Source organism: Collinsella aerofaciens, assembly GCF_015558785.1.
In the GTDB taxonomy this organism is placed as follows: domain Bacteria; phylum Actinomycetota; class Coriobacteriia; order Coriobacteriales; family Coriobacteriaceae; genus Collinsella; species Collinsella aerofaciens_P.
Genome location: NZ_JADMOP010000011.1, coordinates 1 through 57,671, shown reverse-complemented (window position 1 = coordinate 57,671; position 57,671 = coordinate 1). Strand labels below are relative to the sequence as shown.

At 61.5% G+C, this 57,671-nt stretch carries 43 protein-coding genes, 1 tRNA gene and 1 other RNA gene (1 of these 45 running past the window's edge); 15 read left to right on the top strand and 30 right to left on the bottom strand.

The genetic code is table 11. The features are described 5' to 3' along the window. From I2G40_RS06465 to idi, 13 genes are all read right to left on the bottom strand, one after another. Window positions 1-1,255, bottom strand: the 5' portion of a protein-coding gene (locus tag I2G40_RS06465; RefSeq protein ID WP_195544537.1) for a N5-glutamine methyltransferase family protein. Its footprint begins 20 nt before the window's first position; only the first 1,255 of its 1,275 coding nucleotides appear in the window; it begins with the start codon at window positions 1,253-1,255; its stop codon lies beyond the left edge, outside the window. A gap of 597 nt (window positions 1,256-1,852) precedes the next feature. Then, entirely contained in the window at window positions 1,853-2,920 is a 1,068-nt protein-coding gene (gene prfA / locus I2G40_RS06460; RefSeq protein WP_055252487.1) for a peptide chain release factor 1, read from the bottom strand. A 228-nt stretch (window positions 2,921-3,148) separates the two neighbouring features. Beyond that, window positions 3,149-4,564 carry a M20/M25/M40 family metallo-hydrolase gene (locus I2G40_RS06455; protein WP_195544536.1) on the bottom strand — a complete coding sequence of 472 codons (1,416 nt, stop codon included), beginning with the start codon at window positions 4,562-4,564 and terminating at the stop codon, window positions 3,149-3,151. 72 nt (window positions 4,565-4,636) lie between these two features. Next, window positions 4,637-5,422 carry an amino acid ABC transporter ATP-binding protein gene (locus I2G40_RS06450; protein WP_195544535.1) on the bottom strand — a complete coding sequence of 262 codons (786 nt, stop codon included), beginning with the start codon at window positions 5,420-5,422 and terminating at the stop codon, window positions 4,637-4,639. A 22-nt stretch (window positions 5,423-5,444) separates the two neighbouring features. Beyond that, window positions 5,445-6,593 (bottom strand): amino acid ABC transporter permease, encoded by a 1,149-nt coding sequence (locus I2G40_RS06445; RefSeq protein ID WP_195544534.1) that lies wholly within the window; start codon window positions 6,591-6,593, stop codon window positions 5,445-5,447. 9 nt (window positions 6,594-6,602) lie between these two features. After that, a complete protein-coding gene (locus tag I2G40_RS06440) occupies window positions 6,603-7,529 on the bottom strand; it encodes a transporter substrate-binding domain-containing protein (RefSeq protein ID WP_195544533.1) in 927 nt (308 codons plus the stop codon). A 263-nt stretch (window positions 7,530-7,792) separates the two neighbouring features. Then, a complete protein-coding gene (locus tag I2G40_RS06435) occupies window positions 7,793-8,686 on the bottom strand; it encodes an aldose 1-epimerase family protein (RefSeq protein ID WP_195544532.1) in 894 nt (297 codons plus the stop codon). Between the two features lie 113 nt (window positions 8,687-8,799). Next, entirely contained in the window at window positions 8,800-9,669 is an 870-nt protein-coding gene (locus I2G40_RS06430; RefSeq protein ID WP_195544531.1) for a hypothetical protein, read from the bottom strand. Window positions 9,670-9,866: 197 nt separating this feature from the next. After that, complete coding sequence (locus tag I2G40_RS06425) at window positions 9,867-10,736, bottom strand: MerR family transcriptional regulator (protein ID WP_195544530.1); 870 nt, start codon at window positions 10,734-10,736, stop codon at window positions 9,867-9,869. Window positions 10,737-10,816: 80 nt separating this feature from the next. Beyond that, window positions 10,817-11,395, bottom strand: coding sequence for a UbiX family flavin prenyltransferase (locus I2G40_RS06420; RefSeq protein WP_195544529.1), 579 nt, complete (start codon window positions 11,393-11,395; stop codon window positions 10,817-10,819). Between the two features lie 33 nt (window positions 11,396-11,428). Then, window positions 11,429-12,916, bottom strand: a complete 1,488-nt coding sequence (locus I2G40_RS06415) for a UbiD family decarboxylase (protein WP_195544528.1) — start codon at window positions 12,914-12,916, stop codon at window positions 11,429-11,431. Between the two features lie 142 nt (window positions 12,917-13,058). Beyond that, window positions 13,059-14,516, bottom strand: a complete 1,458-nt coding sequence (locus tag I2G40_RS06410) for an SLC13 family permease (protein ID WP_229090687.1) — start codon at window positions 14,514-14,516, stop codon at window positions 13,059-13,061. Window positions 14,517-14,757: 241 nt separating this feature from the next. Beyond that, on the bottom strand, window positions 14,758-15,705 hold the full coding sequence (gene idi, locus I2G40_RS06405) for an isopentenyl-diphosphate Delta-isomerase (RefSeq protein WP_195544527.1): 948 nt from the start codon (window positions 15,703-15,705) through the stop codon (window positions 14,758-14,760). 152 nt (window positions 15,706-15,857) lie between these two features. On the opposite strand from idi, the gene I2G40_RS06400 reads away from it, so the two are divergent. From I2G40_RS06400 to I2G40_RS06390, 3 genes are all read left to right on the top strand, one after another. Further along, window positions 15,858-17,120: an MFS transporter gene (locus tag I2G40_RS06400; protein ID WP_324252577.1), complete on the top strand. Its 1,263-nt coding sequence runs from the start codon at window positions 15,858-15,860 to the stop codon at window positions 17,118-17,120. Between the two features lie 195 nt (window positions 17,121-17,315). After that, entirely contained in the window at window positions 17,316-18,686 is a 1,371-nt protein-coding gene (locus I2G40_RS06395; RefSeq protein WP_195544526.1) for an ATP-binding protein, read from the top strand. Window positions 18,687-18,719: 33 nt separating this feature from the next. Next, entirely contained in the window at window positions 18,720-19,166 is a 447-nt protein-coding gene (locus I2G40_RS06390) for a low molecular weight protein-tyrosine-phosphatase (RefSeq protein WP_195544525.1), read from the top strand. Between the two features lie 157 nt (window positions 19,167-19,323). On the opposite strand, the gene I2G40_RS06385 is transcribed toward I2G40_RS06390, so the two are convergent. From I2G40_RS06385 to I2G40_RS06375, 3 genes are all read right to left on the bottom strand, one after another. Next, a complete protein-coding gene (locus tag I2G40_RS06385) occupies window positions 19,324-20,685 on the bottom strand; it encodes an ATP-binding protein (RefSeq protein ID WP_195544524.1) in 1,362 nt (453 codons plus the stop codon). 182 nt (window positions 20,686-20,867) lie between these two features. Continuing rightward, window positions 20,868-21,197, bottom strand: coding sequence for a TIGR04076 family protein (locus I2G40_RS06380; protein WP_215693954.1), 330 nt, complete (start codon window positions 21,195-21,197; stop codon window positions 20,868-20,870). Next, on the bottom strand, window positions 21,190-22,014 hold the full coding sequence (locus tag I2G40_RS06375; RefSeq protein ID WP_195544523.1) for a PfkB family carbohydrate kinase: 825 nt from the start codon (window positions 22,012-22,014) through the stop codon (window positions 21,190-21,192). Before I2G40_RS06375 ends, I2G40_RS06380 begins: the two co-directional genes overlap by 8 nt. 211 nt (window positions 22,015-22,225) lie before the next feature. Between I2G40_RS06375 and I2G40_RS06370 the strand changes: the two genes are divergently transcribed. The 4 genes from I2G40_RS06370 to I2G40_RS09770 all read left to right on the top strand — a co-directional run bounded on the left by I2G40_RS06370 (window position 22,226) and on the right by I2G40_RS09770 (window position 28,082). After that, window positions 22,226-22,729, top strand: a complete 504-nt coding sequence (locus tag I2G40_RS06370; protein WP_195544522.1) for a MarR family winged helix-turn-helix transcriptional regulator — start codon at window positions 22,226-22,228, stop codon at window positions 22,727-22,729. After that, window positions 22,722-24,545 (top strand): ABC transporter ATP-binding protein, encoded by a 1,824-nt coding sequence (locus tag I2G40_RS06365; RefSeq protein WP_195544521.1) that lies wholly within the window; start codon window positions 22,722-22,724, stop codon window positions 24,543-24,545. The genes I2G40_RS06370 and I2G40_RS06365 overlap by 8 nt, the downstream gene beginning before the upstream one ends. Further along, window positions 24,538-26,457 carry an ABC transporter ATP-binding protein gene (locus I2G40_RS06360; protein ID WP_195544520.1) on the top strand — a complete coding sequence of 640 codons (1,920 nt, stop codon included), beginning with the start codon at window positions 24,538-24,540 and terminating at the stop codon, window positions 26,455-26,457. Before I2G40_RS06365 ends, I2G40_RS06360 begins: the two co-directional genes overlap by 8 nt. Window positions 26,458-26,990: 533 nt before the next feature. Then, window positions 26,991-28,082 carry a GGDEF domain-containing protein gene (locus I2G40_RS09770; protein WP_324252576.1) on the top strand — a complete coding sequence of 364 codons (1,092 nt, stop codon included), beginning with the start codon at window positions 26,991-26,993 and terminating at the stop codon, window positions 28,080-28,082. A gap of 16 nt (window positions 28,083-28,098) precedes the next feature. On the opposite strand, the gene I2G40_RS06350 is transcribed toward I2G40_RS09770, so the two are convergent. Continuing rightward, on the bottom strand, window positions 28,099-28,977 hold the full coding sequence (locus I2G40_RS06350) for a LysR family transcriptional regulator (protein ID WP_324252575.1): 879 nt from the start codon (window positions 28,975-28,977) through the stop codon (window positions 28,099-28,101). 232 nt (window positions 28,978-29,209) lie between these two features. Between I2G40_RS06350 and I2G40_RS06345 the strand changes: the two genes are divergently transcribed. From I2G40_RS06345 to I2G40_RS06330, 4 genes are all read left to right on the top strand, one after another. Continuing rightward, window positions 29,210-30,091 (top strand): SDR family NAD(P)-dependent oxidoreductase, encoded by an 882-nt coding sequence (locus I2G40_RS06345; protein ID WP_195544518.1) that lies wholly within the window; start codon window positions 29,210-29,212, stop codon window positions 30,089-30,091. A 65-nt stretch (window positions 30,092-30,156) separates the two neighbouring features. Continuing rightward, on the top strand, window positions 30,157-31,413 hold the full coding sequence (locus I2G40_RS06340; protein ID WP_195544517.1) for an MFS transporter: 1,257 nt from the start codon (window positions 30,157-30,159) through the stop codon (window positions 31,411-31,413). A 69-nt stretch (window positions 31,414-31,482) separates the two neighbouring features. Beyond that, on the top strand, window positions 31,483-32,523 hold the full coding sequence (locus I2G40_RS06335; protein WP_195544516.1) for a Gfo/Idh/MocA family protein: 1,041 nt from the start codon (window positions 31,483-31,485) through the stop codon (window positions 32,521-32,523). Window positions 32,524-32,934: 411 nt separating this feature from the next. Then, window positions 32,935-35,082, top strand: a complete 2,148-nt coding sequence (locus I2G40_RS06330) for a Tex family protein (RefSeq protein ID WP_195544515.1) — start codon at window positions 32,935-32,937, stop codon at window positions 35,080-35,082. A gap of 225 nt (window positions 35,083-35,307) precedes the next feature. Here the strand turns inward: I2G40_RS06330 and I2G40_RS06325 are convergent, their stop codons facing one another. Next, window positions 35,308-36,012 (bottom strand): transaldolase, encoded by a 705-nt coding sequence (locus I2G40_RS06325; protein ID WP_229090685.1) that lies wholly within the window; start codon window positions 36,010-36,012, stop codon window positions 35,308-35,310. A 193-nt stretch (window positions 36,013-36,205) separates the two neighbouring features. Further along, a complete protein-coding gene (locus I2G40_RS06320) occupies window positions 36,206-37,033 on the bottom strand; it encodes an HAD-IIB family hydrolase (RefSeq protein ID WP_195544513.1) in 828 nt (275 codons plus the stop codon). Window positions 37,034-37,108: 75 nt separating this feature from the next. On the opposite strand from I2G40_RS06320, the gene rlmKL reads away from it, so the two are divergent. Continuing rightward, window positions 37,109-39,676, top strand: coding sequence for a bifunctional 23S rRNA (guanine(2069)-N(7))-methyltransferase RlmK/23S rRNA (guanine(2445)-N(2))-methyltransferase RlmL (rlmKL, locus tag I2G40_RS06315; protein WP_195544512.1), 2,568 nt, complete (start codon window positions 37,109-37,111; stop codon window positions 39,674-39,676). A 94-nt stretch (window positions 39,677-39,770) separates the two neighbouring features. Here rlmKL and I2G40_RS06310 read toward each other — a convergent pair whose 3' ends face one another. The 5 genes from I2G40_RS06310 to I2G40_RS06290 all read right to left on the bottom strand — a co-directional run bounded on the left by I2G40_RS06310 (window position 39,771) and on the right by I2G40_RS06290 (window position 45,552). Then, window positions 39,771-40,484, bottom strand: a complete 714-nt coding sequence (locus I2G40_RS06310) for a response regulator (RefSeq protein ID WP_055286278.1) — start codon at window positions 40,482-40,484, stop codon at window positions 39,771-39,773. 4 nt (window positions 40,485-40,488) lie between these two features. Then, on the bottom strand, window positions 40,489-42,114 hold the full coding sequence (locus I2G40_RS06305; RefSeq protein WP_195544511.1) for an ATP-binding protein: 1,626 nt from the start codon (window positions 42,112-42,114) through the stop codon (window positions 40,489-40,491). Window positions 42,115-42,225: 111 nt separating this feature from the next. Beyond that, window positions 42,226-42,420: a hypothetical protein gene (locus I2G40_RS06300; RefSeq protein WP_195544510.1), complete on the bottom strand. Its 195-nt coding sequence runs from the start codon at window positions 42,418-42,420 to the stop codon at window positions 42,226-42,228. Between the two features lie 69 nt (window positions 42,421-42,489). Continuing rightward, entirely contained in the window at window positions 42,490-44,517 is a 2,028-nt protein-coding gene (locus tag I2G40_RS06295) for a KUP/HAK/KT family potassium transporter (protein ID WP_195544509.1), read from the bottom strand. A gap of 159 nt (window positions 44,518-44,676) precedes the next feature. After that, window positions 44,677-45,552 (bottom strand): nitroreductase family protein, encoded by an 876-nt coding sequence (locus I2G40_RS06290; protein ID WP_195544508.1) that lies wholly within the window; start codon window positions 45,550-45,552, stop codon window positions 44,677-44,679. A gap of 213 nt (window positions 45,553-45,765) precedes the next feature. Here I2G40_RS06290 and I2G40_RS06285 point away from each other — a divergent pair, with 213 nt between their 5' ends. After that, window positions 45,766-48,066 (top strand): LTA synthase family protein, encoded by a 2,301-nt coding sequence (locus I2G40_RS06285; RefSeq protein WP_195544507.1) that lies wholly within the window; start codon window positions 45,766-45,768, stop codon window positions 48,064-48,066. A 621-nt stretch (window positions 48,067-48,687) separates the two neighbouring features. Here the strand turns inward: I2G40_RS06285 and bilS are convergent. The 5 genes from bilS to tadA form a co-directional block, all read right to left on the bottom strand. Continuing rightward, a complete protein-coding gene (gene bilS / locus I2G40_RS06280) occupies window positions 48,688-49,239 on the bottom strand; it encodes a flavodoxin family protein BilS (protein ID WP_195544506.1) in 552 nt (183 codons plus the stop codon). Between the two features lie 127 nt (window positions 49,240-49,366). Then, a complete protein-coding gene (locus I2G40_RS06275; RefSeq protein WP_138375139.1) occupies window positions 49,367-51,226 on the bottom strand; it encodes an ABC transporter ATP-binding protein in 1,860 nt (619 codons plus the stop codon). Continuing rightward, entirely contained in the window at window positions 51,227-53,107 is a 1,881-nt protein-coding gene (locus tag I2G40_RS06270; protein WP_229025948.1) for an ABC transporter ATP-binding protein, read from the bottom strand. 339 nt (window positions 53,108-53,446) lie between these two features. Further along, window positions 53,447-53,542: signal recognition particle sRNA small type (gene ffs / locus I2G40_RS06265), an RNA gene on the bottom strand. A 441-nt stretch (window positions 53,543-53,983) separates the two neighbouring features. Continuing rightward, on the bottom strand, window positions 53,984-55,765 hold the full coding sequence (gene tadA, locus I2G40_RS06260; protein WP_138375140.1) for a tRNA adenosine(34) deaminase TadA: 1,782 nt from the start codon (window positions 55,763-55,765) through the stop codon (window positions 53,984-53,986). 51 nt (window positions 55,766-55,816) lie between these two features. Here tadA and I2G40_RS06255 point away from each other — a divergent pair. After that, a tRNA-Ser gene (locus tag I2G40_RS06255) sits at window positions 55,817-55,906 on the top strand. A gap of 3 nt (window positions 55,907-55,909) precedes the next feature. On the opposite strand, the gene I2G40_RS06250 is transcribed toward I2G40_RS06255, so the two are convergent. Further along, entirely contained in the window at window positions 55,910-56,494 is a 585-nt protein-coding gene (locus I2G40_RS06250) for a TetR/AcrR family transcriptional regulator (RefSeq protein WP_052044212.1), read from the bottom strand. Window positions 56,495-56,705: 211 nt separating this feature from the next. Here I2G40_RS06250 and I2G40_RS06245 point away from each other — a divergent pair, with 211 nt between their 5' ends. Further along, window positions 56,706-57,257, top strand: a complete 552-nt coding sequence (locus tag I2G40_RS06245; protein WP_171021549.1) for a LemA family protein — start codon at window positions 56,706-56,708, stop codon at window positions 57,255-57,257. Window positions 57,258-57,671: the final 414 nt, after the last annotated feature.

The following is a 57,671-nucleotide window of genomic DNA, read 5'->3' as shown; positions in this document are numbered from 1 at the left end:
CGGTGACGATGGCTCGAACGATGCGGGGACGATCGGTGAGGTCGTGGACGATACGCACGTCCGAAAGGCCTGCTTGACGACAGAGCTCGGCCGCGGCGTCGAGCGCGCCCTCGTAGAGCTCGCAGGCAAACAGGCCGCCGGCACGCAGCATGTAGGGCGCCGCGTTGAGCAGGCGGCGGAAGATATCGAGACCGTCGGCACCGCCCTCGAGCGCCAGATCGGGCTCAAAGTCCTTGACCTCATGCGGCAGCGAGCGCATGACATCGGTGGGGATGTAGGGCGGGTTGGAGACGAGTACGTCAAAGGTGCCCCACTCTTCGCGGGGAATGGAACTCACCAGGTTGGTGAGGCTGAAGGCGACCTCGTCGGACGTGAGGCCAAGCGCATCGCGGTTTTTGGTAGCAAGGTCGATGGCGCGCGGCTCGATATCGGTAGCAGTGCAGGTAACGTGCCCGCGGCGCTCCCAGGCAAGGGAGAGCGAAATGCAGCCCGTGCCGCAGCCGACCTCGAGAACGCGGGCAGTGCGGGGCTCGGCTGGGGCAGATACGTTAGCCTCGGCGGCATCTTGCGCGGGAGTCGCCTGTTGGTCGTTGTCCTCAATGGCGATGCCGTATTCGTCGAGCTCGGGCTCGGGGGTTTCCATGGCCTCTGCTTCTGCCGCTTCGGCTTCTGCTGCCTGCGCGGCGGCTTCCTCGGCCTCGCGGTCGGCCAGTTCCTCGGCATAGGCACGGCTGCCGAGCACGTCGCTACCCAGCGCAGCCTCATCGGCGGCCGTCAGGTTGGCGGCACGGCGCTCGGCGGTCGCGCGTTCGTCTGCCAGCGCGGCCTCAGCCTTGCGAGCCTGCTCGACCTCATCGTTCCAAGGCAGCTCAACACGCTGACGGGCAGCAGCCTCGGGGCTCAGCACCTCGGCATCCAGATAATTGAGGACTTCCTCGACGAGCATCTCGGTCTCGGGACGCGGAATGAGCACGCCGGGGGCGCACGTGACGTCGATCATGCGAAACTGCGTGCTGCCGGTGATGTACTGCAGCGGTTCACCTTTAGCGCGACGAACAACGGCCGCGTGCATGGTCTCGAGCTGAGCCGCGTTAAGCGTCTCGTCCATGCGCATATATAAGTCGATGCGTGCCAAACCCGTGGCAGCGCAGAGCAGCCACTCGGCAGAAAGACGGGGGTGCTCCTCGCCGCGCTCGGCCAGGTACTCCTTGGTCCACTCGAGACAACACTTGATGGTCCAAATCTCGTTTGCCATGGGGCCCTCCCCTCTTAAGCGCCGGATGGCGCGCGAATGTCGGAGCAGATTGTACGCGAGGCCAGCGCTTGGCAAGGGGCGATTGAAGGCGATTATCGAGAATCAGCCCAGAATTTTGCTTGGAACCTGCCTGAAATGTTCATTCGCCGACGTCTAGATTTGCATTCGTCAAGCTTTTGGCAAGGTTGACCCAAAACTGACCAATATCTAACCAAGAACTTGCCAAATCACTTGACGTGCGACGCATCAAAAAATGCACTGCGACTTCTCGGACGATTTTTTGAGCATTATTATCGATAGCAGATAAACGCCGTTGATTGCTTTAAGCAGTTAAATTGCTTAATTTCTAACAAAGCAGATTAAATAAACTCGAATAGCAATTTACTCAACCTAGTCATTTAAGAACGTCCCCAATGACTACCCAAGAGAACGCCGCAGGTAGAGGACGGACAGCGAGCGACGTCCAGAGCGAACAAGTTGGCATGAAAAAGGCGAGGCATAGACCTTCTGGTCATGCCTCGCCTTTTGAATGACAAATTGTCGCTCTGGGCGGCGCGCAGCGTCGAGCCGTTACGCGGTTTGGTAAAACCGCGTAACCTAAACTGCTTGTGCCAGCTTCTCGGCTCGCTCGGCGGCGGCAAGTGCCTCGATGACGGTGCCGAGCTGATCGCCCAGAAGGACGCCGTTGTAGGTGGAGTTGAAGCCGATACGGTGATCGGTCACGCGGTCCTGGGGCTGGTTGTAAGTACGGATCTTCTCGGAACGGTTGCCGTGGCCAATCTGGCTCTGGCGCTCGGCACCGAGCTCGGCCTGCTGCTTCTCGAGTTCCATCTCGTACAGACGGGCGCGCAGCATCTGCATGCAGACCTCGCGGTTCTGGATCTGGGAACGCTGCTCCTGCGACTGCACCACGGTGTTGGTGGGCAGGTGGGTGATGCGCACGGCGGAGTAGGTGGTGTTAACGCACTGACCGCCAGGGCCGGAGGCGCAGTAGGTGTCGATGCGCAGGTCGGACTGGTTGATCTGGACGTCGATCTCCTCGGCCTCGGGAAGTACGGCGACGGTAGCCGTGGAGGTCTGAATGCGGCCCTGGGACTCAGTCTTGGGAACGCGCTGGACGCGGTGCACGCCGGACTCGAACTTCATGACGGAGTAGACGCGGTCGCCCTCGACCTTGAACTCGATGGACTTAAAGCCACCGGCCTCGCTGGGGCTGGAATCGAGCACGGTAGTCTTCCAGCCGCGCGACTCGCAAAAGCGCTGGTACATCTTGTACAGATCGCCGGCGAAGATGGCCGCCTCGTCGCCACCGGCGGCGGAGCGGATCTCGACGATGGTGTTCTTGTCGTCGTTGGGGTCGCTCGGGATGAGCATGTACTTGATGTCTTCCTCGAGCTGGGGAAGCTTGGCCTCGTTTTCGGAGATGTCCATCTGGAGCATCTCCTTCTCATCGGCATCGGTGGTATCGTGCAGCATTTCCTTGGCAGCCTCGATGTCATCGAGCGCGCCGATGTACTCGCGCGAGGCGGCAATGAGGTCGGACTGGTGCGCGTACTCCTTGTTGAGACGCGTGAACTCCTTGATATCGGAGGCGACGGCCGGGTCGGAAAGCTTCTTCTCGAGCTCCTCGTAGGCCTTGATGATCTTTTCGAGCTTGTCGCGCATGACGGACTCCTTTATATGCGTGAAGGCGAAAATCGGCAGAATTGATGGGGCGCGGGGCGCCGCTGCGGGGGTAAGTCCAGCTAGAGCATGTCGATCTTCAGATACATGCGCATCCCTTCGCGTATGGGGTACATAGTTGTGGTCTAACCCATATATGATAGCGTGTGCAGGCAAACCTGCATATAACCCGCACGGAATCCGACAAAGGGACAGTCCCTTTGTCGGATTCTAAAGCGTATGGATCAGGGCGACGAGGAAGCGGACACCCTGGAGGTAGGCGCGGCGGGTAATGCGCTCGTTGGTGCCGTGGACGCCGCGATCGCACTCGTCATCGTCGACCACAAAGGCCGAGAAGCGAATGCACTCGGAGCAAATGCGCTGGTAGTTGGCAGCGTCGGTCGCGCCGATCACGGTCGAGGGGACAATCGCCAACGGCTCGGATGATCCGTTTTCCTCCGTCCCCTTTGGATCACGGAAATAGCGGGCGGCGATGGAGCGAACCGCCTCGAGTCCCGGTCCGCCGATGCGCGGAGACGGCGAGGGTTCGGAGCTGCCGGGGCCGAGCTCGACCTCGACACGGTCGGCGAGCCCCGCCTCGGCAACGGCGACGCGGCAGCGGGCCACGACATCGGCCACGCTCGTGCCCTCGAGCATACGGAAATTGATATTGGCCCACATATCCTGCGGCATTACGTTGGCGCCGGTGCTGCCACCCTCGACCTGCGTGGGCGCGCAGGTGGTGGTCACGAGCGGATAGAGCTTCTTGCTGGCGAGGCAATCGCGGACAATGGCGCCCCCGTTGGCGGCAATTTCATCGGCCGTGTAAAGCCCCAGCTCGACGAGCTGTGCGGCAAGCAGGTCCGTGACGCGCGTCGGCCACTCGATATCGCAGATTGCGGTGATGGCACGGCTAAGCACCTCGAGCGACGTGCCGCCGTAGGGGTTGGAAGAATGTCCACCCGCGCTCTTTGTCTTGAGCACAATGTCGGCATAGCCCTTCTCCGCGAGATCGGCATGCATAAGCCAGCCCTCGCCCGCGCCGTACTCGGCAGCCGGAACGATGCGGTAGTCGCCCTCGTCGATCAAGTACTCAAGCTCAATGCCGCGCTCTTCGAGCACGCGGCCGATGGCACCCGCACCGAACTGCGTGGTTTCCTCGTCCTGGCCAAAAGCCAGCAGCAGGGTGCGCTCGTGCTCCCAGCCGTGTGCGAGCGCATACTCAACCGCCTCGAGAATGCCTGCGACCTGGTCTTTCATATCGATGGCGCCGCGACCCCAAATGTAGGTGTCGTCCACATGTCCGCTAAAGGGGGCATGCGTCCAGTCAGCCTCGGTGCCGGGTACCACGGGAACCACGTCCATGTGGCCCATGAGCATAATGGGCTTGAGGGCAGGGTCGGAACCGCTAAGCGTCACCAATAGCGAATGGTCGATAAGCTCGACCTTACCCGCCGTAAATACGTGCGGCCAAGCCTGCTGCATATACGCGCGCAGGTCGTCGAACGGCTGCCAGTTCACCGCCTCGGCATCCATACTCGAGATGGTCAGAAACGACAGCACGCGGCCCAGGCGCTCGCACGCACTAGCCTCGTCCAGATCGGCAAAATCATCCTCATGCGCAAAAAAGCGCCAAACCTCGGCCATGACATCCTTTCGATTGTGACGACAAGGGCCGCCCCACGGGAGCGGCCCTGACACATAAGCGTTTGCGGTCGGTTATTTGTCCTCGAGATAACGCGAGAGGAACTCGCGCGTGCGCTGATGTTTGGGGTTGCCGAAGAGCTCGGCCGGCGCGGCATCCTCGAGCACCACGCCCTTGTCCATAAAGACCACGCGGTCGGACACCGTGCGGGCAAAGGCCATCTCGTGCGTGACGACGACCATGGTCATGCCGTCGGCCGCGAGCTTGCGCATGACCTCGAGCACCTCGCCCACGATCTCGGGGTCGAGTGCGGAGGTCGGCTCGTCGAACAGCATGATCTGCGGATTCATGCATAGGGCACGAGCGATGGCCACGCGCTGCTTTTGGCCGCCGGACAGGCGACCCACGGCGGCGTGCGCGAACTTCTCGAGCCCCACGCTCGTCAGATGCTCCATCGCGACCTTCTCGGCCTCGGTCTTGCTCATCTTTTTGAGCGTGACGGGCGCGAGCGTGCAGTTGTCGAGCACATCCATGTTGTTGAACAGGTTAAAGCCCTGGAACACCATGCCGATGTCCTCACGCAGCTTGTTAATGTTGCAGCGCTCGGCCGTAAGGTCCTGGCCGTGGAACCAGATATGGCCCGCGTCCGGAGTCTCGAGCAGGTTGAGGCAGCGCAGAAAGGTCGATTTGCCCGAGCCTGAGGCGCCGATAATGGTGACGACCTCGCCGGGGTTAACGGACAGGTCGATGCCCTTGAGCACCTCGAGCGAGCCGAAGCTCTTGCGCAGGCCCTCGACGCGGATGAGCGGCTCATTGGTCTGTGCGGCGGCCGCGGTGCCGGTAGTGGCGGTATCTGCCATGATGATTCTCCTCGTCCTAAGCCTAGTTGGAGCTGGGCAGCGTGACCGGAGCCTCGGCGCCGAGCTTTTTGCCAAAGGCCTCGAGCAGGCGGCTCGCCACGAGCGTCAGGATCAGGTAGACCACGAGCGCCACGCAGTAGACCTCCATCTGGCGGTAGTACACGCCGGCGACGGTGGTGGTAGCGTACATGAGGTCAAACACGCCGATAACCGAGAGCACCGACGAATCCTTGATGTTGATGATGAGCTCGTTGGTGAGCGCCGGAATCGCGTTTTTAATGCCCTGGGGGAACACGACTTTGCGCATGGCTTGCCACTGCGACAGGCCCAGCGAGCGTGCTGCCTCGGCCTGGCCGGGATCGATGGACTCGATGCCGCCGCGCAGGACCTCCATCATGTAGGCGGTGGAGTTGAGCGAGATGGTAACGAGGCCGGCGGTGAAGGTGCTCCAAATCTGGTTGGCCTGAGCGGTCTCGAAGCCCATGCCGCGCAAAACGGTGAAGCCCGCGTAATAGATGAGCAGACCCTGGACCATCATGGGCGTGCCGCGCACGATGGTGGAGTAGACGGTCGCAAAGCCGCGGCCGATACTCTTAAAGAAGCGCACCAGGTCGTTATCCACGCGGTCGAACGTCTGAATACGCAGGAACACAAAGAGCAGTGCCAGGAAGAATGCGATGACAGTGCCGAAGGTGGCAAGCGCGATGGTGATCTCGATACCGCGAATGAAGAAGTCCCCGCTCTTGTAGGTCATGTAGACCAGGCTCGACAAAAAGTCGCTGGGGTTGGAGTCCGAGACAATGCTCACCTGCACCAGATCGATAAACGACATGACGCAACGGTCGACAAAGAAGATCGCCGCAATAGCAACGACGACATAACTGCCCAGGCGCGCGCCGCGACGGAAGCGCTCGGAAGCAAACGGCGACGTTTCGCGATAGTCGTTCCAGTGCATGAGCTTGGTGACCAGCGCCGCCGCCGACACGACGAGCCAGGCCCAAAGAATCGCCCAAAGGCAATCTTGGAACACGCCCGTGGGGGCCAAGAAGCTCAGCGGCGTGGGGTTGCGCTGGCTAAACGCCAAGCCGAGCGCCGCGATAACGCTCGTGCCCAGGTACACATAACGGTGGTCGGCCTTGATAAAGGAGGCCAGGCGATTAATGGTTTTCATGCTGCCTCCCTATGCCGGCTGACGGTCGAGGCACGCGTCCCACATTTGGTCGCGCTCCTCTTGGCTAATGCCCTTGAGTGTCTTGTCGATGAGCTTAAGCAGTTTGTCCGAGCCCTTGCGGCAGCCGACGTTTGCCGTGACCTCCTGCTTAAAGCCCTCGCCCTCGGCAAATTGAATCGGCACGATACCCGGGTTTTGGGCCATATAGCCCTTCTCATTCTCGGTGTTGTAGGTCACAGCGTCGCACGTGCCCTGCAGCAGGTTCGAAAACACCGTGGGAACCGAATCGACCGGGTTCTTGTGGACAACGCCCGGGATCTCGTCGATGACGGTATCGAGCATGGTGTCCTTTTGGCCGAGCACCGTAGCGCCGCTAAAGTCGCTGAGCTTGGTCGCGTTTTGGTAGGGCGAGCCCTCTTTTACGAACAGGCCAAAGTAGCCGATAAAGTACGGGTCGGAGAAGCCGACGGACTCCTCGCGCTCGGGCGTGGCGCTCATGCCGGCGATGATGAGGTCGATCTGGCCGTTGTTGAGCGAATCGATAAGGCCCGAGAAGCTCTGCTTGACGGCAACGGGCTCGCCGCCGAGGGCCTTGCAGACGATCTTGGCGATCTGCACGTCGTAACCGTCGGCATAGGCGCCCTGCACGTTGTCGATGGGGATGGTGTACTCGCTGGCCTCGGAGACCTGCCAGTTGTATGGAGCGTAGGCCGCCTCCATGCCAATGCGGATCTTGTCCTTGCCGATAACGGAATCGGACAGGTCGTCGCGACCGCCGCCCGTCGTGGGCTGGACCACCTTGAGCGTGGACGGGCGCTGGCAGCCGGCGAGCGCGCCGGCGACAACGGTAGCGCTCGCAGCGAGAGCGCTACCCAAAAAGATGCGACGGCTGCATACCGGCTGTGGATGCGCGTCGCGTTGATGGGGAGAATGCATAATCTGCCTTCCCTGTTGAATCGTATGCTGACGACTTAACAGGATATACGCCAGCAACTAGCAGCGCAGCACAAGCTCGAAAAATTAATAGACACGCGGTAGTCATTGGGGACGCCGATGTTTTGGCAATGCCGGCGAGCGACGTCCAGAGCGAACAAGTGGCATGAAAAAGGCAAGGCATGACCAGAAGGTCTATGCCTTGCCTTTTGAATGACAACTTGTCGCTCTGGACGGCGCGCAGCATCGACCGAGCGGCGGAACCTCTAGAGCAAGGTAACGCTAAAGCTGCGCTTGTCCGTCTCGCCGGGAGCCAAGGTGATGGTGTTGACCTTGTGCTCAAAGACGTCGTCCTCGGTGTCCGTGGTGGTATGACCGGTCCAGGGCTCGAGCGCCACAAACGGGGCGTCGTTGGCGGCAGACCACACGCCGATGTACTTAAAGCCCTCAAAGTCGATCTTGACGCCGTGGCCCGACTTGCGGCCGCGCAGCGTGAGCGTGGAGCCCGGGGTATCGGTGAACATGATGGCGTCGTTATCGAAGCTGCGGTGCGTGATGGGCAGCACGTCCGAGTTATCGGGAGCCTTGTAGCTACCCTCGAACGTCATGAGGCCATCGGGCGTGATGATGGGGGCCTCGTTGGTCCAAGCCTCGGTAAATGCCAGCTCGTAATCCTCGAACGCCTCATCCTCGGCACCGGGAGCAGGTACGTTAAATGCGGGGTGGCCGCCCACCGAGAACGGCAGGTCCACGTCGCCGGTATTGGTGACGGCAAAGGTCTGGGTAAGTGTGGCGTCACCAGTCAGGGCATAGGTCATGTTGAGCTTAAAGTGGAACGGAAAGGCCTTGAGCGACTCGGGCGTGTCGGTGATCTCGTACGTTACCGAGGAGCCGTCCTCCGAAACCTCGACCAGCTTGTGCTCGACGATGCGCGCGAGGCCGTGGCGCGGCATCTCGCAGGTGCCAGCCGCAGACGTCGCCGTGTTGTTGCGCAGCGAGCCCACAATGGGGAACAGGATGGGCGCATGCTTGCCCCAAAAGGCGGGGTCGCCCTGCCACAGATACTCGTTGCCGTTGAGGGCAAGGCTCGTGAGCTGGGCGCCCATGGAATCGATGGCCGCGGTGAGGCCGCCGCGCTTGATGGTAGTGACGGTAGACATGCTACTTCCTCCAAAAGTAAACAATAGTGTCGAGGGCTATTGTCCCACTCTTGGCGGCGGGACGGGACGGCAGGCGATTATTGAGTAGCCATAGAGGAATGAGCGGCGAGCGCCTACTGTGTATCCACGTAAAGGTCGAACCCGCCCTGCGGTGTGGTGTCGACCGTATCGGACGCCTGTGAGTTAAAGCTCACGGGGACCATGCGCTTTGAGGCACGGAAGCGCGTGCCGTCGGTGGCGACGGGCGGTTCATCGACGGTGAGCTCGTAGTCGCCGGGCTTAAGTTCGATGCCGTCACCAGCGGAATTGACGTATTGATACTCGTCAATCGTCTGCCCTTTGAGCGTGCGCCCCACGATATGGATGAGCATTTGGCTGTCGCCGCGCGCGGTGTCCCACGTCGCGCCGTCCTTGACCTCGACCGACACATGTACCGAGCGCGTGCGGCCGAGCGATTGCTCGACAGACATCTCGACCCTGGCGGCGTCTTTTCGCTGCTGCTCGACATGGCTCCAGACGTTTCCAATTACCGAGCATGCGATAACGCCGGCCATGAAGGCGATAAGGATGGGGCCAAGCGGAGAGCGACGTCCTGCATCTTCCTCGCGAGACAGATTGGGGCGACGTGTGGGTGCGGGCGCCTGAGCGCCCTGCGAGGGCACGTCGAGAATACTGAAGGATGCCGTGCTGTCGGGATCGATGGTGTGACGCGGCTGCGGGGTCTTTGCCGGAGAGATCGACATGTCGGCTGGCTCGCCGAGCGTGGCCGTAGCGTCGGCCTTGGCCTCGTCTGCCTCGGCCTGGGCCCAAGCTTGTTCGAAGGTCAGGGGCTCGACGGGATCGAGGGCGGCATCAGGCTCGACAGCGGCATCGTTGCCGGTCTCGTCCTCGTCGCTCGACACGTCACGCGACGCGGGCTCGTCCCACTCCTCGTCCGGAGCCTCGCCCTCGCTATACCACCATTCAAAGTTATCGATATCCATACGGGGCGCCCCTTAGGCCTCGCAAATAAACACTCGCTAGTCTTATACCCCCAGACGGCACCGAAGCTCACCCGCGCCGGACACGAAAACCGTCACAACATTCAACGCTTTTCCTCGATTTCGAGATTTTCATCGAATGTTGTGACGGTTTGAGCGGCGGCAAGGCCGCAGAATGTGACAAAGGGACTGTCCCTTTGTCACATCTGGAGGGCGACGGGGATTTGGATGCAGCAGAAGTCCTCTTGGTGGGACTCGTCGTAGCTCGTGGTGTCCAGATAGCAAAAGTCGAAGGCGTTGCCGATGGGCTGGAGCGCGTGCCCGTCCATGCAGGCGACGATGGCGCGGATGCCCTCGGGTTCGTACGGCATGCCCCAGCGGCTCATGCACAGATACGTGCCCTCGGGCAGCGCCTCCACGCCAATCTCTGCCAACTCGACAGGATCGCTCGGTAGCATCTCTTCGACACCGCGCGGCAGCACGGCAAAAGAACCGGCGCCGGCGATGGGATCGTCGGAATGCAACGCCTCGCGACGTAGCATGGCGCCCCAGCCGCGCATGGGGCGTGTGCCCGTGAGCGCGCGCATGCGCAGAATGGCCCGCATGAGCGTGGGGTGAAGCATCGAACGGCCTCGCTCGATACCGGCAGGGAACTCCTCAAAGACCACGTAGCGACGATCGAACTGCTTGAGCTCCGGCTTGCCCTCACGCTCGCGCCAGTAGACCGCCTCGTCGTAAAAGCTCAGACGCTCCTGAACGCTGGCGCGCTCGGCCTTAAGGCCGGCAATCTGCTCGTCGAGCGCCTGCACCCGCGAGCGCAGGTGCTCGGTCATCTCACCGATGTCGAACGTCGAGGTCAGGCGGTCAATCTCGTCGAGCTCCAGCCCCAGATCGCGCAACATGCAGATGAGACGCATGAGCGGAATCTGCGTAGGCGAATAGAACCGATAGCCCTTTTCGTTGACCACGGCTGGCTTAAACAGGCCGATCTTGTCGTAATAGATGAGCGTTTGGCGCGAAACGTTAAACAAGCTCGCCATCTCGCTGATCGCATACATACCCGTCTGCATAGGTCCTCCCGGCACACCAAAGCCCGCCGCCCACAGGGGCAGCGGGCTCAAACACTACTCGTATCCTACCCTAAATAAGCCTATGACCAGCGCTTATAGTTTTTACACGACACACCGACGGCCTCGAGCGCCTTGGCGGCGATGTGATGCACCGCGTCGTCGAGCGTGGCGGGGCCGTTGTAAAACGTGAGCATGGGCGGCATGAGCATGACGCCCGGCACGCGCGCCAGGCGCGCCATGTTGTCGACATGAATGGCGCTAAAGGGCGTCTCGCGCACCATGAGCACCAGGCGGCGCTGCTCTTTCATCTGCACGTCGGCCGCGCGCAGCAACAGGTTTTCGCTGTAGCCGCTCGCGATGCCGGCAAGCGTCTTCATGGAGCAAGGCGCCACAATCATGCCGTCGACCGGATAGGTGCCGCTTGCGATGGCAGCGCCGATGTTCTTGTTGTCGTAGACCACATCGGCATAGCGCCCAAACTCGTCGAGTGTCATGCCGAGCTCCTGCTCGATGGTGATCTCTCCCCCGCGCGTGACGACAAGCGCCGACTCGGCGCCGGCCTGGCGCAGGCACTTGAGGCACTCGAGGCCCAGCGCGGCACCACTGGCACCAGAGACGCCAACGACAATGCGACGGGGACGGGCAGAAGACTCGGACATGACAACTCCTTAACTACTTGGTGGGGCTACTAATTAGAAGTTAAGCTCGGCGGCCCACTTGTCCATGTCGATCTCCATGAACTGCGAGCGGATGAAGTTCTTCTTGAGGTTGAACGGAACCGTGCAGTCGAAGATGGCCTTGCAGGCGATGCCGTGCTCGCGGATCGAAGGATCGAACGCGGGGTCGTTGGACGGATCGAGCACGTGGCAGTGGCAGCCGGGGATGGTGATGAGGTCGACGTCGGCCTGGAAACGCGTGGTCATGGCCCACATAACGTCGCTCATGTCGAAGATGTCGACGTCCTCGTCGACCAGGATCACATGCTTGAGCTCGGAGAATGCCGAGAAGGCGAGCATGGCGGCGTTGCGCTGACGGCCCTCGTCATTCTTGCTCGACTTTTTGAACTGCATGATGGCAACGAACTTGCCGCCACCGCAGGGAGCAGCGTGAACGTTGAGCAGACGGCCCGGGATAGCGGTCTCGACCATCTTGTAGATGGAAGCCTCGGTGGGGATGCCGGCCATGGAGACGTGCTCGTGCGAAGGACCGATGCAGCTCTCCATGATGGGGTTGGTGCGGGTGGTGACGGCGGTGATCTTGATCACCGGGCAGACCTTGGCGCCACCGGTGTAGCCGGGGAACTCGGGCATAGCGTAGCCGTGACCGTTGACGTCCTCGTTGATGGTCTCGTCGTGCATGAGGTAGCCCTCGAGCACGTACTCGGCGTTGGCGATGCACTTCTGCGGAACGGTGACGCAGTCGGCGAGCTCGACGGCATGGCCGCGCAGGGCGCCGGCGATCTGCAGCTCGTTAAAGCCGAGCGGCGTGGTGGGAGCCTCGAAGCCGCAGCACATGTACACGGCGGGGTCCAGACCGATGGAGATGGAGATGGGCATATCTTCGCCGCGCTGGCAGTACTCGTCGAAGAACGCGCCCAGGTGACGGCTGCCCGGAGTGATCCACATGGCAAGCCTGTCTTTGTCGACGCAGGAGAAGCGGTGGATGGTCACGTCGGACTGGGAGCCGTCGGGGCTCGTGCCGTAGGCGAGGCCCATGGTGATGTAGGGGCCGCCGTCGACGGGCGTGTTGGTGGGGGCGGGAACGATCTTGCGCAGGTCGAAGCCCTCGTCGGTCGCCTTGTACACGACCTCCTGGCAGTCGACGTGCTTGCCCTCGGCGATCTGCTCGGGGGCGATCAGGTTCTCAAAACGCTTACCGATCTCGAGGCCCAGGTGCTCCTCGTCCAGATCGAGCAGAGCGGCAACGCGCTTGCGGCTGGCAAGCATGCCGATGCAGACCTTGGCGTCGTCAAAGCCCTTGACGTTGTTGAAGACCATGGCCGGACCCTCTTTGGTCGGGCGCATAACGGTGCCGCCGGCGCCGACGTGACGGTAGACGCCCGAGACCTCGGCATCGGGATCGACCTGAGTGTCAGTCTCGAGCAGCTGACCCGGCATCTCACGCAGGAAGTCGAGCGCGGAACGCAGGTCGTGGATCTGGGAAGCATCGGTAGTGGACATAGCGTGCTCCTTTCGGGAGAGAGCCCGACGGCGGGATGCCGCCGGGCTGGGGAACGTAGTGGGGCCATGGCGCTCATGGATGGGGCGCTCGGGCACTCGAAGTTCGAGCACTCGGCTGTTTACAGCCCAAGCGCTCGGCCGCTTACATCAGGCCAAAGAGATGGAACCAGGCGGCCTCGACCAGCACGACGATAAAGACGACCGCGGTGAGGGGAATGCCCATGCGCATGGCCTCTTTGGAGGTGTAGCCGCCGGCGTCCTTGCCCTCGCCGATAAGGATCGGCAGGTTATGGAACGGCAGGATGTAGTGGATGTTGATGGACGTGAAGACGATGAGCGCCACGGCGAGCGGGCTCACGCTGGAGCCGGCCGCGAAGCTGATGAACGCCGGCACGCACACGCCGAGCACGGCCATGACCGAACCCATGAACATGTGGATGATCATGGAGAGTGCGGCGACAAGCAGGGCGAACAGGAAGATGTTCTCGGGCACGGAGCTGGGAAGCACGACGTCGGCGATCCAGGCGTTCATGCCGGTGGCGCCGCCCACGGAACCCACGGCCATGGCGGCCGTCAGGAACATGAGGGACTTGATGTCGACAGCGTTCCAGCTGGCAGGAGTGAGGACCTCGCCGATGATGGGCATGGCGAGTGCGACGCCAATGGCCAGGGTGACCCAGCCGATAAAGTCGCCCGAGACGGTGAGCCACAGCGCGATGGCGATGACAAGCCACACGATGGTGCGGATCTCCTTGACGGAGAGCTTGCCGAGCGCGGCCTGCTTGGCCACGATCTGCTCGCGATCGTAGACGAGCTCCTTGCTGGGCTTAAAGAGGAAGAGGCCCAAGAACAGGGTGCACAGCAGCGCGACCAGCATAGGCACGCTCATGTACAGGAACCAGTCGACAAAGGACGGGCTCATGCCGCCGGCCTCGGCGCTGTACTGCGCAACGAGCGGGTTGAGTGTGGAGTCGCCCGTCAGGAAGAACATGGAGCCCGGGGCAGCAGCGGCAAACACGAGGAAGCCGAGCTTACCCTTGTCGTCGTCACCGTAGCCGGCGGACTCGGCGATGACCGAGACGACGGCGAGGATGAGGAAGGCGCGGGGGAACGGATGCGGGATCAGCAGCGACAGCACAAAGGTGAGCGCGAAGATCGAGATGATGAGCGACTTGGCGTCGCGCACGAACTTGAGCATGAACGCGTAGGCGATGCGCTCGCCCAGGCCCGACTCCTTGACCGCGCTGGCGATGAGGTAGGCGCCGATGACGAGCCACATGGTGGCCTTGGTCCACGAGCTAAACGTGGAGGCGACCGTCGCCGAGATGCTCGCGGCGCCCGTGTCGTCCACGCACACCTTGAACAGGACGAGCAGTGCGCAGTAGAGCAGGCCCACAAAGCCCGGCTGTGCCACGCCGCATGCCCAGAACACCACCGTGGCGAGCGTCAGTGCCAGACAGGTCTGACCGCCGACCGTGAGCTCGACCGTCGAGCTCAGCTCCGCCAAAGGAAGAAACTTCACCAGCAAAAAGACAACGATACCCAGCACAAAGCCAATTTCGCGCTTGGTGATCTTAAACGCCTTCTTTTCCGCTTCCATCTCCCCACCTTTCTTGTTGGGGGCGCTCCGAATTCGCAGCCATGTTGCCGCTTAAAAAGGGGCGCCCGTTATCGGACACCCCTTACGTTGCGCTGTGTTGCGGCAATACAGTCAAGCGGATTTTTTGGATGAGAAGCGATTCCCTAGACAAAAACCGTCACAACATTCGACGCTTTTCCTCGTTTTCGAGATTTTCGCCGAATGTTGTGACGGTTTGGATGTGGCAAAGGGACTGTCTTTTTTACATAGCGAGGGCCGTGCGGATGAATGGGTCGCCGAGGGCCTCGCGGAGCCAGGGGGCCAGCTGCTCGGGGTGACCCTGCAGGTAGCCTTTGAGCTCGGACGGAGCCACGCGACGCACTTCCGAGATCTCCTCTTGGTTGATATGCAGCTCGCCCGGCTCAACATGGGCAAGGTAGACCTCGCACCATTCGCACTCGCAGCGACCGTCGCCGTGGTCCTCGCGGTACACCACGTGTCCGAGGTGCTTGAGCTGATCGGGCTCGCGCGTAATGCCGAGCTCTTCGTTGATGCGGCGCGCCGTGGCGGCCGCGACGTCTTCCCCGGGGAGCGGATGACCGGCGCAGCTATCGGCCAGCACCCCGCCCCACAGGCGTTTGAGCGGACTGCGACGACAGAGCAGCAGGCGCGCGTCTTCGCCCTGGCCCTCGACCAGAAGCGTCAGAAATGCCTGATGCAGGATTCCCTCGCCGGTATGGGCCTCGATGCGGTCGACGGGGCCAAGCGCCTCGCCGGTCGCGGCATCGACCGCCACGACCTCGGCGCCTGCGCCGCCTTCATCCCAGCCGGCGCGCAGAATGCGGGCTGCGGCCTCCTCGAGCGCGGCGATGAGTTCCTTGGTGGTATCGAGCATGCGCCGCAAGTCGTCCGCGGTCGCGTTCTCCACATGAAAACCCGTGCTTGCAACTACCGGCACGCCAAAGCGCGTGGCCAGCGCCGCCGCAATATCGTGCGCCGGAATTTCGTCTCGATGGCACGGAACGGCCAGGATGCTCACCGTCGCCGTACGGCCGGGCTCGGGGCGAGGAATGGCCTGCGCCGTGGCGCCCAGGTGCGCAAACTCCGGCGAGCAGGCGTACACCGCCATGCCTCGCGGCGTCACCGTCAACTGGGCCTCGAGCGCAAACTTGCCCTCGCCCACTACAACCTTTGTCGTGTGCATACCCATGGGATCTCCTGTCGCCCGCAATGTACCTGAGACCATCTTCGCCTGTATTGCGACTATACAGGCAAGCGCAGCCTGCGACAAAGGAGGCAGGCACCCGACACATTCTGTTAGAGTTGCAGGGATTGAATCCCGCTTATTCATGCGACATTGGAGTGACAACCTTGACCGCCGCAACCACACCTAAAAGTAAGTCAACCGCCGCCGCGCTCTCCCCCGCGCGCACCAGGCTCTGCCTGGCGCTGCTCGTGCTGTTGGGATTCTCGCTCGGCTGCTCCGAGTTCGTGGTCATCGGCATCGAAAGCGACCTGGCGACGGAACTCGGCGTATCACTTGCCACTGCGGGCCAGCTCATCAGCGTGTTTGCGCTCGTCTACGCTATCGCGACGCCGGTGCTCGCGCTCAGCACGGGGCGATTCCGCCGCTACCAGCTGCTCGTGTGCTATAGCGTCGTCTTTGTGCTCGGCAACCTGGTCATGGCGTTGGCTCCCAACTTCCAGGTGCTGTTTATCTCACGCATTGTCCTGGGCTCTGTCTCGGGTGCGCTGCTCGCCGTGGGCGTGACGTACATCCCTGAGCTGCTATCCCCGCAGCAAACCTCACTTGCCATCTCGGTCGTGTACGGCGCGTTTTCCGTGGCGATGGTCTTTGTGACCTCGATTGGCAAGTTTGTGGCCGACACACTCGATTGGCACGTGGCCATGTACGGCACGCTGACCTTTGCCGTTTTGATCTGTAGCGCGCTCGTGGCGTTTATGCCTCGCGCCGGGCAGACCGATGAGCCCGCCACCTTCCGCGAGCAGGCGGGGCTACTACGCGAGCCGAGTATCATCACCGGCATGCTCATCTTCTTGTTTGGCGTGGGCTCGGTCTACGTATTCTACGGCTACGTGACGCCTTATCTGGAGCAGATGCTGGGCATGGATACCGTTCAGGCGAGCACCACACTTATGGCCTATGGCGTGTTCTGCCTGATCTCGAACATCCTGGGCGGATGGATCGATGCGCGTTTTGGCATGAAGGCGCTGCTGGTTACGTTTGTGCTGCAGGCGGCGGCACTGCTCGGGCTGTTTGCCGTGGGCGCCGCCATGCCGCTCGCGCTGGTCTTTGTCTTTAGCCTGGCGATGCTCATGTACCTGTTCTCGGTCTCATGCATCACGCACTTTATGGACGTGGCACGCAGCCGCCATCCCAAGTCGATGGTACTCGCAAGTTCGGTTGAGCCCATGGCGTTTAACGTCGGCATCTCGTTTGGCACCGCAGTGGGCGGCGCCGTGGTAAGCAGCATTGGCATTGCGTACGTGGGTGCAGTGGGCGCCGCGTTCTCGCTTGTGGCCTGGGCGCTCACGCTGGTGACGATTAAGTTGGCTCGCTGGGAGCGCCGTCGTCAATCAGCACAGCCCCGGATGCAGGCATAGGGGCGAACATAGCCCAAGGTGGCGAGCAACCGGTGAAAACCGTCCCATACGAGTAGTGTTTATCCGCCTGCAAGCTCCAGCAGTGCAATTTCGTGTACTTCAGATACACACTTTTCTACTATTTCGTGTATTCCAAGTACATGAAATCGTACTAAACTATGTATCTGAAGTACACGAAATTGGAAAGGCGGCCCCATGCGCAGATCAATCGAATCCGTTATCGAATCATGGGCGACAAAGGACGCGTCGCGCCCCCTCCTCATCCGTGGTGCGCGACGCGTAGGCAAAACGTACGTTGCCGAGGAAATCGGCAGACGAATCGCCGGCGATGCGTTTGTCAAACTCGACTTTCAGACCGATCTTGAGCTGATCGCTCCGCTGTTCGACTGTCCCACCGACGACGTTAACGCCATCGTGGCGCGAATCTCAGACTATAAACGCACCCCCATTCGCAAAGAAACCGCCTTCATCCTGTTTGACGAGGTGCAGCTCTGCGAACGGGCGCTCAACTCGCTTCGCTTTTTTTCGGGTTCGGGCTGGCGCATATGCGCGACCGGCAGTCAGCTCGGCGTCGCCACGCGCAAGCGCAAGTTGCCTTTTCCCAGCGGCGTTCGTCAAGAGACCATGCATCCTATGTCGTTCGAGGAGTTTCTCTGGGCGCTCGACGAGGAGCGGATGGCCAATGCCATTCGTACCCACGCCGGCACGCTCGAGACCTACGCCGCGCACCAAGCCGCGCTCAGCCTGTTTCATCGATACCAGATCGTGGGCGGCATGCCCGCCGCCGTCAACGCATATCGCAAGACGTTATCCATCGAGGATGCGCGCGTCGAGCAGCGCGAAATCGACGAGACCTATACCGCCGATATGACCGACCCCGAAAACGGGATCAGCGGCGTGGCGGCGCGCAAGGTCTGGCGCTCCATTCCGTCCCAGCTGCTGAGATCGTCCACAAAAAAATTCAAGTACTCCGAGGTCGAACGCGGAGGCCGTCGCGCCAAGCTTATCGAGCCGCTCGACTGGCTCGAAGGCGCCGGCATCATATCGGTCAACAACCTGACCGAAGGCATCGAGCCTCCCCTCGTTCCCTTCGACGACGAAGATGGAAGTTTCTTTAAGGTCTATCTTCTCGATACCGGCCTCATGTTCTACAAACTCGGCATCAACCCGCGGCTCTGGCTCGACCTCAAAGAGGATTCCGCCATAGCGCTATCTTCCGACTTCCGAGGCGCCCTGGCGGAAAACTCGGTCATGCAAGCATTTTCGGGCAATAGCTTGCAGACGTATTACTGGGTGCCGCCGTCGTCTTGGAAGACGACCGGCGAGCTCGATTTTTTACTTCAGACCGACCGTATGGAAATTGTGCCCGTCGAAGTAAAGTCCGCACGTAACGTGCGCGCGAGAACCCTCGGGTCGTTTATGGACAAAGCCCGATCGCCATATGCCTACATTTTGTCCGAGAACAATTTTTCCCGCAGCGAAACCGATGACGGGCGCGAGCTGCGCCACCTCCCCTTGTACGCAGCGGGCTTTATTGGAGCAAACTGCCTCAAGAGCAGTCTGTAAGCCCTGCGCGACCGCCTAGAAAGGAAGCCGCTCATGCAACGCATTCTTTTTATCTGCCATGGAAATATCTGTCGCTCGACGATGGCTGAGTCGGTGTTTACCGAGCTCGTGCGCCGCGCTGGGCGCGAGGCGGAGTTTGTCATCGATTCCGCTGCGACCTCGACCGAGGAGATCGGCAACCCGCCACACCACGGTACCGTTGCCAAGCTGAGCGAGGTTGGGATTCCCGTCGTCGCACATCGTGCACGTCAGGTGCGTCGCGCGGAGTATGGCGACTGGGACCACATTGTCTATATGGACGACGAGAACGCCCGCGGCCTGTACCGAATTTTTGGGAAGGACCCCGATGGCAAGATCTCGCGCCTGCCCGATTGGACCGATCGCCCCGGCGACGTGGCCGATCCCTGGTACACCGGCAATTTCGACGCCACCTACCGCGATGTACTCGCCGGTTGCACCGCTATGCTCGAGCAGCTGTAGGCGCTCGGGCGGCGCGGGCACACGGGCCACGCCATCGGCATAAAACGAGCGTGGATTTTCTCCCACTTTGAGCGTTCGAGCGCGCTCTAAACGGGAGAAAATCAACGCTCATGAATGTGACAAAGGGACTGCCCCTTTGTCACATCCGGGACCGGCCCTAGACCGGCTTGACCTCCAGCTTAATCCCCTTGGCACAGAAGTCGCCCAAAACATCCGAAAGGGCCCAGGTCGCATATAGCGGCAAATAGAGAACCGCTCCGTTGCGCTCAACGTTGCCTCTCGAGAAAACAATCCCGAGCCTTACGCCATATTCAGCCGTATCAAGCACATGACCGAGCGCAGCGTGCGCGTGGTAATAGGAGCCCGATTTAACCTCGATCGGAACAGCCGTCCCATCCGGTCCATCGACCACAAAGTCCACTTCACCGCGCTTTTTTGTCTGATAGTAGTAAAGCTGGCGATTTTGGGCAGCCAGCTGCTGGGCCACCACGTTTTCGTAAATGCCGCCCAGGTTGGGCTCCTTGCTATCAAGATACGCCGCCTGGGCGACTCCAACGGGGTAACGCGCCATCAACATGCCCGCATCCGATTGATATAGCTTGAACTGCGATGGCCGCGCCGTCTTGAGCAGGGGCGATTTTGGCTCGGTTACGATATCGGCTTTGAGAGCAACGCCGGCATCGACAAGCCATACAAAATCTCGCTGATACTTCTCGTAGTGAGCCTTGGGGTCAATGGAATTGAGCACGAAGCGCTTGTTTTCGCCCTCGAGCATAATAGGGAGCTGATCGTAGATGCTCTGCACCTGAAGGGCTCGCCCGCTTGCATACTTGGAGATATCCCGCCGGTACTGTTCGTTGAGCTCTGACTGTAGCTGGCGAACAGAGGCAAGGTCGCCCTGCGTGTCAAGGAAACGCTGCACGACCTCCGGCATTCCGCCGACAACGGTATAGGTCCTGAAGTTTGCCATCATCGCGTCATGAATGTAATCAGGAATGGGCCTCTCGCTGATACACGCGTCACGTATCGTTTGGCGAGCCCCCTCGCTCACCCCGATTGCCCAGCAAAACTCCTCAAAATCGAGCGGGAACATCCTAAGCTCGTGAACATACCCCACGGGATAGGACCTGACGCCCTTGAACTGAGTCCCGAGCATTGACCCCGAAAACGCCCAGCGGCACCTCCCGTCCTCAACAAGGAACTTTGCCATCGTCATGATGTCGGGGGCCTCTTGGACCTCATCGATAAACACGAGCGTTTTGCCTGGCGCAATCGACTTTCCCGAAAGAAGCGTCACCCTGCTGATGAAATCATCGGCATTCCGCGCCTCGAGAAGAGCATCTTTTGCCTGGCGGTTTTCCATGAGGTTAAGCTCGATGTAGGTTGCATGGCTGGCTTTGCCAAATGCGCGAATCGAATAGCTTTTGCCGATCTGGCGAGAACCCGTGATGAATAAGGCCTTTTGCTCGGCAGACTTCAGCCAACGCTCCAGCTCTGCCGCTATTTTCCTGCGCAGCATAGGCTCTCTCCTCAGTGTCATCAAATGAAATGCAAAGTTTTATACGCTTGATTATCGATGAAACGCAGAATTTTTAGAACCTAAAATCAAATGAAATGCAGAGATTTGAGATTATAAGCAAAAGAAGGGGCACCACCGGCGAATGTGTCAAAGGGGCTGTCCCTTTGACACATTGCGCTCGACTACTCGTCAACGATCTCGGCAAGCCAGACGTTCAGCGTATCGACCTCGGGGCAGCAGAACTTTGCCGTACCGGGCTCGTTGCCAGGCACAGTTCCGCCATAGCGCAGGATATCGATATAGGGAAAGCCCACATGGCAGGCCATGGCGCACATCTTGCCGCGGTCTCGGTCGAAGTCAAAAACGTCGCCCGGCTTGTGACCATGGTGGCAGCGGCACGCACCCAGCTGGTCCACGCAGCTCACGCGGATACGCGGACGCTTGCCACGCGGCGCGCCGAGCGGCTTGTTATCGCCCGCAGGCTTGATGCCGCCCTCGCCAGCATTACTCATGGTCAATCACATCCAGGCAGGCCTCGATGGGCAGGCCGGCGGACTTGTCCTCTTGGTCGGCATTGCGCTCGATAAGCTCAGCCACCACACGCATGGCATCGGCCGTTGCGCGCTGCAGGCTCCAACCGGCCATCACGCGGCCGACGAGCACCGCCGAGAACGTGTCGCCCGTGCCCGGGAAGTAGACCGGGATCAGGTCGAAGGGAATCGTAAAGTACCCCCCCGCCACATGGTCGTAACCGATGACGACATTCGCACCGTCGACCACAGCGCTCGTAATGACCACCGACTTGGCGCCCAGGGCACGCACGGCATCCACAAGAGCACGGCCCTCATCGGGCATGATTTGCTCGGCAATGGGCGCATCGGTAAGCAGGCACGCCTCGGTGTAGTTTGGCACCGCATAGTCGGCGCACTCGAGCAGGCTGCGCATGAGACCGATCGTGGACTCGGGCACGCCGGCGTAGAGCTTGCCGTTGTCGCCCATGATGGGATCGACGAAAACCTTAGTGCCCTTTTGCGCGCAGCGGTGGCAGAAGTCCGAAATGATGCGCGTCTCTTCCTCGGTCACGATAAAGCCGGTCGAGATGGCGTCGAACTCAAAGCCGAGCTCCTCCCAGATAGCGAGGCTTTGGCGCACGTACTCCGTGGTGTCGTGGATGTAGAACTTGGGATAGTTGAGCGTATCGGACACAAGTGCCGTCGGCAGGTTATGGATACGGTAGCCCATGTGCGACAGCACCGGCAGCATGGCGGAAAGCGCAACCTTGCCGTAGCCGCACATATCGTTGATCAGCAGCAGCTGAGTGTTCTTCATGAGGGTCTCCCTTGGTTCGGGCACGGCGCAGCAGCGCCACAGTGCGACTAAGTGTAGCGCAGGGAGCGTTTGCAGCGTCGAGCCGTTACGCGGTTTGGTAAAACCGCGTAACCACTAGTTTGGTACCTTGACATTCATTTCTCATGCTCCTAGATTAGTTAGGCACAAAACAATTCCACTACCTAACTAAAGAAAGGAGCGAAGATTAGATATGTGTGTTGAACCACACGCCCATCCGCATGAACCCGGCGACGACCCCTCGCAGCCGGTAGACGAGCCCGAGACTCAGTCCAAGGAGGACCGTCTCGCCAAGAGAATCCTCCATGGGCTGGGGTTTTGCGGCCATTACATGCATTTTCACGGCGGCGGCATATCTGGCAAGGCGCCTATTGTCTGCCTACTCGCCAAGCAGCCGACCGGCGAGCTGTCCCAACAGGAGCTCGGCATGCACTTCGACCTCAAGCCGGGGTCCCTTTCCGAGATTCTGTCCAAGCTCGAACTGGGCGGTCTTATCGAGCGCAGTCGCAATCCCAAAGACCGTCGGCAGCTCACCATCCGCCTGACCGATGCGGGATGGGAAAAGGCCCGCGTTGAGCAGGCGGCCCGCATCCGCTTTAGAGAGCAGGCCTTTAGCGCGCTCACCCACGACGAGCGCGAGCAGCTCGCCGAAATGCTCGAGAAAATCCGTGTAACCTGGGAGGAACTGGATGATTAAAACCCTCATGGGAAGCATCCGCGACTATATGAAAGTCACCGTTGCCACGCCATTGCTCGTGCTTGGCGAGGTGCTCTGCGAGATGCTGATTCCATTTATCACCGCCAACCTGATCGATGCCATCAAAGACGGCGCCACCGTTACCGAGATGCTGCCCACCGCCGGCTTTTTGGTACTCATCGCGCTAACATCGCTTGCTTTTGGCGCCGCTGCCGGCGTCACCTGCAGCCATGCCAGCTGCGGCTTTGCCAAGAACCTGCGTCACGACCTGTTCTACAAGATCCAGACGTTCAGCTTTGCCAACATCGATGAGTTCTCGAGCTCCTCACTCGTCACGCGCCTGACCACCGATATCAACAACGTGCAGCAGGCCTTTATGATGCTCATCCGCATCGCCGTGCGCTCGCCGCTGGTGCTGGTCTTTGCCTTTACCATGGCATACGCCATGGGCGGCAGCGTCGCCATGGTCTACCTGGTCATCATTCCGCTGCTGGGCTTTGGGCTGTTCTTTATCATCTTTAAGGTGCGCCCCATCTTCTCGCGCGTGTTCCACAAGTACGACGCCCTTAACGAGTCCGTCGAGGAAAACGTCACCGGCATGCGCGTGGTCAAGAGTTACGTGCGCCAGGACTACGAGAAGGAGAAGTTCGCCACCGCCGCGCGCGACGTCCAGATGGACTTCACCCGCGCCGAGAAGCTGCTCGCCTTCAACAACCCCATGATGAACATCTGCGTCAACGGCGCGTTCGTCGTCATCATCTACCTGGGCTCCAAGCTCATCATCACGAGCCAGGGCACCCTGTTCGACGTGGGCCAGCTCTCCTCCATCTTTACCTACGGCTTCCAGATCCTCATGAGCCTAATGCAGCTGTCGATGATCTTTGTCATGGTAACCATGGCAGACGAGTCGGCGCACCGCATTACCGAGGTGCTAGCCGCCGAGCCCACGATCGCCAACCCGACCGAGCCCGTGCACGAGGTTGCCGACGGCTCCATCGACTTCGATCACGTGAGCTTTAAGTATTCCGAGCATGCCCGCCGCCAGGCGCTCGACGATATCGACCTGCATATTAAGAGCGGCGAGACCATCGGCATTATCGGTGGCACCGGCTCGGCCAAGTCGACGCTCGTGAACCTGATCGCCCGCCTGTACGATGTCACGGAGGGCACCGTGCGCGTCGGCGGCGTGGACGTGCGCGACTACGACCTGGACGCGCTGCGCCACCAGGTAGCCATGGTCCTGCAGAAAAACGTGCTGTTTAGCGGCACCATCGCCGAGAACCTGCGCTGGGGCGACCCAAACGCCACCGACGAGGAGGTCCGCGAGGCCGCACATCTGGCCTGCGCCGACGAGTTTGTCGACGGCTTCCCCAAGGGCTACGACACCTGGATTGAGCAGGGCGGCTCCAACGTCTCCGGCGGCCAGAAGCAGCGCCTGTGCATCGCGCGCGCCCTGCTGCGTCGCCCCAAGATTCTGATCCTGGACGACTCCACGAGCGCCGTCGACACCAAGACCGACGCCAAGATCCGCGAGGGCCTGGCGAGCTACCTGCCCAACACGACCAAGCTCATCATCGCCCAGCGCATCAGCTCCGTGCAGGACGCCGACCGCATCATCGTCATGGAGGGCGGCCGCATCAAGGACATCGGCAACCACGATGAGCTGCTCAAGACGAGCGAGATCTACCGCGAGACCTTTACCTCGCAAAATAAGATGAGTGCCGAGGGCGAGGAGGCGGCCGAGACCGCCGCAGCCGACACCGAGGCATCCGCACCGCAAGCTCAGATCCAGGAAGGAGGCGAGGCGCATGAGTAAGGCAGCTACCGCCGAGCGCGCGCGCAACCGCAAGGGCGGCACCATGTCGCGCCTCATCAAGACGCTCTTTGGCTTCTACCCCGTGCTTTTGCCCCTCGTCGTTGTCGGCGTGGTGCTCTGCGCCATCATCAACTCCATCGGTGCGACCTTCCTTCAGAGCGCTCTGCAGATTATTAGCGAATCGTGGCAGTCGGGCGATTGGGAAGCCGCACAGCCCAAGATCGCACAGCTCGTGACCACCCTCGCCTGCATCTACGGCATCGGCATCCTGTCTTCGCTCTTCTGGAACCGCGCCATGGCCATCGTCACGCAGGGCTCGCTCGAGAAGCTGCGCGAGAAGATGTTCAACCGTATGCAGGACCTGCCGATTCGCTACTTCGACACGCATCAGCGCGGCGACATCATGAGCCACTACACCAACGACATCGACACGCTGCGCCAGATGATCAGCCAGTCGCTGCCCAACCTGCTCATGACGACCATCGTCATCGTCACGGTGTTCTTTATCATGCTGTACTACAGCGTGTGGATGTGCCTGGTCATTGTGGCCGGCGTCGCCTTTATGACCTTTATGACCAAGCTGCTCGGCTCCAACTCCGCGCGCTTCTTCATTGCGCAGCAGACCGAGCTCGGCGTGGTCGAGGGCCATATCGAGGAAGTCATGAACGGCCAGAAGGTCGTCAAGGCATTCTGCCACGAGTCTGCCGCCGAGGCCGATTTTGACGAGCGCAACGAAAAGCTCTTCGAGGTCTCGCAGAAGGCCAACATGTACGCCAACATCCTCATGCCTATCCTTATGAACCTGGGCAACCTGCTCTACGTGCTGGTCGCACTGGCAGGCGGCATTTTCCTGGCGCTGGGCGTGCCCAATCTGAGCATCTCGGGCATGACGCTGTCCATCGCCGTCGTAGTGCCGTTCCTCAACATGACCAAGCAGTTCTGCGGACAGATCGGTCAGATCTCGCAGCAGATCAACGCCGTGGTCATGGGCCTCGCCGGCGCCGACCGCATCTTTGAGCTCATCGACGAGGAGCCCGAAGCCGACGAAGGCTATGTGACGCTCGTCAACGCGCAGGTCAACCCCGACACCTGGCAGCTCGAGGAGGCCGACCACCACACCGGCATGTGGGCGTGGAAACATCCGCACCGCGCAACCGGCGAGATCGAGTACGTGCCGCTGCGTGGCGACCTGGTCATGGACAACGTCGACTTTGGCTACACGCCCGACCACGAGGTGCTGCACGGCGTGTCCGTGTTTGCCAAGCCGGGCCAGAAGGTCGCGTTTGTCGGCGCCACCGGTGCCGGTAAGACGACCATCACCAACCTCATCAACCGCTTCTATGACATCGCCGACGGCAAGATTCGCTACGACGGCATCAACGTCAACAAGATCCGCAAGGCAGACCTGCGCCGCTCGCTGGGCGTGGTGCTGCAGGACGTAAACCTGTTCACCGGCACCGTGATGGATAACATCCGCTACGGCAATCTGGATGCCACCGACGAGGAGTGCATCGCGGCAGCAAAGCTCGCCGGCGCGGACGACTTTATCACCCGCCTGCCCGACGGCTACGACACGATGCTCACCGGCAACGGCGCCCAGCTGTCGCAGGGCCAGCGCCAGCTGATCTCGATCGCACGCGCCGCCGTCGCCGATCCGCCGGCGATGATCCTGGACGAGGCCACGTCGAGCATCGATACCCGCACCGAGGCCATCGTGCAAGCCGGCATGGACAAGCTCATGGAAGGCCGCACGACGTTTGTCATCGCGCACCGCCTGTCCACCGTGCGCAACTCCGACGCGATCATCTGTCTGGATCACGGCCGCATCATCGAGCGCGGCAACCACGACGAGCTGATTGCCAAGCGCGGGTATTACTACCAGCTCTATACCGGAGCGTTTGAGCTGGAGTAGTTCGGCTCGCCGAGATGGCCGATTTGCCGCTCATTCGTCGGGCATGACCCTAAGGTCAATGCCCTCCTCTTTCGGGGCAAATCGACTCATCTCAACGACCCAAACACAATGCACCGCAACGAATAAAGCCTCCGCAGCCACACGAGCTGCGGAGGCTTTATTCATGCCGGCCGGAAACCGTATCCCACTTTTCGGGCCCAAAATGGGATGCCGTTTCCCGCTGGACCCCCTCCGGGAAACGGCATCCCATTTCAAGGGAGTAAACCGGGATGTGATTTCCCCTAACGGCACCTTTGGGAAGCCGCATCCCACTCTAGACGCACAAAACGGGATGAGCTTTCCCATGGTGATCCAAGACCAGAAGCATGTCCGATAGCGCGGCCAGGTCAAGAACAACAAGGCAAGCGTCACGCCAATTTGGACGAGCGTCTGCTGCAGTTTGAGGCTGCTGGCCCATATGGTAGAGTTAACCACCCATGAATTTCAGCACACTGCGTGCTACCTGTTCTTTTGTCATTTAGGGGAGTGAACTTGTGAATACTTCTGTCGCCAAGAAGGCCGGCCAGGCGGTGCGCCTGCTCATGATGGTGCTCACGGCAGTTCTCATCTTCTTCTTCATCAATGTTATGCTGCTCGTCTCCGATATCCAGGGCACGGCGCGTGTGGTCAACTACGCCGGCCTGATACGCGGCACCACGCAGCGCATCGTGAAGCTCGAGGACGCAGGCCAGTCACAAGACGACCTGCTCAAGGCCGTGGATTCATACATTAACGGCTTGCGCTACGGAAGCGACGACCTCAATCTCGTCCGTCTCGACGACGATGAGTATCAGGCAAAGATGACCGAGCTTGCAAATTATTTTGATGAGCTTTGCACCGAGATCATCCGCGTGCGCGAAGTCGGCTATGAGAACACCGACATCATCTCCATGAGCGAGGAGTTCTTTGGCATTTGCGACGATGCTACGCGACTCGCAGAGGACTACTCTCAGGAGAAGGCGTCGGCGCTCAACTATCTCGAGGGCTTGGTGATCATCGACATCGTGGGCTTGGTGGCGACCTTTGCGGTCGAACTTGTTCGCGCGGTGCGCACTGCCGCGCTCAACCGAGAGCTGCAGAGCAAAGTCTATCTCGACGAAGCCACGGGACTGCCCAACAAGAACAAGTGCAAGGAGATCTTGGGGCAGGAGCGGCCTGTCTCCGCGGAGGCGCCCGTTGCGGTGTGCGTCTTCGACCTTAACAATCTGCATACGGTCAATAACAACTTCGGCCACGAGAAGGGCGACGAATACATCCGTTCTTTTGCCCAGCAGCTGGGGTGCGTGGCGTCCGAGACCTGCTTTGTGGGCCGCGACGGTGGCGATGAGTTTATCGCGGTGCTGCGGGATGCCGATCGAGCTGCCGTGGAGTCCTGTCTCGCTCGGGTTCGTGCGAACGTGAACGAGCATTCCGAGGCTCATCCCGACATGCCTATCAGCTATGCAGTGGGCTACGCGCTTTCCAGTGATTTTGATGAACCGCCTACGATGCGCGAGCTCTTTTCCCAGGCCGACAAAAACATGTACATCGACAAGAACCGCGTAAAGACAGCTGAGGCAGCCGGGCTGCAACGCGAGGACCGCTAAACCCGTCCCAAATGAGCTATTTGAGAAGTTGTGCCATGGCGTTGACGAATTTTTGGACTTGGAGGGTGGGCTCGAGCGGATAGTGCAGAAAGACTGGCACCTCGCGACCGCATAGGAACGGCACGCCCACAAAGGCCGGGTGCACCCCCGACCACGCCCCGCAGGTGAGCACCGCGTCGCCCTTTTCCTCCGCCTCGTTAAAGAGCGCAAAGTCGAAGCTATCCACATCGATCACGTCCACACCGCCGTCGGCCAAAAGGTCGATACGCAGACTGTCCATGGCGTCGTTGCCGTGGCGGAGCACGCGCAGGCGCATGCCCTCCAAGTCGGCAACCGTAATGCGTGTCGTGCGCGCCAGCGGGCTCGTGCGCGGCAGGTCGATATAAAACGGCACGTTAACGATGCGGAGCTTTTGACAGGTGTCGCCCCAGCGCGGTGTCGAAAAACTCGACTGCACCACATCCACCTCGCGACCAAGGCTGCGCATGACGGATTCGCGCTCGTCATAGAGGTCGCTTACCGGCACGATCTCGAAGCGCAGCGATGGCTCCAGATCGTGGATGCCCGACCACATCGACAGCGTCTGGCGCCCCGGGCACATCATCGACACGCCCAGGCGCACGGCACCGCCATCGCCCGCCGCGCGTCGGGCGCGGCGCAGCGCGTCCTCGGACTGCCGCATGATCGAGCGCGCGTCGTCCACCAGCAGAGCGCCCGCCGGCGTCACCTTAACACCCGAATGCGAGCGCTCGAACAACGTGATGCCAAACTCGGCCTCGAAACCCGACACCTGTTTGACGAGCGCCGGGGTCGACACGCGCAATTTTGCCGCCGCACGTGAGAAGCTTCCCAGCTCCGCGGCGGCCGATATGGCCTCGAGTCGTCGATCGTACACGTCAATCTCCCGTTTTCGCGCCTGTGAACGCATGGCGCCACAGGGGGTCGTTTTGGCAGGTCACGCGCTCGATTGAGAAAAACTGCATCGCACAGTATAAACCTACGGTTAACGCCATTCTAACAAATATGCAATTCACCTGCGCAAATGCAAAGCATACGATAACCAGCGAAAACCACGTGGGTCGGTTAATGGGAGCGACCCACCGGGAGGCACAAGAAGGGAAGTTCCTATGAGCAATTGGCTTAAGCTCGAGGGCGATGTCTGCGCCGTGACTGGCGCGCTCGGCGGTATGGGCGTCGAGATTTGCCGCGAGTTCGCCCGCAACGGCGCCAACGTCGTCCTGCTCGACCTGGACGAGGAAAAGGTCAAGGCCGCAGCCGCCGACCTCGCCGCCGAGTTTGGCATCCACGCCGAGGGTTACAAGATGAACGCCACCGATGAGGCCGAGGTTCAGGCCGCCGTCGACGCCACCATCACCGACTTCGGCCGCGTCGACGTCCTCGTCAACACCGCCGGCATCCTGCGCTTCGCCGCCATGGAGGACCTGCCGCTGAGCGACTGGGAGCAGGTGCTCAACGTCAACCTCACCGGTTACTTCATCACCTCGCAGCGCTTTGGTCGCGAGATGATCAAGGCCGGCCAGGGCCGCCTGGTGCACATCTCGACCGTTGCCAGCCACTCCCCCGAGACGTTCTCGGGCGTGTACAGCTCCACCAAGGCCGGCGTCAACATGATGTCCAAGATGCTCGCCGCCGAGTGGGGCCCCTACGGCGTCCGCTCCAACTGCGTCGAGCCTTGCTTCGTTAAGACCCCGATGTCGGCCAACTTCTACGCCGACCCCGAGGTCGAAAAGAGCCGCAGCCGCCTGATCGCCACGCGCCGCATCGGCGAGGTCAGCGATATCGCCAACGCCGTCATGTTCCTGGCGTCCAAGCGCTCGGACTTTACCACCGGCGACGCCATCAAGGTCGACGGCGGCTTCTCCAACATGATGGGCGACCTCACCGCCAAGCCCGGCGGCCGTCGCGCCTATGCCGACAACTACCTTAAGAACAAGGGTGTCGAGCTCTGGTCCGATGAGTCCGGCGTCGCCAAGCCGACTGACCAGTAAACCAACCTAACAGGGAGGCCCGCGGACACGCCCGCTCCTCCCCCGTATCGATCAGAAAGAGTCCAATGGCTTCCACCAACTTTAACAAGGGTCGCGCCGTCGTGCTTTCCGCCGCGTGCGTCACCATGTTCTTCATCAGCTCCATCGCGCTGTATTCCGTCGTGAGCAAGAACCTGCTCGCCGTCTACCCCGAGTGGTCGAGCGCCCTTACCTGGGCTTTCCCGGTCTTTCAGACCATCATGGCCGTGACGGGCATCTTCGCCGGCCGCATCTCCGATAAGATCGGCCCGCGCAACGTCGTGATCGCCGCCGCCGTGTGCTACGGCCTGGGCTGGTTCATGTCCGGCACCGTCACCGAGCCGTGGCAGTTCTACCTGTGGTTCTCGCTTGTCGCCGCCATCGGCAACGGCCTGGGCTACAATCCGGCGCTCACCACCGGCCAAAAGTGGTTCATCGACAAGAAGGGTCTCGCCTCCGGCATCACCCTGGCCGCTTCGACCGCCGGTCCCGCCGTGCTGTCCCCGGTGCTCGCCTCGCTGCTCATCCCGAGCCTGGGCATCTTTGGCGCCCTTAAGGCGCTCGGAGTCATCTTCTTTGTGATGATCGCCGTCTCCGCCCTGTTCCTGAAGGCCCCCGAGGCCGGTTGGCTGCCCGAGGGCTTCGAGGCCCCCAAGGGCGGTGCGCACGCCGGCACCTTCGGTGACCTCACCCCGGGCGAGATGGTCAAGACCCCGCGTTTCTGGGTCCTCATCGTCACCTTCGCCTTTGCCGCCACCGCGGGCACCCTGCTCGTCGGCAAGGTTGCCTCCATCGCCGCCGTCCAGCTCTTCACCGACCCCACGAGCGCCGCGGCCGTCGCCCTCGGCGGCGTGGTCGTCTCCGTCAACACCTGCGCCAACCTGGTTGGCCGTCTGTCCTTTGGTCAGATCATCGACAAGCTCGGCGCCTATAAGTCGCTGCTCATCAGCCTTGTCGTCACCATCGTCGCACTCGTCATCATGTCGATGAGCTTTACGCAGGCCATGTTCTTTGTGGCGCTCGCTCTGCTCGGCTTTAGCTTTGGCGCCCTGCTCGTCATCTACCCGCCGCTCACCGGTGGCGCCTTTGGTACCAGCAACATCGGCGTCAACTACGGCATCATGTTTTTGGGTTATGCCGCTTCCACCTGGATCAGCCAGCCCATCACCGCCGTGCTGTATCATGCCGAGGCCGGCAGCGCCGCCTACCAGCAGTCCTTCTACGGCGCCATTGTGATCGCCGCCATCGCCGTCGTGCTCACCGTCTACATGATGGTCTCCGACAGCAAGAAGAAGTCCGCCTAGTTTTACCGATGCGACAAAGGGACAGTCCCTTTGTCGCATTCCACCGGTCACCAGTATTAAGGAGTCGAAATGTCTGAGCTCAACCCCGTCCGCATTGCCGTTATCGGCGCCGGCGCCATGGGCCGCAACCACATCCGCTTTGTCACCGAGGAGCCCGAGGCCGAGCTCGTCGCCATCGCCGACGCCTTTGAGGGCGCCCGCGCCACGGCTGAGGCCGCCGGCGTGCCGTTCTTCACCGATCCCGCCCAGATGATGGACGAGGTTAAGCCCGAGGCCGTCATCATCGCCACGCCCAACGACCTGCACCTGGGCGTTGCCCGCGAGGCTGTGAAGCGCAATATCGTGCCGCTGGTCGAAAAGCCGATCTCCAACGACCTGGAGGATGCCCAGGCTTTCGCTGCCGAGGCCGAGACCGCCGGCGTGCCCGTGCTCGTGGGTCAGCACCGTCGCCACAACCCCTTCGTCAACAAGGCCAAGGAGATCATCGAGTCCGGCGAGCTGGGCAAGCTCACCGTGTCGAGCTTCCACTACATGATCTATAAGAATGACGAGTACTTCGATGTCGAATGGCGCCGCAAGAAGGGTGCCGGCCCGATCCTGGTCAACCTGGTGCACGACGTCGACCTGCTCCGCTACCTGCTGGGCGAGCCCGTTGCCGTCCAGGGTATGCAGTCCAGCGCCGCCCGCGGTTTTGAGACCGAGGACTCCGCCGTGGTCAACGTCCGTTTTGCCGATGGCGCGCTCGCAAGCATGACCATCTCCGACGCCACCGCCAGCCCCTGGAACTGGGAGGCAACCGCTCGCGAGGACCCGCAGTACCGCCCCTTCGACGCCGACGCCTACTTTATCGGCGGCACTAAGGGCGCCCTGTCGCTGCCCCGCCTGCACCAGTTCTCCTACGACGGCGCCTCCAACTGGCACAAGCCGCTGCAGATGGAGATTCCGGCCGTCGACCCGGCACTGCCGCACAAGATGCAGCTCAGGCACTTTGTGAAGGTTGTCCGCCGCGAGGTCGAGCCCGTCGTGACCCCCGCCGACAACGTTAAGACGCTCACGCTTCTCAACGCTATCAAGGAGGCCGCCGAGACCGGCCAGCTCGTCGAGCTGTAATGCCTTAAGAGCGACCGCGGCAGAAACCCCATGCCGAACCCTTCGGTCCGTCACCAACAAGCCCCTCTTCTTTGCCCCGCGAGCAGCCTCCTGCCCGCGGGGCATTTTGCTACCTTGCCGACGATTTTTCTGGGGCGGGGGCTATTTTGCACCTCGGCTTGATTCGTTCGCCACGAAATGGGCCTATCTACTACGTTTAACCGACCGCCCTCAACCATGCCGAATTTCCTAAAATCAAAAGCGCAGGTAGACGGCTTGCGCATTCTCGGAAAACCGGGGGATGGTCGACCCATACGGTTCAAACGTAGTAGATAGGTCGTTTTCGTGGCGCGGGCCCAAAACAGTCTTTTGAAACGGGTGGTATCCTTGGTAGCCCTGTGCTGCAAACGCACCTTAAACGCAAGGAGTCCCATGGATCTTATCGCCCAGCTCGCCCACGAGCTCAACCTTAAGGCCGCCAACATCGAGGCAGCCGTCAAGCTCATCGACGAGGGCAACACCATCCCCTTTATCTCGCGCTACCGCAAGGAAGCCACAGGCGGAATGGACGACGTCGCCCTGCGCGCACTCGACGAGCGCCTGTCCTACCTGCGCAATCTTGAACAGCGCAAAGAGGACGTCATTCTGCTCATCGACGCCCAGGGCAAACTTACGCCCGAGCTCGAACAGCAAATTCGCGAGGCCACGCAGCTCCAGCGTGTCGAGGACCTCTACAAGCCCTACCGCAAAAAGCGCATGACCCGCGCACAGAAGGCCCGCGAGGCAGGCCTGGAGCCACTTGCCAACATGGTCATCATGCAGGCCTCGGCCAAGGGCAGCGCGCTCGACGCCGCCGCGGCATACGTCAACGAGGAAGCCGGCTTCGACACGCCCGAGAAGGCGCTCGCCGGCGCGGCGGACATCGTGGCCGAGACGGTGGCCGAGGACCCCGAGAACGTCGCCGACCTGCGTGCCTTTACGCAAAACACCGCAGACATCGTCGTCGAGGCCACCGACCCCACCGAGAAGACCCCCTACGAGCCGTACTACAGCTATGATGAGCCGCTGCGCCGTATACCCAACCACCGCGTGCTGGCTATCGACCGCGGTGAGCGCGAGGGCAAGCTCCGCGTGCGCGTGAACGTCGACGGCGCCGCCGCCACGGCACGCCTCGGCAGCCGTTGGCCCCGACGCCAGGGCGTCTTCGCGCCCGTCTTTGACGCCGCCATCGCCGACGGCTACAAGCGCCTCATGGCCCCCTCGCTGGAGCGCGAGGCCCGCGCCAAACTCACCGTCCGTGCGCAGACCGAGGCCATCAATGTCTTTGCCAAGAATCTCGAGGGCCTGCTCTCGGCACGCCCCGTGCGCGGCGCCCGCGTGCTCGCGCTCGATCCGGGCTACCGCACCGGCTGCAAGGTCGCCGTCATGGACGAGACCGGCAAGCTGCTCGACCACGGCGTGGTCTATCCCACCAAGCCGCGCCACGACGTCGCCGGCACCAAGCGCGAGCTCGCCCGCCTCGTCAAAAAGGACAGCGTCAACACCATCGTCATCGGCAACGGCACCGCCAGCCGCGAGACCGAGGAAGTCGTCTCGGAGTTCATCGCCGAGCAGGCGCCTGAGCTGCGATACACCATCGTCAACGAGGCCGGCGCATCGGTGTACTCCGCCTCCGAGCTCGCCAGCCAGGAGTATCCCGATCTGGACGTCACCGTGCGTGGCGCCATGAGCCTGGGCCGCCGTCTACAGGACCCGCTGGCAGAGCTCGTCAAGATCCCGCCCCAGTCCATCGGCGTTGGCCAGTACCAGCACGACCTTGACCAGGCCGAGCTTTCGCACACCCTGGGCCATGTGGTGGAGGACGTCGTCAACCGCGTGGGCGTCGACGTGAATACCGCGAGCGCGAGCCTGCTGGGATACGTATCGGGCATCACGCCGAGCGTGGCCAAGAACATCGTGGCCTACCGCGAGGAAAACGGCGCCTTTACCGATCGCCGCCAGCTTAAGAAGGTCCCCAAGCTGGGGCCCAAGGCATATCTCAACGCCGCGGGCTTCCTGCGCATCAGCGGCGGTAAGAACCCGCTCGACGCGACGAGCGTCCACCCCGAGAGCTACGAGGTAGCCACGGCCGTCCTTGAGCGCGCAGGCGTGGCGGCAAGCGAGCTTAGCCGCGGCGGCGTACCCGACATCGAGCGCCGTCTGGGCAGCATCTCGACGCTGGCAAGCGACCTGGACTGCGGCACCCTCACGCTCATCGACATCGTCAACGAGCTCAAGAAGCCCGGCCGCGACCCGCGCGACGACGCGCCCGAGGTGGTCTTTAGCCGCTCGGCACTTTCCATCGACGATCTGGAACCCGGCATGGAACTCAAGGGCACGGTGCGCAACGTCGTCGACTTTGGCGCCTTCGTCGACGTGGGAGTGCACCAGGACGGCCTCGTACATATCTCTAAGCTGGCCAACCGCTTTGTCAAGCACCCCAGCGACGTCGTGCGCGTCGGTGACACGGTCAAGGTGTGGGTCGAAAAGGTCGATCGCGACCGCAAGAAGATCTCGCTCACCATGGTGCAGGGCAAGTAAACCGCCAAAGCAAAGGTACCCCCTGTAGCGATGTGCAAAATCGCGAGTATTCTGCAAATTCCACCGTTCCGGATGCCCCTCAGAGACGAAAAAGCAAAAAACAGCCCCCGTTTTAGCGTCGTCAGAGCCAAAACGGGGGCCGTTCCATGCTTCGGTTAACTGATAAAGACCTTTACCTTGCTGAATACTCTCAATTTTGCACGGCGCAGGCGGGGGTACCCTTGCTTACGGCAGGATATGGAAACCGAGCGCCGCGATATCCTTGGCAAAGCCGCGGACGGTGTCGAGCGAGACCTCGTACGGGTCGCGACCGATGTTCTTGCGCTTGGCCAGGATGCTGTTGGGCACCGTAATGATCTGGCAACCGCAGGCTTCTGCCTGGTAAATGTTGATGAGCTCGCGCGTGGACGCCCACAGGACCTCACAGTTGGGCTTGATGGCGGCCTTCTTGACCGACTCCGTCATAAACGGAATGGGGTCGACGCCGGTGTCGGCGATGCGGCCGGCAAAGAGCGAGATGATGGACGGCGTCTCGGTGTCAACGGCCTCGAGCATCTCGTCAACCTGCTTAGGCGTAAAGATGGTGGTGACGTTGACCTTGATGCCGTCGGCCGAAAGCTTGCGCACCAGCTCGGCGGTTGACTCGCCCTTGGTGGTCACGCACGGAATCTTGACGTAGACGTTCTCGGCCCAGGTAGCGATCTCGCGCGCCTCGACCTCCATGGTCTCGACGTCGTCGGCAAAGACCTCAAACGAGACGGACACATCGGTGATGTGGGTCAAGACCTCTTTGGCAAACGCACGGTAATCCGTCACGCCGCCCTTCTTCATAAGGGACGGGTTGGTCGTGAAACCCTGAACGTTGCCGTTCTCGTACATGTCGAGCATGCCCTCGAGGTTTGCACCGTCAGCGAACACCTTGATTGCCATCTGCCTGATTCCTTTCGTTAGCATACGGCCGATAAACTGCTAAACACTTTACCTACGTTTATCAAGGCGTGAGCTGCGGTTTTTTATCTTCTCGGCGAACGGTATAAACACCTCAGTGTTTGGATTGATAAATCGATTGAGCATGTAAAAGCAAAGAGTCGCAGTTTGGGCAAACGTCAGAACGCGGGATTCATTAGATGAGGCCGAAATGCTGCATCGCTGTGACGGTGCCGTCGTGTGCGACATCATCAGTCACGTAGTCGGCGAGCGCCTTGACCTCGGGCATGGCGTTGCCCATGGCCACGGCCGTCTCGACAGCGGCGAGCATACCCAGATCGTTGCCGGAATCGCCAAAGCCAAAGGTGCGCGCGTTGCCGGTGCGACCCAGGTATTCCAGCGCTCGCGCCACGCCCACGCCCTTGTCAATGCCCTTGGGGCTCAGCTCGCGATTCTGACCACCGGTGTTGCACAGCTCAAACTCGCGATCGATAAAGCCGTCATCGTTGGCTACGCGAGCCAGGTAGCTCGCGACGATGCACACCTTGCCCACGCGCAGACGGCCGTCGACGCGCATCTCCTCGGCGCTGTGCACCACAGAAGTGCCGATCAGAGACGGCTGCTCAACACCCGCGGGTTCCAGGGCAAAGGTAGCCACGTTGGTCTCGAAAAAGGCTTCAATCCCTGCCGCGGCCATACGGCGTGCCAGCTCCTCGATAACGTCCTCATCAAAGCAGTCCTCGTGTACCACGCGGCCCTCGACCTCGAGCGTCGCTCCCGCCATGGCAACGACACCCGCCGGGTTCAGCGCGCGCAGGCCATCGGCAATCAGCCACAAGGGACGACCCGTGCAGATAAATGCCTGGTGTCCCGCGTCGCGCAGACGATGAAACGCCTCGACGACCGCCTGCGAGGGGTGAACCGCCGAAAAGTCCTTGTCGGTCATGTTGTCGGGATCGAACGACGTCAGCGTGCCGTCCACGTCAAAAAAGAGCACGGCGGAATCGGGGCACGCATCAATCATATGGGTTCCTTTCGGGGGCGAGAGTAAACGAAGTATCCATCATATAATGGAGCGACGCAACCAGAGAGGTCACCCATGGAATTTTACGCAAGCTGCCCCGAGGGCTTTGAGTCCGCACTCGCCGATGAGCTTAAACGCCTCGGGCTTTCGCATGTTCGCCGGCTGAAGGGCCGCGCTACATTTGAGGGCGAGCTCGAAGAAGGCTACCGCGCCTGTCTGTGGTCGCGCCTGGCGAGCCGTGTGTTCGTGGTACTCGGGCGCTTTGAGGCGCAGGATGCCGATGAACTGTACGATAGCGTTTACGACATCGCCTGGGAGGGCATTGTTCGCCCCGGCGCCACCATCGCCATCACCGCCCGCGGCGTGACCGAGCAGCTGCGCAACACGCGCTTCTCGGCCCTGCGCGCCAAGGACGCATTGTGCGACCGCCTGGCCGAGACCACGGGCCGTCGCGCCGATGTCGACGCCGCCGATCCCGATGTTCACCTGCTGCTTTCGCTGCGCCAGCGCCACGCGAGCATCAGCCTGGACCTTTCGGGCGACCCGCTGTTCAAACGCCTGCCGCCCGCAGCGACCCGCGCCGGCGAGGGCGCGCACGTGCTGCGCCCCGACTACGCCGCCCTGGTGCTGGCGCAGGTCGGCTGGACCGCACTGTGCGAGCGCGAGCTGACGGCCGACGACTACGAGAACGAGGCCCTGCCCACGCTGGTCGATGCCTCGTGCGCCGGCGGCGGCCTGCTGCTGGAGGCCGTGAACATTCTGACTGACCGCGCCCCGGGCGCCGCACGCGAGTGCTGGGGCTTTGAGGGCTGGCAGCTGCACGACGCCGCTCTGTGGGAGCAGCTGCTTACCGAGGAACGCGAGCGCGAGGCGGCAGCACGCGAGCGCCAGGCACGCATCGTGGCCGTGGATGTTGACCCCGCCGCTCGCAAGACCGCTGAGCGCATGGTCAAGTGCGCCGGCTACAAGCGCTTTGTCGATTTTTGCGCCGCCAAATCCGCCACCGTGCTGGACCACGCGGGCGCCGTCGCCGGTGCCGCCGTGGTCGCGGATACGACCGAGACACCGCTTTCGCTCATGCACGACGCCATGACGCTGGTCGGCGAGCTGCGCCGCGCGCCCGAGCTTGCCGCGGCGCCGGTCGCCGCGCTTACCCGCGATGGATTGCTGGCCCGCGCGCTCCACGCCGAGCCCGAGTGCTCGATCGCCGTCATGCCCAACAACGAGGAGGCGACCGTCGAAGTCTGGCCTTCGCTCGACCACGCCGCCGCAGCTTTTGAGGCTGCGACCAGTGCGGATGCCGAGGCCGAGGTCACGGATGCCGACGAAGTCAACGACAACGCCGCCGGCACTCCCATGCCCGAGCCTGCCGCCACGCTCGACCTGGGCGACGGCAAGCCGCTGCCCGTGCTCATCCCCGAATCCGAGCAGTTCGCCAACCGCCTGCGCAAGAACGCACGCCTGCGTCGCAAGTGGGCAAAGCGCGAGGGCGTGAGCTGCTACCGCGTCTACGATGCCGACCTGCCCGATTACTCCGCCGCCATCGATCTGTACGAGGGCTGCCCGCAGACGCCGGGCCGCTGGCTCGTCATCGCCGAATACGCCGCGCCCAAGACCATCGACCCCGCACTGGCCCAGGCCCGTATGCTCGACATTCTGGCCATCGCGCCGCGCATCCTAGATGTTCCCGCCGAACACGTGCACGCCAAGGCCCGCATGCGTTCGCGCGGCGGCTCGCAGTACGGCAAGCAGGGCGCCGGTAAGGGCGCATCAGGCGAGCGAGCCAATATCGCACGCCGTCGTCTGCCGCTTATCGAAGAGGGCGGCCTTACCTTTGCCGTCAACTTTGACGACTATCTGGACGTCGGCATCTTCCTGGATCACCGCGTCACCCGCAACCTGGTGCGCGAGCACGCCAAGCAGGCGCGCCGCTTCCTCAACCTGTTTGCCTACACCGGCACCGCCACCTGCTATGCGGCAGACGGCGGCGTCGAGGAGACTGTGACGGTCGACCTCTCCAACACCTATCTGGACTGGGCCGAGCGCAATATGCGCCAGAACGGCTTTGTGGGTCCGCAGCATCATTTTGTGCGCGACGACGTGCTCGCCTGGATTCGCGACCAGCGCCAGACGCGCAACCGCTGGGACCTGATCTTTGTCGACCCGCCCACGTTCTCGAACTCGTCCAAGATGGGCCGTCGCACCTGGGATGTCCAGCGCGACCATGTTGAGCTTTTGGCCGGCGTGTCGCGCCTGCTCGCACAGGGCGGCCATGCCATCTTTAGCTGCAACCTGCGCGGCTTCCGCCCCGAAACGCGCAAGCTCGCACGCGCGGGCGTGGTGCTGGAGGACATTACGGCACAGACCATCCCCGAGGACTTCGCGCGCAACCAGAAGGTGCACCACTGCTATATCGTGCGCCGCCTGCCCATCGAGGATGCCATGGCCGAGGTCGGCTTTAGCGCCGAGGAGATTGCAGAGCGAACCGAGGAACTGCGCAATCCCGAGGCCCGCAAGCCCCGTGCGGCAGTACCCGCGCACGCGCAGGCCGGCAACGGCAAGTCGAACTTTGCCGGCAAACCCTCTCCTGCCGGCAAGCTCAAAAAGAAGAAGTTCTACGCCAGCAAGCCCAAAGGCAAATAACAAAGTTGCGGTGGAATACGGACTGTTTTGCCTGGAATTAGGCAAATATAGACCGTATTTCACCGCAACTCATAGTGGGATGGTGGCCGGCGATCTAGCCTTGGGTGACCAATCGGTAACCGATACCCACATGCGTTTGAATATAGCGCGGATGCGCGGGATCGGACTCGATCTTCTTGCGCAGCGTGCCCATAAAGACACGCAGGCTCGCCAGGTCGCTCTTAGTTGCCGTGCCCCAAATCTCGTGCAGGATAAACTGGTGCGTCAGCACTTTGTCGGCGTTGTGTGCCAGCAGGCACAGGAGCTTATACTCGATCGGCGTCAGATGCAGTTCCTCGCCATCCATCGTGGCGATGCCGGCATCAAAATCGATATGCAGCTCACCGGTATCGAACGAGCCCTCGGAGGCAACACCGCCCGTTTGCGCATACGAAAGGCGCCTGAGCGTCGTGCGAATACGCGCGAGCAGCTCCTCGACCGAAAACGGCTTGGTCAGATAGTCGTCAGCACCGGCATCGAGCGCGCGGATTTTGTCCGCATCCTCGCTGCGCGCCGAGACCACGATAATCGGCATGCCCGACCATGCGCGCACCGACTCCACCACCTTGACGCCGTCCATATCGGGCAGGCCCAGATCGAGCAGCACAATGCTCGGCGTCTGCGACGAGGCGGCGGCGATGGCGGCATGGGCGGTCTCCACGGCCATATGGCGCAAGCCGTGCGCCTCGAGCGCAGCAACAATAAGATTGCGAACGGCAGGGTCGTCCTCAACGACCAAGATGAGCGGTTTTACGGCAGAGTTCGGCACGGCGCTACTCCTTATCAAACGAAACGTCGGCGACGGGAAGCTCAATCGTAAAGACCGAGCCGTGCGGGTCCGCCGCGGCAACCTCTATGCTACCGCCATGCGCCAGCGCAATGGAGCGGCAAAGCGAAAGACCCAGGCCCACGCTGCGATGGCTGTCGGCAAGACCGTGGTTGGCGGTGTAGAACGACTCAAAGATTCGCTCGCGGTCCTCGGGCGCAATGCCCGGGCCGTCATCGGCCACCGAGCACGCCACGCGTCCATCGTCGACGCTAATCGAAATCATGATATGCGAGCCTGCGGGCGTATAGGTGATGGCGTTGTTCACCAGATTGACCACCAGCTGCACCATCAGGCGCGCATCGACGTTGACGAGCGCCGGCTCATCGCACGCCACCACCTTAAGGTCGTGCTCGCGCACGGCAGGGTTCACGTGGCGCAGCGCCTCCTCCACGATATCGTCCATGAGCTCGAGCGTGGTCGACAGGCGCATACCGCCGCCCTCGAGCTTGGTGATGGCGAGCAGGTTCTCGACGGTGGCGTTGAGCCATTGCGCATCCGAGCGAATGGACAGGAGCAGGCCGCGGCGCGTCTGGGCGTCGAGCACGGCGGTGCCGGTCGAGCCCTGGTCGAGCAGCACATCGGCATTGCCCGAAATACTGGTGAGCGGCGTGCGCAGGTCATGCGAGATGGAGCGCAGCAGGTTGGCGCGCAGCTGCTCATTTTTGGCAAGCACCGCCGCCTCCTCGCGGGCCTCCATGGCGCGGGCGCGATCGAGCGCCAGCTCGCCTTCGCTCACGATGGCATCGGCAAGTGTCCGCTCCTCATGCGTCAGCACGTCGGGCTCGGCAACGATAGCCAGCACGCCCACCACCGAGGCGGGATCGCCCGAGCGCGCGAAGCCGTCGCCTGTGCGAACCGTCAGGTAGATGCCATAAAACGCCGAGCCGCCAAACGTGGCGTCGAGCGGCGTTCCCACATAGGCGGACGCCGAGAGCCGAGGCGGCATCTGCGGCGCCAGTTCGTGCACCGGTGCGGCATCGCCCACGGCCGTGTAAGTCGCGCGCGGCAGCAGGTCATCGCCCTCGGCGTCGGCGCTGTACCACACGACAGGGCAGCCCGAAAGACGCGCCAGCTGCGTGGCCATGGCGTGAACGATCTGATGCTGATCGGCGCACCGCTGCAGCATGCGGTTGGTCTCGAGCACCATATGTGTGCGGCGATCGCTGGCGGCAGCCTGTGCCAAGGCGCGGCGCAGGGCCAACGCAATCGAACTCGACACAAGCGAGACCACGAACATGATGAAGAACATGCCGGGATAGCCGCGGTCGATAAGCGACAGCGAGTAGCGCGGGTCGACAAACAAGAAGTTGTAGAGCGCCACGGCGGCAGCCGAGCTCAGCAAGCAATACAGGCGACTCCAGGTAAAGAATGCGCACAGCTGAACGGCGAACACATAGACGATCATGATGCTCGGCGCGAGACCCGGATGGTCGAGTAGCGCGCCCACAATCGTCGCCGCGACCAGCAGCCCCACCGATACGCAGGCGTCATACAGAGGAGTGCGGCGCGTCAGCGTTGTGCGCCGCCACCAAAAGCTATCGGCAATATCGCCGTCCGTACGGACGTCCATCAGCGTCCCGCCCCTCTCTCAAAAACAAAAACCACCACAAAGGGACAGGCACCTTTGTGGTGGTTTCCCTTGTGGTGGTTCCAAGTGTATAGCCTTTGCAACCGGCGGTCGCTAGACAAACAGCACGTGCGCGAGCAGGGCACACACGCACACCGCTCCAAATACCAGTGCCACGATCGAGATCACGCGGTCGGCCATGTCCATGTTGGCACGATTCGTAAAGAACCGATCTTCGGCGGCATCGGCGCGTGCCTCGCGCACCAGCTCGGTCGCAAGATCGCAACCGTCAAGCACCTTTGCATCCATGGTTTCCTCCCAGGACTCAATCCCCGTCAATACAAGCCCGCCCGTTCGCAGACAAACCTCGAGCGTCGACTACGGCCGCTCGTTGGGAGCCAGGCGCTGCATCTTGTTCACGGCCTTAAACTTGGTGAACAGCGGCACGTACTCAAAGCTCACGTTGGAGTTCTCCAGGCCGTACCAACGCGCGGGCGTGCCGGCGGCGCGGCGAATGATGTACTTGAGCGTGATGGCCGTACGCTCGCTGGGCTCCACATCGCTTTCGGGCGCCAGAAGCTTACGGATCAGGACGAACTTGAACGTGCCGATGTTACCCGGATCCTTGTAGACCGAGTAGTCATGCGTCTGCGGCGGCAGCTCGCCGGTGGCAGCCAGGTCCTGAACAACCTGACGCAGGTAGGCATTGACGCGCTGGTTGATCTTGTAGCCCAGGTACAGGTGCACGCGGAACACGTAGTCGGTGCCGAACGTCTCGACCGAATAGGCAAAGGTATGCGGCTCGTCCATGGTCTCGACATTCACGAACCACCAGGCACGAGCGCGCTTGGGATGCTTGTCCAAGATCGAGTAGACGATATCACGGTCGATGTAATCGGTATGGGTGTCCTTGGTCAGGTACACGATGTTGTCGCTCAGGCGCTCGTAGCGATCGTCATCGCGCAGGCGCTTGAGCTGCGGCAGGTAGCTGCGCAGCGGCAGCAGCGTAAACTGGCGCTGCTCAACAGCCGTACCGTTGTACCAGCACACCATGATGCCCATGATGAGCGCGGCCATGAGGATGGTGAAGTAGCCACCGTGGAAGAACTTGGTGAGCGAGCTCACGAAGAAGAAGCCTTCGAGCAAAAGGAAGAAGGCCGCGAAGATCCACGGAGCAACCTTGAGCTTGCGCTCCTCGTGCAGGTAGAAGAAGAGCAGCAGCGTGGTGCACATCATAGTCAGCGTAATGGCAAGGCCGTAGGCGGCTTCCATATGCGCCGAGTTCTGGAACAGCAGCACCACGATGACGCAGCCGACAAGCATGACGTTGTTGACCATGGGGATGTAGAGCTGGCCCTTGGTCTCGGCAGGGTAGAAGACCTGCATGTGCGGCATGAGGTCCAGACGGCTGGCCTCGGACACCAGCGAGAATGCGCCGGTGATGAGCGCCTGCGAGGCAATGATGGCCGCGACGGTGGAAAGGCCGACGGCAAAGGGACGCAGGCCCGGGGTGAGCATCTGGTAGAAGGGGTTGAGGTCGGCGATACCCATGAGCTCGGGGTTGGCGGCGTTGTTGATAAGCCAAGCGCCCTGGCCCATATAGGAAAGCAGCAGGCAGCACTTAACGAACGGCCAGGTAGCGTAGATGTTGCCGCGGCCCACGTGGCCCATGTCGGAATAGAGCGCCTCGGCACCGGTGGTGGCAAGGAAGCAGCTGCCCAGAATCATGATGCCCGCGTGGTTGTTGGGGCTCAACAAAAAGCCGATGCCACGCAGCGGGTTGAGGCACAGCAGCACCGCGGGGTACTGGAAGACAAAGAACAGACCCGTGCCGCCCAAGAACAGGAACCACAGCGTCATGATGGGGCCAAAAGCGTGACCGATCTTGGCCGTACCGATACGTTGTACCAAGAAGAGCGCGATGATGATGGCAAGCGTGATGGCCACGACGCGGCCCTGATCGTCACCCAACACGGCATGGACCGCCGGGATGGTGCGCAGGCCCTCGATGGCCGTGGTAACGGTAACGGCCGGCGTCAGGATGCCGTCGGCGAGCAACGCGGCGCCACCCAGCATGGCGGGGATGATAAGCCACTTGCCGCAGCGCCTGACCAGGCTGTACAGGGCAAAGATGCCGCCCTCACCATGGTTATCGGCGCGCAGCGAGATCAGCACGTACTTGACGGTCGTCAGCAGCGTGACCGTCCACACGACAAGGGAGAGCGCGCCGAGCACGAACTCCTCCGTGACGCTTCCGATGCCGCCGTTGCCGGCAACGAGTGCCTTGGTTACATACATGGGGCTGGTGCCGATATCGCCATACACCACGCCCAGCGTGACGAGCATCGCCGAGATGCTCACAGGAATCGCAGCGTGCGAGGCTGCCTCCTTGGCCTTTTGTTCCATAAGCCGGTTTCCTCCCAACTTTAATGTTCGAAGGGATTATAGATAATCGGCCCATGTTTGAATGGCACTGTTTTCCCAGCTAGATAAACATTTATACGGCCTTTAGGCCACCGCGGCGATATGGAATGTGACAAAGGGACGGTCCCTTTGTCACATCCGTCATTTTCCGAGCCAATTTTTGAACCACCACTCCATGGAGCGGCTCATCTCGGCCATAAAGGGACTGGTGTGCTTGCGGGTATAGATATCCGCGACGCGCTCCCCCACCTCGCGGGCGTGCGGACGGAACATCGCGTCCATCTCGTCCACCTGCGCGTCCATGGTCGCGGCATCCGCACGGCAGTAGCGCTCCTCGTGCACCAGGTTCACCACGGGGTGCGCGATTGCCGGGCGCTCCTTACGGGGCGTGCCGATGATGAGCATCGACAGCGGCATGGTATAGGGCGGCAGATCGAGCAGCTCGGCAACTTCCTCGGCATTCTCGACGATATCGCCGATGTAGCAGCTCCCCAGCCCCAGGGCCTCGGCGGCAACCACGGCGTTTTGCGCAGCGATCACGGCGTCTTGGGCCGCGATGGCAAAGTCGCCCAAACCCGGCGCGCGGCGGGGCGCCTTGCCCGTGCGCTCGACAAACTCGGGCTCAAAGCAGCCCACATGCTCAAACAGATCGATCCACTTGGCATAATCGACCACAAATATTAGTGCCCAGGGTGCCTTGGCGATCATGGGCTGGTGGTCGCACAGGTCGGCCAGGCGGTCGAGCGTTGCCCGCTCGCGGACGCTCACGATGGAATACATCATCATGGCGCCCGCCGACGGCGCGCGGCTCGCCGCATGCAAGATCGCCGCCCGCTGCTCGTCGGTCACCGCCACGGGACGGTCGTCGTCATCACGCGCGAAGGCACGCGTGGACGAGCGGTGTTCCAAGATGTCCAGCGCCGCGTTGCCCGTAGTCTCGACCGGATAGCCGCCCGCGTCCACGCCCACAGCTCCGCCGCAGTACTCGGTGCCCGTCATACAAACCTGCTCGCCCATAGCTCTATCCTCGCTAATTCTTTAAGAAGCCTTTACGTTTCCGTGTAATTCCCGTCCATTATCGCGCAGGCCGCCACTACATTGCGCCACACCGCCGCACGTGCGCGTTAATATGGCTGGTTGTTGTGCGCAGCCACCAATTGCAGCGCATATCTTGGTAACAATCGGGTAAACCCCCGCTTTCATACGTTTTAGTTTGTGAGGAGTCTCAGCATGTTCGCTGCCGCCATCTCGCTCGTCGGTCTTGCGGCGACCGTCTACCTTGTCTTGCGCGAGGCCAAGGCCATTCGCGCTCAGTCGGGCACCGTTGCCAAAAGCGCTCTTGGGTGGAGCGTCGTCTTCGGCCTGTTCCAGGTCTTTTTGACTATTTGGGGCGCCATTGGCCTCGTCGCCCAAAACGAGCCGCTCGCCTTTGTGATGCTCATCCTGACCAACGCCATCCTCACCGGATGCGCCTGGGCCAGCATCGCCCGCGATCGCATCGCCCCGCGCGTCTTTGCGTTCGCCAAGCCCGACGCCCCCGCCCCCACCGGCAAGCTCGCCCGCCTGCGCGGCGCCTTTGTGGGCAAACCACTCGTCGCCGCCGTCCTGTGCCTGCTGCTCGCCGGCGTCTTTGCGCTGCTGGGCATGGAGGTCTCGTCCAACCACGACTTTACCTGGGTCTACCCCCTGTGCATCCTGCTCGAGTGGGCCATCATCACCGTGCTCATGATCGGCTTGTTCTTCCTGTTCCAGCGCCACGGCGCAGCTCCCGCGGTCCTGGCCTTTGCCCTCTTTGTCCTGGGCATTGCCGAGTTCTTCGTCATCACGTTTAAATCCATGCCCATCCAGCCGGGCGACCTTTCGGCCATCTCCACCGCCGCCGCGGTCGCCGGCACCGGCTACACCTTCTCCATCTCGCTGTTCTGTGTGCTGTCCATGGGCTTTACCGCCATCGCCATGCTGCTGTGCGAGTACGCCGGCCTGGTGGCACCGCACCGTCAGAAGGGTGCCGCCAACGCCAAGCGCATGCTGCTCACCAACCTGCTCGTGGCAGTGCTGTGCCTGGGCGGCGTAACCGCGCATGTCACGCTCATCGACTACTACAACACCCTCGGCATCACCGTCTACACCTGGCGCCCGCTCGAGAGCTACTGGCGCGAGGGCTACCTGCCCGCCTTTATTAGTGCGGCGCAGTCCATCAAGCCGCCCAAACCCGCCGACTACTCCGTCGACGATGCCAAGGCCACGCTCAAAAAGTACGCCAAGGCCTACGACAAGTCCGACGCGGCCAAGAGCGACGAGCGCGCCGCCGCAAAGGAGCAGTTCGACAGCGAGAAGCCCACGGTCATCGCCATCATGAACGAGACCTTCTCAGACCTTTCGATCTACCAGAACATGCGCGCCGGCTACGAGGGCCCGCAGTACTTTAAGAACCTGTCCAACTGCCTCAGCCGCGGCAAGCTCTATGTGAGCGCCTACGGCGGCGGTACCGCCAATACCGAGTTTGAGTTTATGACCGGCAACTCCATGGCCAACCTGGGCTCGGGCGTGTACCCCTACACCATCTACAACATGGAGACGACCGGGAACCTGGCAGAACAGTTCAAATCGCTCGGCTATTCCACCACGGCCATGCACCCCAACCACGCGACCAACTGGAACCGCGAGAACGTCTACAAGGACTTTGGCTTTGACCAGTTCCTGTCTATCAATGACTTCCAGGGAGCCGACACCCTGCGCGGCATGGTGACCGACCAGGCTACCTACGACAAGATTCTTGAGCTGCTCGACCAGAACGCCGATCCGCAGTTTATCTTCGACGTGACCATGCAGAACCACTCGGGCTACGATACGGGCCTGCTGCCGGTCGACAAGCAGATGCACCTGAATATCGACACGACCGATTTGGACGCCAAGACCGTCGAGGACGGCACGCTCTCCGATGTCGACGAGTATGTCTCGTGCATCGAGCAGTCCGACCAGGCGCTGCGCTACTTCCTCAACGCCCTGAGCAAGCTCGACCGTAAGGTGGTCGTGGTGTTCTGGGGCGACCACCAGCCGTTCTTCCCGTCCAAGTTCAATGACAAGTGGTTTACCGGCGAAGACGATGCTACGCATCAGGAGCGTCTGTGGCAGACCGACTACATCATCTGGGCCAACTACGACGTTGCCGGCTGCGACCAGACGAGCGAGGTCGACGACCTGTCCACCAACTACCTGTCCACGCAGCTTATGCAGCTGATCGGCGCACCGCTGACCGACTACCAGAAAGCGCACATGACGCTGCGCGAGTCGCTGCCCGCCATCAACTCGGTCGGCTACGAGGACGCCAGCCTGCGCTGGGCGCTCTCCTCCAACGTCACCGGTGACGATGCCGCCGCCGCAGCCGCCACCAAGGCGCGCGAGGATTACGCCAAGATGCAGTACTACGAGATGTTCCGCGACGGCAAGAACGTGTACACCGAGCACTTCCAGACCGAGGCTAACGAGACCGACCCCAACCTGGCACCGGGTACGACCAAGATCAAGTAGCGAGCCTGTATCCCGGTTCGTCTGCCCGGACGGCGCGGAACGTAAGGTTCCCTGCTCGGACAGTCCTGCGCAAGACGAAGGCCACATTAAGTGGCCTTCTTTGCGTGCGGAACTCGCGATGAACCTTATATGCCTCCGCCTGGACAGACGCCCTGTTGTTGGAGCGCGGCTTGTCATGGGGGTATCCGCAACATATATAAGTTGAAGGCCACGTCTTGTGGCCTTTTTTGCATCCGGAAACCGTGTCCCAGAATTCACGTCCGGAGTGGGATGCAGTTTCCGCTTACGGCCCCGTTGGGAAACTGCATCCCACTCCGATTGCAAATTCCGGGTCGCATTTTCCACCAGAGCCCTCAACCGGAAACCGCATCCCATTCCAAAGGCAAATTCCGGGACACACTTTCCGAAACCCCATCCATCCGGAAAGCCCGTCCCACTCTGAATACATCCAGCGAACGCATGCGAGTGTGTCGTCCAGGACGGTCTCGTCATCGGGGTAATGGAAAATGTCACCCCAAACGCCTGCCACGGTTGCGCCTACAAGTGTCAAGAAAAAAGCCTCGAGAACTTCGAGGCTTTCACATTTGTATTGTTTTGCACGAAGGATCGCGGACGGCGAAGCTACTCGCCCAGCACGGCCTTCTTGGCGGCTGCGGCCATGTTGTCCAGGTCCTCCTTGGTAGGATGGTCCTTTGCGGCAACCCAGTTGTCGAGCAGCATCTTAAATCGGGCGTTGTCGGGATCTTGCTCGAGCATGGCCTCGTAGCGCTGCTTGACCGCAGGGCCCATCTTGCCCTGACACATCGCCCAGCCCGCAAGCTCGGCATCTCCAGCCAAATTGGAGGTCACGCGGTCGATAATCTGCTGGTAATAGCTCTGATCGGCCCCAAAGCCGCAGGTGCCAAACAGGAAGACGCGCTTGCCGTGCAAAGCGGAGAGCAACGCCGCGACCGAAGGCGTGCACGCGCCCTTGTCGCACCAAAAACCGACGAGCACCGTGTCGGCCGCGCAGGCGCCCTGCGCCTCGAGCGCAACCTGATCTGCATCCGCATCGTCGCTCAACGCCGCGGCATGGACAAACTCAACACCCGCAGCCTGCAGAGTGCGCTTGATCGTACCCGAAACCATCCTGGTATTACCGCTCTTGCTGTTAACCACCAAAGAGCACGTCATAGTCACGTTGCCTCGTATCCCCCAAAACTAAAGCCACTAATGCAATTTATTAGATGACTATCTTAGTACTAACGTGACAGATGTAAACCACCGTCTGTCGATTGATTAATTTGCCCCACGGGCTTGCTCACTGGGCAAACTGGCTGCGGTAGAGTTCGGCGTAGAAGCCGCCTGCCGCTAGCAGCTCGTCGTGCGTGCCGCGCTCGATAATCTGGCCGTCGCGCATGACCAGAATGCAGTCGGCGTTGCGAATCGTGCTCAGGCGATGCGCCACGACAAAGCTCGTACGGCCGGCCATGAGCTCGTCGAATGCCGCCTGCACCTGCAGCTCGGTACGCGTATCGATGCTCGACGTTGCCTCGTCCAGCAGCAGAATCGCCGGATCGGTGAGCATAACGCGCGCAATGCACAGCAGCTGTTTTTGACCCTGGCTAAACGTGCCGCCGTCCTCGCCGATGACCGTATCGTAGCCGCCTGGCAGCTGCACGATAAACTTGTGCGCATGCGCGCGCTTGGCAGCTTCGATAACCTGCTCGCGCGTGGCGTCGGGACAGCCGTAGGCGATGTTTTCCGCCACCGTGCCCTCGAACAGCCACGTATCCTGCAACACCATGCCAAAGGCATGGCGCAGGCTTGCGCGCGTGTAGTCACGCGAAGACCTGCCATCAACCGTGATGTGGCCGGCATCGATATCGTAAAAGCGCAGCAGCAGGTTGATGAGCGTCGTCTTTCCGCAGCCCGTGGGGCCAACAAGGGCAAAGCGCATGCCGGGCTTGGCCTCGATGCAGATGTCCTGCAGCAGCTTGCGGTCGGACACGTAGCTAAAGTCCACATGCTCAAAGGCGACCTCGCCCTGCGGGGCAGCAAGTTCCACGGCATCCGCCGCATCGGGCTCCTGCTCGCGGGCATCGAGCAGCGCAAACATGCGGCGCGCCGAGGCATACGCCGTCTGGATCTGCGTAATGACGTTGGTGACCTCGTTGAACGGCTTGGTGTACTGGTTGGCATAGGACAGGAAGATCTGCACGCCGCCCACCGTAAGCGCCGCGGGCACGCCCGTGATCACGCCCACGCAGCCGATCACAGCGACCACGGCATAGATGATGTTATTGATAAAGCGCGTGCCGGGGTTGGAGAGCGAACCCATAAACTGTGCGCGCTCGCCCGCGGTGTAAAGCTCGGCATTGAGGGCATCGAAGCGCTGCTGGGCGTTGGGACCGTAGGCAAAGGCGTCGACAAGCTTTTGCTCGCCTACGTACTCCTCGATATGACCACCGAGCTGCCCTTGAATACGCTGCTGTGCCGTAAAGCTTTTGTTGGAGAGCTTGGCAATAGCACCGGCTGCAAAAATGGAAAGCGGCGTGACGAGCACCACCACGAGCGTCATGGTCAGGTTGATGGAAAGCATAAACGCGAGCGTGCCCACGATGGTAATAACACCGGTAAAGAGTTGCGTGAAGCCCTGCAGCAGGCCGTCACCCACCTGGTCGACATCGTTGACCACGCGGCTCATGAGGTCGCCGTGAGCATGGCTGTCGATAAAGCTGAGCGGCATGCGGCTGAGCTTGTCGCTCGCCTCCACGCGCATGTCGCGCACCGTTTCGTAGGACAGGCGGTTGACGCAGTAGCCCTGCAGCCACTGGAAGGCCGCGGCTCCCACCACGACGAGCGCGAGTTTGGTGACAAGCGGCAGCAGCGCGTCGAAGTCCACCTGCCCGACGGCAACGATCAGGTCGATGCCCTCGCCGATGAGAATGGGCGTGTAGAGCTGCAGAATCACGGAGATGGCGGCACTCACAAACGACGCAACAAACGAAATGCGATGCGGACGAACGTAGCCCATCAGACGGCGAGTCACCGCACCCACGGGATAGCGCTCGGGGTCGCCGGGCTGGCGCGGACCGTCGCCCAGGTCGTTGAGGTTATCGTTACCGGACACGTTGGCCGTCATCGTGGCGACCGAACCGGAGGAAGTGTACGGATTCATTTAGCAGCCCTCCTTTGCGCAAATGGATGCCGGGGCAGTCGGGGCGGACGCGGGGCTTAGGGTGGACGCGGGCGCCGGAGTGGGCGCGGGCGCTGTGCTCCCCCGCTGGCCCTCAAGCTCCTCGCGGCGCAGCTGCGACTGGCAAATCTCGCGATAGAGCCGACAGGTCGCATAGAGCTCGTCATGTGTGCCCAGGCCGGCAACCGAGCCGTGGTCGAGCACGCAGATCACGTCGGCATCGCGCACGGTCGAGACGCGCTGGCTCACAATCACCGTGGTCAGCGGCAGCCCGCCCTTGGCGGCACCGCGCATGCTGCGCTCGCGAATGGCATGGCGAAGCGCCGCGTCGGTCTTAAAGTCGAGCGCCGACGCGGAGTCATCCATGATCAATATCTGAGGCGAACCAACCAAGGCACGCGCGATAGTCAGGCGCTGACGCTGGCCACCGCTAAAGTTCTTGCCGCCCGCCTCGACCGGGGCGTCTAAGCCCTGCGGCTTGTTGCGCACGAACTCGCTGGCCTGCGCCATGTCGAGTGCCACCCAGAGCTCCTCGTCGGTCGCAGCTTCATCGCGCCAGGTCAGGTTGCTGCGGATGGAGCCGCTCACCAGCGATGCGCGCTGCGGAACGGTCGCGACCACACGGCGCAGCTGGTCGAGCGGCCAGGTGCGCACGTCGACGCCCATCACGCTCACGCTGCCGGTGCTCGCATCGTACAGGCGCGGGATGAGCGAGACGAGCGTGGACTTGCCGCTACCCGTACCGCCGATAATGCCGAGCGTCTTGCCCAGCGGGAGTTCCAGCGTCACATCGTTGACAGCATTGGCCGCGCCAGCGCCAAACGAGAAGCTCGCATGGCTCAAGCTCAGCGCGGGAACTGAAGCGACATTGCCCGGCTTGGGCAGCGCGACCGGCTGGTTGCCCTCGTCAGCGATGCCCGGCACGCAATTGAGCACCTCGTTGATACGCGACGCGCTGGCGCTCGCCTTGGTAAAGACCACGACCAGGTTGGCGACGTACACGATGGAGGTCAGGGTCTGCGTCATGTAGTTCACAAACGCCATGACCTGGCCCTGCGTAAGCTCGCCCACGCTGACCTGGATGCCGCCCACCCACAGGATGGCGCACACGCCCAGGTTCATCACCAAAAACGTGACGGGGTTGAGAATCGACGAGAGCTTGCCCACCGCGATGGCAGTATTGGCCTGGTCGTCGGCGGCCTGCGCAAAGCGCTCGCGCTCGTGATCTTCGCGCACGAAGGCGCGAACCACGCGGGCGCCCGAAAGGCCCTCGCGGCAGATAAGCGCGATGCGGTCGAGCTTTGCCTGCAGCTGCTTGTAGTACGGAATGCAGCGCGCCATGACAACCCAGAACACCAGGCCAATGGCGGGCGTGCAGATCAAAAAGATGATGCCGAGCTTAAGGTCGATGGCAAGGGCCGCGCACATGGAGCCCACCGCTAGAAAGGGCCAGCGGATGAGCATGCGCACGCCCAGCGCCACAGCGAGCTGGACCTGGTTAACGTCGTTGGTAATGCGCGTGATGAGCGACGGCGTGCCAAAGCGGTCGAGCTCGGCATAGCTCAGCTTGTTGATGTGCTGGTAGAGTGCGCCGCGAATGTCAGTACCCATGCCCTGCGAGGTGAGCGCCGCCATCTTCTGGCAAACAAGCGTAAACGAGATGCCGATTACAGCCATGGCGGCGAGCACCATGCCGTAGCGGACGACGGCACTCACGTCGTGCGCACCGATACCTTTATCGATCATCTGGGCAATCACCAGCGGCGTCAGCAGGTCAAAGATCACTTCAATCAACTTGCACGCAGGGCCAATCACCATATACCGGCGAAACTTACCACCAAAACGCCTGAGCAGCTCAATCATAAAAAGGCGCTCCCTATCATCATCTCAATTCAATCTGATTCATGATAGTACGGAGAACCCTGGAGATGCGTAAGCAACTCGTTACAGATGTAAGGGCAACGGTCACTAGCGCCCAAGGCACGTAGCAGCCGATGTTTTGGCAACGCCAGCGAGCGGCATAACGCCGGGGATTCAATTATCAGATAAATGTGACCCTTCAGGCGGTTTTGGTCGGCTACCCGCGGGTGCCGGCAGGGCGCTTGGTAGTCGAGCGATCCCGCAGGCGAAGCCGAGGACCAGCGAGACACCAAGCGCCCTGCCGGCACTCGCGGGTAGCCGCGGCACCAAAAAACGCCTGCGCACTCGATGGATTCGGATGCCCGACAGAGGCTCCTTATGGCTGCTTCCTTCCGGACCTGACCAGATTCGGAACATGTCGTCATCCGAACCCATCGAACGCGCTAGGCGCTCGATATATCTTACCCGCTCCCGCCCGATGGGGCAAGGTAGCTAATTTGGGACGGGGCTTTTTGACTACTTGGGCAATCAGATCGACAGGTAGTCAAATAAGCCCCGTCCCAAAAAGACTGGTCTGCTGCCGTGCCACAAAAGGGGCCTATCTACTACGTTTAGGCCGCAGGGGTCAACCATAGCCGGCTTTTTCGAAAATCGGCAAGCTTTCTACCTGCGGTTTTAATTTCACAAAATCCGGGATGGTCAAGGGCGCTCGGCTAAACGTAGTAGATGGCCGCATTTCATGGCGGACGGTCCGACCCAAGGCCCAAGGCGACCAGCCTCGGATAGCCATTCTCGAAGTTGCGGTGGAATAGTTCCTGTTTTTGCCGCCTGAGCCGCCAAACAGGAACTATTCCACCGCAACCTATAGGGAGTTGGGTTTTAGAGGCGGGCGAGGTCGTAGGCTTGGGCGGCTGCTTCACCGGCGCAGATGAGGTTGGTTGTGGCTTCCTGGGGGTCGAGCGCTTGGTCAAGAGGCATGGGCCTGCGGCAGACCGGCAGGACCAAGTCGATGCCCTGACCATACACCGCATCCAAATTATCCGCACGACCGCCCACGACGGCGACTACCGGCTTGCCATAGCGATTGGCACGGCGGGCCACGCCCACCGGCGCCTTGCCGGCAGCGGATTGCTCGTCCATGTTGCCCTCGCCTGTAATGACCAGGTCGACATCGCGCACGCGCTCGTCAAACCCAATCAGATCGAGCACCGTCTCCACGCCCGAACGCAACTCAGCACCGAGCGCCAGCAGCGCGGCGCCCAAGCCACCTGCCGCGCCCGCGCCAGGCACGCCGAGCACCGAGCCAAATGTCCGCACGCCCTCGGGCACGCGCAACAACCCCTGAGCCCGCACCCCGGTAATCGCCGCATCGAGCAGGCGGCCGTAGCCGACCATCCAACTGTCGTACCTGCCCAGCGCTTCGACATCGTCTGTCGGCAGGCCCTTTTGCCCGCCAAACACTGCAAGTGCCCCACGACGCCCCACGAGCGGGTTCTCGACATCAGAGAGCACGACGATACGCGCGCTATTCAGCGCCCGAAGCGCCGGTGCCAAATCGATACTCGCCACCTGCTCAAGCCCCGCGAGACCAGGGGCGACATCGCAGCCCTGATCATCGACCACACGCGCGCCCAGCGCCTGCAGCATGCCGGCGCCACCGTCGTTGGTGGCACTGCCGCCCAGACCAATATAGATAGTCTTTGCCCCAGCACGAACCGCTCGAAGCATGAGCTCGCCCACGCCATAGGTCGTAGCGGCCAACGCCGCCGGCTCTGTGCAAGGCGAATACCCAATACCCGCCGCCTCGGCCATCTCGATTACAGCCGACTCGTACTCGCCGTCCACCAGCATCCGGGCAGACACACAGTCGCCCAGAGGGCCTGCGACTTCACATGCCACGACCTCACCGCCGCACGCGGCAACGGCATCGAGCGTTCCCTCGCCGCCATCCGCCAGCGGCAGCGCGCTTACCTGGGCATCGGGCCACACGCGGCGCACACCTTCGGCAACGGCCTCCTCCGCCTGCGCGCTCGAAACGCTGCCCTTAAAGGAGTCGATCGCCAGCTGCACACGGCGGGGCCGGCGGCACGCGGCACCAAAATCGACCGCCCCAACGGCAGTATCTTCGACACCCGCAAGCGCCTCGGCGTGGGCGGTATGCGCCTCAAGATCGGCCCCACAACCGCAGCCAGCACCATCGGTGCCACGCAGCCCACTAAAATAACCGCTCAGCACCGCGCGGCACTCGTCTGCCAGCACGCCGGCGGTCACATTAAACCGATGATTCAGGCGCGAATCGGCATTGAGGTCGTATAGCGACCCCAGAGCGCCCGCTTTAGCATCGGCCGCGCCGTACACGCAGCGCCCCACGCGCGCGTTAACCATAAGCCCCGCGCACATGCAGCAGGGCTCGAGCGTCACGTAGACCGTACAATCGGAAAGACGCCAGCGTCCAAGCGACTGAGCGGCGGCGCACAGGGCCGAAAACTCGGCATGCGCCGAAGGATCCTGGTCGAGCTCGCGGCGATTATGCGCCCGCGCGACAATCTCGCCGTCGCGCACCACTACGGCTCCGATGGGCACCTCGCCCACCGCAGCGGCGGCGCGCGCCTCGGCCAGCGCCTCGCGCATGAACTTCTCATCGATTTCGGTGATCGTCATCGTTCGCCTTCCCTGTTGCAAATCCAAAACGATGCTATCATTACGACTCACGGAGAGATGGCAGAGCGGTTGAATGCGGCGGTCTTGAAAACCGTTGAGCGCGAGAGCGTTCCGGGGGTTCGAATCCCCCTCTCTCCGCCACTCCTAGTGATGCACCGGTGTCATGGTCCGCTCAAACAGTGCATCGACCACATCGGCTATCTCAGGTCGACGCTCAAGATCGTGGCCCGATTCCCACCATATCGTGAAAAGTCGAATAATACCGCCGGCGACAAACTCAGACGTCGTCTCGAGTGACACGGGGGCCAGGGCATCCTCGGCAAGCACGTTCATCACACGCTCGCGGATGGAGCGGGCAATGCGGTCGCAAATAACGTTGGTCAACATGCCCGACATGCTGCTTGCCAAAATGTTATCCATGAGCCGCTCGTGCGCCAGAATCAAATCCATGGCATCGTCCAAAATCGCGTGCCGAAGCGCGCGCACGTCCTCGGCAGATACCGCGCCGGCCTCATCGGGCTGTTTTTGCGGCAAGCCCGACATGAGCTCATCGATATAAAAGGCAAAGTAATCGTTCTTGTCGCGAAAGTGCTTGTAGAACGTCGTGCGGCGAATCATGGCGCGGTCGCACAGCATGGCAACCGTCAGGTCCTCAAAACGATGCTCCTCGAGAAGCTCGGTAAAGGCATCGAACAGGGCGCGGTAGGTTTTCTTGATGCGAAGGTCCACTGGTATCGCCATCCTCAGGGCAAAGACAACACTCGTCAATCTGTCGCATATCTTACACCTGTACCTCGCGCGCTTTGCCCCGGTGCCAACCCCGCCGAAAACACAACGCTTACCGGAAAGTTCGGCACGACAAAACGTTGCGGGTATACTAGTAGCGTTATACCAACGGCAGCTGGCGCATGCCGCCGCGGCCATTCGAAACGGAGACATCATGCTTCCCGTCATCATCGGCATCGTTGTTGTCATTGTGATTGCCTGCGCCATCGCCGGCATCTACAACAACATGGTCACCAAGCGTAACCGCATCGATAACGCCTGGCAGAACATCGATACGCAGCTGCAGCGTCGCAACGACCTGATCCCCAACCTGGTCGAGACCGTCAAGGGCTACGCCAAGCACGAGCAGGAGACGCTCTCCGCCGTGATCAGCGCGCGTAACACCGCCGTCAAGGCCACCACGCCCGAAGCCAAGATGGAAGCCGACAACGTGCTGACCGGTGCGCTGCGTCAGCTCTTCGCCGTAGCCGAGGCCTATCCCGATCTTAAGGCAAACACCAACTTTACGCAGCTGCAGGCATCGCTCGAGGATACCGAGAACAAGATTAGCTATGCACGCCAGAGCTACAACGATTGCGTGCTCAGCTACAACAACGCCATTCAGACGTTCCCGGCTGTCATCTTTGCCGGCATCTTCCAGTTTAAGGAGCGCCAGGGCTTCGAGGCCGCCGAAGCAGCCCGCCAGGCCCCGACCGTCAAGTTCTAGTAGTTTGACAGCGCATCCTTAATCGGCCAAATGCATAAACCGCCCCGTCGAATGCATACTTCGACGGGGCGGTTTCCTTTTTCGCGAAGGTCCCCCTCTAAGCGTCGTGCATTTTTAGGAGTATTCAACATAACCAAGAGCTTCGGGCGCCACGATAAATGCCAAAGACCGCGAATATCCCTGCAAATCAAACGCTGCCAGCCCATAACCCCGCCCATCATTCGTAGAAAACATCGAGAACTCCCGATTTTTTGCCCGAGATCGGTATGCAGGGACCTTCGACTGCAGAATACTCGCAAAAATGCACGTCGCCACCGCCCCCACATGGCGCGAAGCAAATCAGAACCACCCTTAAAAAGGGTGGTTTGCTCTTAGGGTATAACCCACGGGCCCCGGGCTCGCGTCTAAAGGCGC

What these genes read in the sequence shown, in the direction of transcription:
- prfA (WP_055252487.1), bottom strand. Translation starts at nt 2,920, where the DNA reads ATGCGCGACAAGCTCGAAAAGATCATCAAGGCCTACGAGGAGCTCGAG.
- I2G40_RS06455 (WP_195544536.1), bottom strand. Translation starts at nt 4,564, where the DNA reads ATGGCCGAGGTTTGGCGCTTTTTTGCGCATGAGGATGATTTTGCCGAT.
- I2G40_RS06450 (WP_195544535.1), bottom strand. Translation starts at nt 5,422, where the DNA reads ATGGCAGATACCGCCACTACCGGCACCGCGGCCGCCGCACAGACCAAT.
- I2G40_RS06445 (WP_195544534.1), bottom strand. Translation starts at nt 6,593, where the DNA reads ATGAAAACCATTAATCGCCTGGCCTCCTTTATCAAGGCCGACCACCGT.
- I2G40_RS06440 (WP_195544533.1), bottom strand. Translation starts at nt 7,529, where the DNA reads ATGCATTCTCCCCATCAACGCGACGCGCATCCACAGCCGGTATGCAGC.
- I2G40_RS06435 (WP_195544532.1), bottom strand. Translation starts at nt 8,686, where the DNA reads ATGTCTACCGTCACTACCATCAAGCGCGGCGGCCTCACCGCGGCCATC.
- I2G40_RS06430 (WP_195544531.1), bottom strand. Translation starts at nt 9,669, where the DNA reads ATGGATATCGATAACTTTGAATGGTGGTATAGCGAGGGCGAGGCTCCG.
- I2G40_RS06425 (WP_195544530.1), bottom strand. Translation starts at nt 10,736, where the DNA reads ATGCAGACGGGTATGTATGCGATCAGCGAGATGGCGAGCTTGTTTAAC.
- I2G40_RS06420 (WP_195544529.1), bottom strand. Translation starts at nt 11,395, where the DNA reads ATGTCCGAGTCTTCTGCCCGTCCCCGTCGCATTGTCGTTGGCGTCTCT.
- I2G40_RS06415 (WP_195544528.1), bottom strand. Translation starts at nt 12,916, where the DNA reads ATGTCCACTACCGATGCTTCCCAGATCCACGACCTGCGTTCCGCGCTC.
- I2G40_RS06410 (WP_229090687.1), bottom strand. Translation starts at nt 14,516, where the DNA reads ATGGAAGCGGAAAAGAAGGCGTTTAAGATCACCAAGCGCGAAATTGGC.
- idi (WP_195544527.1), bottom strand. Translation starts at nt 15,705, where the DNA reads ATGGGTATGCACACGACAAAGGTTGTAGTGGGCGAGGGCAAGTTTGCG.
- I2G40_RS06395 (WP_195544526.1), top strand. Translation starts at nt 17,316, where the DNA reads ATGCGCAGATCAATCGAATCCGTTATCGAATCATGGGCGACAAAGGAC.
- I2G40_RS06390 (WP_195544525.1), top strand. Translation starts at nt 18,720, where the DNA reads ATGCAACGCATTCTTTTTATCTGCCATGGAAATATCTGTCGCTCGACG.
- I2G40_RS06385 (WP_195544524.1), bottom strand. Translation starts at nt 20,685, where the DNA reads ATGCTGCGCAGGAAAATAGCGGCAGAGCTGGAGCGTTGGCTGAAGTCT.
- I2G40_RS06380 (WP_215693954.1), bottom strand. Translation starts at nt 21,197, where the DNA reads ATGAGTAATGCTGGCGAGGGCGGCATCAAGCCTGCGGGCGATAACAAG.
- I2G40_RS06375 (WP_195544523.1), bottom strand. Translation starts at nt 22,014, where the DNA reads ATGAAGAACACTCAGCTGCTGCTGATCAACGATATGTGCGGCTACGGC.
- I2G40_RS06370 (WP_195544522.1), top strand. Translation starts at nt 22,226, where the DNA reads ATGTGTGTTGAACCACACGCCCATCCGCATGAACCCGGCGACGACCCC.
- I2G40_RS06365 (WP_195544521.1), top strand. Translation starts at nt 22,722, where the DNA reads ATGATTAAAACCCTCATGGGAAGCATCCGCGACTATATGAAAGTCACC.
- I2G40_RS06360 (WP_195544520.1), top strand. Translation starts at nt 24,538, where the DNA reads ATGAGTAAGGCAGCTACCGCCGAGCGCGCGCGCAACCGCAAGGGCGGC.
- I2G40_RS06345 (WP_195544518.1), top strand. Translation starts at nt 29,210, where the DNA reads ATGAGCAATTGGCTTAAGCTCGAGGGCGATGTCTGCGCCGTGACTGGC.
- I2G40_RS06340 (WP_195544517.1), top strand. Translation starts at nt 30,157, where the DNA reads ATGGCTTCCACCAACTTTAACAAGGGTCGCGCCGTCGTGCTTTCCGCC.
- I2G40_RS06335 (WP_195544516.1), top strand. Translation starts at nt 31,483, where the DNA reads ATGTCTGAGCTCAACCCCGTCCGCATTGCCGTTATCGGCGCCGGCGCC.
- I2G40_RS06330 (WP_195544515.1), top strand. Translation starts at nt 32,935, where the DNA reads ATGGATCTTATCGCCCAGCTCGCCCACGAGCTCAACCTTAAGGCCGCC.
- I2G40_RS06325 (WP_229090685.1), bottom strand. Translation starts at nt 36,012, where the DNA reads ATGGCAATCAAGGTGTTCGCTGACGGTGCAAACCTCGAGGGCATGCTC.
- I2G40_RS06320 (WP_195544513.1), bottom strand. Translation starts at nt 37,033, where the DNA reads ATGATTGATGCGTGCCCCGATTCCGCCGTGCTCTTTTTTGACGTGGAC.
- rlmKL (WP_195544512.1), top strand. Translation starts at nt 37,109, where the DNA reads ATGGAATTTTACGCAAGCTGCCCCGAGGGCTTTGAGTCCGCACTCGCC.
- I2G40_RS06305 (WP_195544511.1), bottom strand. Translation starts at nt 42,114, where the DNA reads ATGGACGTCCGTACGGACGGCGATATTGCCGATAGCTTTTGGTGGCGG.
- I2G40_RS06300 (WP_195544510.1), bottom strand. Translation starts at nt 42,420, where the DNA reads ATGGATGCAAAGGTGCTTGACGGTTGCGATCTTGCGACCGAGCTGGTG.
- I2G40_RS06295 (WP_195544509.1), bottom strand. Translation starts at nt 44,517, where the DNA reads ATGGAACAAAAGGCCAAGGAGGCAGCCTCGCACGCTGCGATTCCTGTG.
- I2G40_RS06290 (WP_195544508.1), bottom strand. Translation starts at nt 45,552, where the DNA reads ATGGGCGAGCAGGTTTGTATGACGGGCACCGAGTACTGCGGCGGAGCT.
- I2G40_RS06285 (WP_195544507.1), top strand. Translation starts at nt 45,766, where the DNA reads ATGTTCGCTGCCGCCATCTCGCTCGTCGGTCTTGCGGCGACCGTCTAC.
- bilS (WP_195544506.1), bottom strand. Translation starts at nt 49,239, where the DNA reads ATGACGTGCTCTTTGGTGGTTAACAGCAAGAGCGGTAATACCAGGATG.
- I2G40_RS06275 (WP_138375139.1), bottom strand. Translation starts at nt 51,226, where the DNA reads ATGAATCCGTACACTTCCTCCGGTTCGGTCGCCACGATGACGGCCAAC.
- I2G40_RS06270 (WP_229025948.1), bottom strand. Translation starts at nt 53,107, where the DNA reads ATGATTGAGCTGCTCAGGCGTTTTGGTGGTAAGTTTCGCCGGTATATG.
- tadA (WP_138375140.1), bottom strand. Translation starts at nt 55,765, where the DNA reads ATGACGATCACCGAAATCGATGAGAAGTTCATGCGCGAGGCGCTGGCC.
- I2G40_RS06245 (WP_171021549.1), top strand. Translation starts at nt 56,706, where the DNA reads ATGCTTCCCGTCATCATCGGCATCGTTGTTGTCATTGTGATTGCCTGC.